This is a genomic window from Vibrio sp. Y51_MX_L26, assembly GCF_024181935.1.
GTDB lineage: Bacteria > Pseudomonadota > Gammaproteobacteria > Enterobacterales > Vibrionaceae > Vibrio > Vibrio diabolicus.
The window spans coordinates 1-57671 of the sequence record NZ_JAMZAS010000015.1 but is presented as its reverse complement, the minus strand read 5'-3'; the positions used below and the strand labels follow the sequence as shown (position 1 = coordinate 57671).

The 57671-nt window shown below is 45.5% G+C and carries 54 protein-coding genes, 1 tRNA gene, 1 rRNA gene and 1 pseudogene (1 of these 57 running past the window's edge); 17 read left to right on the top strand and 40 right to left on the bottom strand.

The features are described 5' to 3' along the window. Positions 1–2436 carry the 5' portion of a DmsA/YnfE/YnfF family dimethyl sulfoxide reductase gene (locus NL645_RS21245; RefSeq protein WP_253652348.1) on the bottom strand. It extends 9 nt beyond the left edge of the window, so the window shows 2436 of its 2445 coding nt (coding positions 1–2436); its start codon is at positions 2434–2436; the stop codon falls past the left edge of the window. Between the two features lie 197 nt (positions 2437–2633). Here NL645_RS21245 and NL645_RS21240 point away from each other — a divergent pair, with 197 nt between their 5' ends. Then, positions 2634–3203, top strand: a complete 570-nt coding sequence (locus NL645_RS21240; RefSeq protein WP_253652347.1) for a molecular chaperone TorD family protein — start codon at positions 2634–2636, stop codon at positions 3201–3203. After that, the gene (gene napF, locus NL645_RS21235) at positions 3196–3717 is read left to right on the top strand and encodes a ferredoxin-type protein NapF (protein WP_253652346.1); all 522 of its coding nucleotides are present in this window, start codon (positions 3196–3198) and stop codon (positions 3715–3717) included. The genes NL645_RS21240 and napF overlap by 8 nt, the downstream gene beginning before the upstream one ends. Before the next feature lie 92 nt (positions 3718–3809). Here the strand turns inward: napF and NL645_RS21230 are convergent, their stop codons facing one another. The 6 genes from NL645_RS21230 to fabR form a co-directional block, all read right to left on the bottom strand. Then, entirely contained in the window at positions 3810–5600 is a 1791-nt protein-coding gene (locus NL645_RS21230) for an ATP-binding protein (protein ID WP_253652345.1), read from the bottom strand. 465 nt (positions 5601–6065) lie between these two features. Beyond that, positions 6066–6224, bottom strand: coding sequence for a hypothetical protein (locus NL645_RS21225; protein WP_253652344.1), 159 nt, complete (start codon positions 6222–6224; stop codon positions 6066–6068). 101 nt (positions 6225–6325) lie between these two features. Continuing rightward, positions 6326–7237 (bottom strand): GGDEF domain-containing protein, encoded by a 912-nt coding sequence (locus NL645_RS21220; protein WP_253652343.1) that lies wholly within the window; start codon positions 7235–7237, stop codon positions 6326–6328. A gap of 477 nt (positions 7238–7714) precedes the next feature. Beyond that, positions 7715–8983 carry a site-specific integrase gene (locus NL645_RS21215; protein ID WP_253652342.1) on the bottom strand — a complete coding sequence of 423 codons (1269 nt, stop codon included), beginning with the start codon at positions 8981–8983 and terminating at the stop codon, positions 7715–7717. 296 nt (positions 8984–9279) lie between these two features. Continuing rightward, complete coding sequence (locus tag NL645_RS21210) at positions 9280–9645, bottom strand: YijD family membrane protein (RefSeq protein ID WP_005378634.1); 366 nt, start codon at positions 9643–9645, stop codon at positions 9280–9282. Next, positions 9645–10286, bottom strand: a complete 642-nt coding sequence (gene fabR, locus NL645_RS21205) for an HTH-type transcriptional repressor FabR (RefSeq protein ID WP_005378632.1) — start codon at positions 10284–10286, stop codon at positions 9645–9647. The genes NL645_RS21210 and fabR overlap by 1 nt, the downstream gene beginning before the upstream one ends. Before the next feature lie 263 nt (positions 10287–10549). Between fabR and sthA the strand changes: the two genes are divergently transcribed. Further along, positions 10550–11980: a Si-specific NAD(P)(+) transhydrogenase gene (sthA, locus tag NL645_RS21200; protein ID WP_005389689.1), complete on the top strand. Its 1431-nt coding sequence runs from the start codon at positions 10550–10552 to the stop codon at positions 11978–11980. A gap of 57 nt (positions 11981–12037) precedes the next feature. On the opposite strand, the gene dinF is transcribed toward sthA, so the two are convergent. The 3 genes from dinF to lexA all read right to left on the bottom strand — a co-directional run bounded on the left by dinF (position 12038) and on the right by lexA (position 15055). Next, complete coding sequence (gene dinF / locus NL645_RS21195; protein ID WP_253652341.1) at positions 12038–13387, bottom strand: MATE family efflux transporter DinF; 1350 nt, start codon at positions 13385–13387, stop codon at positions 12038–12040. A 55-nt stretch (positions 13388–13442) separates the two neighbouring features. Next, on the bottom strand, positions 13443–14237 hold the full coding sequence (locus NL645_RS21190) for a class I SAM-dependent methyltransferase (RefSeq protein ID WP_005393777.1): 795 nt from the start codon (positions 14235–14237) through the stop codon (positions 13443–13445). A 194-nt stretch (positions 14238–14431) separates the two neighbouring features. Then, positions 14432–15055: a transcriptional repressor LexA gene (gene lexA / locus NL645_RS21185; RefSeq protein WP_005393778.1), complete on the bottom strand. Its 624-nt coding sequence runs from the start codon at positions 15053–15055 to the stop codon at positions 14432–14434. Between the two features lie 368 nt (positions 15056–15423). On the opposite strand from lexA, the gene plsB reads away from it, so the two are divergent. Further along, on the top strand, positions 15424–17850 hold the full coding sequence (plsB, locus tag NL645_RS21180) for a glycerol-3-phosphate 1-O-acyltransferase PlsB (protein ID WP_047010238.1): 2427 nt from the start codon (positions 15424–15426) through the stop codon (positions 17848–17850). Positions 17851–17918: 68 nt separating this feature from the next. Here the strand turns inward: plsB and ubiA are convergent, their stop codons facing one another. Together ubiA and NL645_RS21170 are read right to left on the bottom strand one after the other, a co-directional pair. Then, positions 17919–18773 carry a 4-hydroxybenzoate octaprenyltransferase gene (gene ubiA / locus NL645_RS21175; RefSeq protein ID WP_005393780.1) on the bottom strand — a complete coding sequence of 285 codons (855 nt, stop codon included), beginning with the start codon at positions 18771–18773 and terminating at the stop codon, positions 17919–17921. Further along, a complete protein-coding gene (locus NL645_RS21170; protein ID WP_005393781.1) occupies positions 18774–19313 on the bottom strand; it encodes a chorismate lyase in 540 nt (179 codons plus the stop codon). Positions 19314–19474: 161 nt separating this feature from the next. Between NL645_RS21170 and NL645_RS21165 the strand changes: the two genes are divergently transcribed. Next, positions 19475–19885 carry a flagellar basal body-associated protein FliL gene (locus NL645_RS21165; protein ID WP_046874381.1) on the top strand — a complete coding sequence of 137 codons (411 nt, stop codon included), beginning with the start codon at positions 19475–19477 and terminating at the stop codon, positions 19883–19885. A gap of 58 nt (positions 19886–19943) precedes the next feature. Here the strand turns inward: NL645_RS21165 and glpG are convergent, their stop codons facing one another. The 6 genes from glpG to ftsY form a co-directional block, all read right to left on the bottom strand. Continuing rightward, the gene (gene glpG / locus NL645_RS21160; RefSeq protein WP_005393785.1) at positions 19944–20786 is read right to left on the bottom strand and encodes a rhomboid family intramembrane serine protease GlpG; all 843 of its coding nucleotides are present in this window, start codon (positions 20784–20786) and stop codon (positions 19944–19946) included. Continuing rightward, positions 20786–21106, bottom strand: coding sequence for a thiosulfate sulfurtransferase GlpE (glpE, locus tag NL645_RS21155; protein ID WP_005378691.1), 321 nt, complete (start codon positions 21104–21106; stop codon positions 20786–20788). Before glpE ends, glpG begins: the two co-directional genes overlap by 1 nt. A 493-nt stretch (positions 21107–21599) precedes the next feature. Continuing rightward, complete coding sequence (rpoH, locus tag NL645_RS21150; protein WP_005378693.1) at positions 21600–22457, bottom strand: RNA polymerase sigma factor RpoH; 858 nt, start codon at positions 22455–22457, stop codon at positions 21600–21602. Between the two features lie 177 nt (positions 22458–22634). Continuing rightward, on the bottom strand, positions 22635–23603 hold the full coding sequence (gene ftsX, locus NL645_RS21145) for a permease-like cell division protein FtsX (RefSeq protein ID WP_005393793.1): 969 nt from the start codon (positions 23601–23603) through the stop codon (positions 22635–22637). Beyond that, complete coding sequence (gene ftsE / locus NL645_RS21140) at positions 23593–24267, bottom strand: cell division ATP-binding protein FtsE (RefSeq protein ID WP_005393800.1); 675 nt, start codon at positions 24265–24267, stop codon at positions 23593–23595. Before ftsE ends, ftsX begins: the two co-directional genes overlap by 11 nt. 22 nt (positions 24268–24289) lie before the next feature. Beyond that, entirely contained in the window at positions 24290–25516 is a 1227-nt protein-coding gene (gene ftsY / locus NL645_RS21135) for a signal recognition particle-docking protein FtsY (RefSeq protein ID WP_253652340.1), read from the bottom strand. 230 nt (positions 25517–25746) lie between these two features. Between ftsY and rsmD the strand changes: the two genes are divergently transcribed. Next, positions 25747–26346, top strand: a complete 600-nt coding sequence (rsmD, locus tag NL645_RS21130) for a 16S rRNA (guanine(966)-N(2))-methyltransferase RsmD (RefSeq protein ID WP_012841297.1) — start codon at positions 25747–25749, stop codon at positions 26344–26346. 25 nt (positions 26347–26371) lie between these two features. Further along, positions 26372–26638, top strand: a complete 267-nt coding sequence (locus tag NL645_RS21125) for a DUF1145 domain-containing protein (protein ID WP_005393805.1) — start codon at positions 26372–26374, stop codon at positions 26636–26638. 57 nt (positions 26639–26695) lie between these two features. Here NL645_RS21125 and NL645_RS21120 read toward each other — a convergent pair whose 3' ends face one another. The 4 genes from NL645_RS21120 to NL645_RS21105 form a co-directional block, all read right to left on the bottom strand. Next, entirely contained in the window at positions 26696–27280 is a 585-nt protein-coding gene (locus tag NL645_RS21120; RefSeq protein ID WP_005393807.1) for a YhgN family NAAT transporter, read from the bottom strand. Positions 27281–27387: 107 nt separating this feature from the next. Continuing rightward, positions 27388–27609 carry a YecH family metal-binding protein gene (locus tag NL645_RS21115; RefSeq protein ID WP_172606017.1) on the bottom strand — a complete coding sequence of 74 codons (222 nt, stop codon included), beginning with the start codon at positions 27607–27609 and terminating at the stop codon, positions 27388–27390. 69 nt (positions 27610–27678) lie between these two features. Then, entirely contained in the window at positions 27679–28299 is a 621-nt protein-coding gene (locus NL645_RS21110) for a lysoplasmalogenase (protein WP_005393811.1), read from the bottom strand. Positions 28300–29381: 1082 nt separating this feature from the next. After that, on the bottom strand, positions 29382–29750 hold the full coding sequence (locus tag NL645_RS21105) for a hypothetical protein (RefSeq protein WP_005393815.1): 369 nt from the start codon (positions 29748–29750) through the stop codon (positions 29382–29384). A gap of 328 nt (positions 29751–30078) precedes the next feature. Here NL645_RS21105 and NL645_RS21100 point away from each other — a divergent pair, with 328 nt between their 5' ends. Continuing rightward, positions 30079–30408, top strand: a complete 330-nt coding sequence (locus tag NL645_RS21100) for a DUF2500 domain-containing protein (protein WP_012841295.1) — start codon at positions 30079–30081, stop codon at positions 30406–30408. On the opposite strand, the gene NL645_RS21095 is transcribed toward NL645_RS21100, so the two are convergent. The 7 genes from NL645_RS21095 to rhtB all read right to left on the bottom strand — a co-directional run bounded on the left by NL645_RS21095 (position 30405) and on the right by rhtB (position 37075). Further along, positions 30405–31418 carry an acyltransferase gene (locus tag NL645_RS21095; protein WP_005393819.1) on the bottom strand — a complete coding sequence of 338 codons (1014 nt, stop codon included), beginning with the start codon at positions 31416–31418 and terminating at the stop codon, positions 30405–30407. The genes NL645_RS21100 and NL645_RS21095 overlap by 4 nt on opposite strands. 275 nt (positions 31419–31693) lie before the next feature. Further along, positions 31694–32911 (bottom strand): organoarsenical effux MFS transporter ArsJ, encoded by a 1218-nt coding sequence (gene arsJ, locus NL645_RS21090; protein WP_145533187.1) that lies wholly within the window; start codon positions 32909–32911, stop codon positions 31694–31696. A 256-nt stretch (positions 32912–33167) separates the two neighbouring features. After that, positions 33168–33662, bottom strand: coding sequence for a cyclin-dependent kinase inhibitor 3 family protein (locus NL645_RS21085; protein ID WP_253652339.1), 495 nt, complete (start codon positions 33660–33662; stop codon positions 33168–33170). Positions 33663–33674: 12 nt separating this feature from the next. After that, positions 33675–34676, bottom strand: a complete 1002-nt coding sequence (locus tag NL645_RS21080) for an ArsJ-associated glyceraldehyde-3-phosphate dehydrogenase (RefSeq protein WP_005393824.1) — start codon at positions 34674–34676, stop codon at positions 33675–33677. Between the two features lie 42 nt (positions 34677–34718). After that, the gene (locus tag NL645_RS21075; protein WP_005393826.1) at positions 34719–35054 is read right to left on the bottom strand and encodes a metalloregulator ArsR/SmtB family transcription factor; all 336 of its coding nucleotides are present in this window, start codon (positions 35052–35054) and stop codon (positions 34719–34721) included. 155 nt (positions 35055–35209) lie between these two features. After that, entirely contained in the window at positions 35210–36433 is a 1224-nt protein-coding gene (locus NL645_RS21070) for an EAL and HDOD domain-containing protein (RefSeq protein WP_005393827.1), read from the bottom strand. Between the two features lie 24 nt (positions 36434–36457). Continuing rightward, entirely contained in the window at positions 36458–37075 is a 618-nt protein-coding gene (gene rhtB, locus NL645_RS21065) for a homoserine/homoserine lactone efflux protein (RefSeq protein WP_253652338.1), read from the bottom strand. 65 nt (positions 37076–37140) lie between these two features. Between rhtB and NL645_RS21060 the strand changes: the two genes are divergently transcribed. Further along, on the top strand, positions 37141–38148 hold the full coding sequence (locus NL645_RS21060) for an alpha/beta fold hydrolase (protein ID WP_253652337.1): 1008 nt from the start codon (positions 37141–37143) through the stop codon (positions 38146–38148). A 236-nt stretch (positions 38149–38384) separates the two neighbouring features. Next, entirely contained in the window at positions 38385–39209 is an 825-nt protein-coding gene (locus NL645_RS21055) for a Cof-type HAD-IIB family hydrolase (RefSeq protein ID WP_182035005.1), read from the top strand. Positions 39210–39262: 53 nt separating this feature from the next. Here NL645_RS21055 and NL645_RS21050 read toward each other — a convergent pair whose 3' ends face one another. Beyond that, positions 39263–39733, bottom strand: coding sequence for an EVE domain-containing protein (locus tag NL645_RS21050; protein WP_114324079.1), 471 nt, complete (start codon positions 39731–39733; stop codon positions 39263–39265). Positions 39734–39780: 47 nt separating this feature from the next. Here NL645_RS21050 and NL645_RS21045 point away from each other — a divergent pair, with 47 nt between their 5' ends. Both NL645_RS21045 and NL645_RS21040 read left to right on the top strand, forming a co-directional pair. Continuing rightward, entirely contained in the window at positions 39781–41331 is a 1551-nt protein-coding gene (locus NL645_RS21045) for a COG3650 family protein (protein ID WP_253652336.1), read from the top strand. Next, the gene (locus NL645_RS21040; protein ID WP_253652335.1) at positions 41331–41936 is read left to right on the top strand and encodes a tRNA-uridine aminocarboxypropyltransferase; all 606 of its coding nucleotides are present in this window, start codon (positions 41331–41333) and stop codon (positions 41934–41936) included. Before NL645_RS21045 ends, NL645_RS21040 begins: the two co-directional genes overlap by 1 nt. 82 nt (positions 41937–42018) lie before the next feature. Here NL645_RS21040 and NL645_RS21035 read toward each other — a convergent pair whose 3' ends face one another. From NL645_RS21035 to NL645_RS21005, 7 genes and pseudogenes are all read right to left on the bottom strand, one after another. Further along, a complete protein-coding gene (locus tag NL645_RS21035) occupies positions 42019–44505 on the bottom strand; it encodes an EAL domain-containing protein (protein ID WP_253652334.1) in 2487 nt (828 codons plus the stop codon). Between the two features lie 138 nt (positions 44506–44643). Continuing rightward, complete coding sequence (gene yigB, locus NL645_RS21030; RefSeq protein WP_104971062.1) at positions 44644–45360, bottom strand: 5-amino-6-(5-phospho-D-ribitylamino)uracil phosphatase YigB; 717 nt, start codon at positions 45358–45360, stop codon at positions 44644–44646. An 8-nt stretch (positions 45361–45368) separates the two neighbouring features. Further along, entirely contained in the window at positions 45369–46301 is a 933-nt protein-coding gene (xerC, locus tag NL645_RS21025; protein WP_012841287.1) for a tyrosine recombinase XerC, read from the bottom strand. Further along, on the bottom strand, positions 46267–46998 hold the full coding sequence (locus NL645_RS21020) for a DUF484 family protein (RefSeq protein ID WP_253652333.1): 732 nt from the start codon (positions 46996–46998) through the stop codon (positions 46267–46269). Before NL645_RS21020 ends, xerC begins: the two co-directional genes overlap by 35 nt. Next, positions 46992–47822, bottom strand: a complete 831-nt coding sequence (gene dapF / locus NL645_RS21015) for a diaminopimelate epimerase (RefSeq protein ID WP_253652332.1) — start codon at positions 47820–47822, stop codon at positions 46992–46994. Before dapF ends, NL645_RS21020 begins: the two co-directional genes overlap by 7 nt. A 10-nt stretch (positions 47823–47832) precedes the next feature. Further along, a complete protein-coding gene (gene lysA / locus NL645_RS21010) occupies positions 47833–49086 on the bottom strand; it encodes a diaminopimelate decarboxylase (protein ID WP_006743007.1) in 1254 nt (417 codons plus the stop codon). A gap of 61 nt (positions 49087–49147) precedes the next feature. Next, positions 49148–49359 (bottom strand): annotated as a pseudogene (locus tag NL645_RS21005) (lipoprotein). On the opposite strand from NL645_RS21005, the gene cyaY reads away from it, so the two are divergent. Beyond that, entirely contained in the window at positions 49339–49653 is a 315-nt protein-coding gene (cyaY, locus tag NL645_RS21000) for an iron donor protein CyaY (RefSeq protein ID WP_012841286.1), read from the top strand. The pseudogene NL645_RS21005 and the gene cyaY overlap by 21 nt on opposite strands. 69 nt (positions 49654–49722) lie before the next feature. On the opposite strand, the gene NL645_RS20995 is transcribed toward cyaY, so the two are convergent. After that, positions 49723–52251 (bottom strand): class I adenylate cyclase, encoded by a 2529-nt coding sequence (locus NL645_RS20995; RefSeq protein WP_005393844.1) that lies wholly within the window; start codon positions 52249–52251, stop codon positions 49723–49725. A 346-nt stretch (positions 52252–52597) separates the two neighbouring features. Between NL645_RS20995 and hemC the strand changes: the two genes are divergently transcribed. Genes hemC through NL645_RS20975 form a run of 4 tightly spaced genes read left to right on the top strand, consistent with a single transcriptional unit; the run spans position 52598 to position 56677 of the window. After that, positions 52598–53536: a hydroxymethylbilane synthase gene (hemC, locus tag NL645_RS20990; RefSeq protein ID WP_005393847.1), complete on the top strand. Its 939-nt coding sequence runs from the start codon at positions 52598–52600 to the stop codon at positions 53534–53536. 2 nt (positions 53537–53538) lie between these two features. Continuing rightward, positions 53539–54267: a uroporphyrinogen-III synthase gene (locus tag NL645_RS20985; RefSeq protein WP_182034976.1), complete on the top strand. Its 729-nt coding sequence runs from the start codon at positions 53539–53541 to the stop codon at positions 54265–54267. A gap of 17 nt (positions 54268–54284) precedes the next feature. Continuing rightward, entirely contained in the window at positions 54285–55496 is a 1212-nt protein-coding gene (locus NL645_RS20980; RefSeq protein ID WP_161444122.1) for a uroporphyrinogen-III C-methyltransferase, read from the top strand. Further along, entirely contained in the window at positions 55496–56677 is a 1182-nt protein-coding gene (locus NL645_RS20975) for a heme biosynthesis protein HemY (RefSeq protein ID WP_005393852.1), read from the top strand. The genes NL645_RS20980 and NL645_RS20975 overlap by 1 nt, the downstream gene beginning before the upstream one ends. A 719-nt stretch (positions 56678–57396) precedes the next feature. Here NL645_RS20975 and NL645_RS20970 read toward each other — a convergent pair. Together NL645_RS20970 and rrf are read right to left on the bottom strand one after the other, a co-directional pair. After that, positions 57397–57487, bottom strand: a tRNA-Ser gene (locus tag NL645_RS20970). Between the two features lie 70 nt (positions 57488–57557). Beyond that, a 5S ribosomal RNA gene (gene rrf / locus NL645_RS20965) occupies positions 57558–57671 on the bottom strand; the annotation flags it as partial.

Genomic DNA, 57671 nt, shown 5'->3' with positions numbered 1-57671 from the left:
GTTCGCCAATTTGATATCAACCAGATTGGAGTGTTGCGGATTACCCTTAGCGAGTGGACTTGGTCGCTGAGTCGTTAACACGTTAATCGAGCCAGCATGATCGACTTTTTGTCCATCGGGTGCATACCAAGCGCCTTCACCTAGCGCGACTACGTGAGGCAAGATACGTGGTGTCACTTTGGCGGGAATCCATACTTCGCCGCGATCATTAAAAATACTCACCATGTCGCCATTTTTGATGCCACGGGCCTCGGCATCGATCGGATTAATCCATACTTCCTGACGTGCCGCCGCTTTAAGCAATGCCACATTGCCATAAGTAGAGTGGCAGCGAGCTTTAAAGTGGAATCCCGTCAGCTGCAGTGGGTACTTGGCTGTTAATGGGTCATTGTGTCCCTCAAACGAATCCACATAGATAGGTAGTGGATGAATCACTTCATCTTCTTTTAGCGTCCACTCTTTGGCAATGTTCGCTAGTGTTTCAGAGTAAATTTCAATCTTGCCACTTGGGGTTGAAAGCGGATTGGCTTCAGGATCATTACGAAAATCTTGATAAGCGATGTAATCACGCTGATATTGACGCTTATAAATGCCCAACTCTTTCATCTCTTCAAAGGTTGGTAGAGATGGGTCTTGCTTGCGGGTTTCCGCATACAAATGCTCAACCCACTCTTGCTGTGTCCGCCCTTCAGTAAACTCTTTCTCTACTCCCATCCGTTTGGCGATTTCAGAGCACATTTCGTAGATACTTTTTGCTTCGAACTGAGGCTCAATCGCTTTCTGGGCGTAGATGAAATAAGGCGCATTCGATGCTTTGCCGTCCATTGCCCAGTCATCTTGTTCAGAAGTGGTTAAATCCGGCAGGATAATATCGGCGTACTTAGCAGAAGAAGTCATGTGATTGTCGATCACTACAATCATTTCACACGCTTTGTCGTCTTGTAAGATTTCATGAGTTTTGTTGATCTCGGCATGCTGGTTAACCAAGCAGTTACCCGCGTAGTTCCAAATCATCTTGATCGGATTCGCTAAGCGCTCTGCACCTCTCACACCATCGGTTTTGTCTGTCATTTCATGGTGGCGATAAATTGCATCCGTCCACAAGAACATCGAGATAGAGGTTTTTACTGGATTAGGAACCGTTGGGAAACGCACAAACGGAATATTGATATCACTCTCACGAGCACCAGTTGAACCACCAGATACACCTACCGAGCCAGTCAGTAGAGACAGCATAGCAATAGCGCGCGATGCCAATTCACCGTTCGCCGTGCGTTGCAAACCCCAGCCTTGGTGAATGGCACATGGTTTGTTTGCGCCCATTTCTCGGCCCAGCTTAATAATGGTGTCGACAGGAATCCCTGTGATCTTTGAAGCCCATTGCGGCGTTTTTTCTACCCCATCGTCACCCAAGCCTAAGATGTATGACTTGTAGTCGCTGTTTTTTGTTGCGGACGCTGGCAGGGTTTTCTCATCGTAGCCGATGCAATATTTATCGAGGAAAGCCTGATCGACATAGTTCTCCGTGATAAGCACATGCGCTAAGCCTGCTACTAATGCCGCATCAGTAGAAGGACGGATTGGGATCCATTGGTCTTCACGCCCGCCTGCGGTATCGGTGTAACGAGGGTCAATAATAATGGTTCTAACGTTGGACTTATTTTTACTCTCGACATAGTGATGGATCAAACCACCACCAGACATCCGAGTCTCAGCAGGGTTATTACCAAACTGGATATTAAGCTTTGCGTTGGCCAAATCAGAAAACGAGTTGTTCATTGCCCAGCCGCCGTAGGTATGACTGAGGCCTTCCGCAATTTGCGCTGTGGAGTAATCGCCGTAGTGATTTAAATAGCCACCGCATAAATTCATTAAACGAGCAATCAATGTGGATGCTGGTGGCCATGACTTAGTCACTGTCCCGCCAAGCGTGCCCGTACCGTAGTTCAAATAAATTGCGTCGTTGCCGTAGTCTTTGATTAGCCGTTGCATCGTCTTGGCAACTTCATCGTAAGCTTCTTCCCAACTGATGCGCTTAAATTTACCTTCACCACGCTTACCTACCCGTTTCATTGGGTACTTCAATCGGTCTGGGTTATATACCCGGCGGCGCATAGAACGGCCACGTAAGCATGCTCTTACTTGAGGACTGTCACCAAATACGTCTCCACCGGTATTATCGGTTTCAACATATTTGATCTCACCATTTTGTACATGCATGCGAAGCGGGCAGCGTGAACCACAGTTTACTGTGCATGCACTCCAAACAACTTTCTCGTCACTTGTTACTGATTCTACCGCGCGTGCAGGGCTAGACTTAAATGGTAAGCTAATACCACTGGCTAACGCCGCTGCACTACCTATCGCAGAACTCGCTTTAATGAATCCGCGACGAGTCAGATTCATCAAGTCAGATTGCTGTTTATTCTTCGTCATAATTGGATGCCTTAACATTGCTTGCACATACCACCTTAGGGTTAAATTCGTGCTATTAAAATGATGAGAGCACCCACTATTGATATAAATCAAAGTGAATATTAATTTAATTTTAAATTGTCAATTTTGTGATTAAACTTGGCGTGAACATGAAAGAATAGAAACACACATTGTTAATCTAATTTATTGAAATGAAAATGATTATCCATACGCTAAAGATATTAGGCACACTGTTCTATTACAAGCGAAGCAAGTCAGAATCGGTTGAGTTGGTACGTTCTTTAGTGACAGAAAATGTTCTTCAAACAGAAACATTGAATTCGCTCACTTCTTTAACGGAAGAACAACTCGAACATGATTTCAGCGTGGTATTCGAAGGAATGGGTACTATGCCAGTCCCACCTTGGGGATCGGTATATTTAGACAAAGAACAGGTATTGTTCGGCGACTCAAACACGCAATATCGATTATTTTTACAGCAGAACGGTATCGAATTAGATTCAGGCCAACGCGAGCCAGAAGATCAATTTGGTTTAATGCTGTTAGCCTGCGCATACTTTCTTGAACAAGACCAAACACAAACAGCATATGAGCTACTCGGAGAGCATTTAATGCCTTGGGGCTCAAGCTATCTTGAGCAGCTCAGATACAAAGCGCCAAATCTGTTTTATCAGCGGTTGGCAGAAGACGTCTCGAAATGGCTAAACGCATTGATTCAACAACAACAGATTGAAGTAGTGAAAAGGAAGATCTATTTGAATGAGTGAATCTATCGATACTAATCGACGAGGCTTTCTGAGCCGTTTCAGCCAACCAGTAAAACGGACTCAGCAAGCCGAAATAACACCGCGCCTCGTAGCACGCCCGCCTCATGCGGTGGATGAGGCATTGTTTGTGCGTCTTTGCGACGGCTGTGGTGAATGCCTCAAAGTTTGCCCAAACAGTGTCATAGAGCTTGATGCTCAACTGGCGCAGCTCAATCTCGATTACAACCAATGCAGTTTATGTAGCGAGTGTGTCAAAGCCTGCCCTAGCGACGCGCTGCATGCTTCCGTAACACTAGACATCAACTTGCGTCCAGACTTTACGCAAAGCTGCGACAATTACCTTCAGACGGAATGCCAGCAATGTGCCTCCGCTTGTCCACAGCATGCCATCTCCGTTCAAGATGATGAACTACCACACATAAACAACGAACTCTGCAATGGTTGCGGGCAATGTCGTATTAGTTGTTATTCAAACGCGATTTTAATGAAGCTGTATAACAAACCCTATAGATAACGTGCGTTAAGTGACTTCCCTTAACTTCACGTCCCCTAACGAAAAGGCTTTGATGTGATGGACGTACTTCACTTCTAGTATAGTTGAACAAGCTAATGACCTATAGCTTCGTAACACCTGAAAGAGTTCTTGTTTTCTCGGCTTTGCGTAAGCGCTTCAGCCAAAGACTCTAACTTAAGAGGTTTTGTTATCACAAGATTTGCCCCGGCCCTGATATAACCCGCAGCTGTCTCATCGGTTACATCAGCAGTGCAACCAAGAATTATCCCCTTAAAGAGGTGCTCATTTCGTATGATGTGCGTGGCTTCTATACCTCCCATTTTAGGCATCTGATGATCCATTAAAATCACGTTGAAAGATGTTTGCTGCACCTTTTTTATCGCCTCAACACCATTAGAGGCGATAAAAACGGTAAAACCTAGTTTTTGGCACATACGCTTAGCAACGAGTTGATTCACTCGGTTATCCTCAACAATCAGCACACGCTCCCCCTCAAAATCGGCTAGTAACAGGGATTTTTTTTGTAAGTTGCTTTGCGTTCCTACGGGAGTTGTAACTGTCGCAGTAAAGCAACTCCCGATACCTAACTTACTAGTAACTGTTACGTCACCCCCCATTGCCAAGCATAATTTTTTTACTATCGATAGACCTAACCCTGTGCCTCCGAAGTCATGCATTGTTCTTATCTCAGCTTGCTCAAAAGCATTAAAGATACTCTCTAAACGTTTGCTTGGAATGCCTATCCCTGTGTCAGAAACTTGGAAGATGAGCTCTTCTTTTTTAACGTCATACTTTACTACAGCTTTAACCATACCATCCGAAGTGAACTTGATTGCATTCCCCACTAAGTTAAAAATAATTTGACGAATACGAACAATATCTCCTTTCAGAACTAAGTTCTTGGGAAGCTGTTGAGTGTCAAAAGTGAGCTGAACACCTTTATCATGAGCTTGTGGATTGAACGCATTTATTACAGGTATTACTAATTGACGAGCATCAAAGTCTTCTTTAACAAGGTCTAGTTTTCCTTGTTCTAACTTCGAGAAGTCTAGAATTTCATTAATAATCACCATAAGGTGCTCACCAGACTCTAGTAGCGTGCTTAAGTGCTCCTGAATCTTGGGGTCTTTGTTATCTGATATGAGCAGCTGAGTCATTCCTATAACACCATTCATTGGAGTACGAATTTCATGACTCATGGCTGCCAAAAACATGGATTTAGCATGGTTAGCCTCTTCGGCTTTTTTTACAGCAGCTTGCAGAGCTAGTTTGGTATTTTTGAGTTCAGTTATGTAGTGACTAAGATATAAAACAATGACTGAAAACATTAAAACAGTGGAAAGTATTAATGAATAAACCGCCGCTTCACTCGTTAGAAAAATATTATTCATTAAACGTTCATGAGCTTGTTCGGCGGCTTCGTCCATGGACTCTGAAAAAACAAGTCGCTCTAATTTATTTAGAGGTGGCGTTGTTTTTGTCTTTTGCTTAACTTCAATTATATTCTCAAGTAAAGCTAACTGCTCATTTGCTGTTTTGGCGTAAGCTTCAACTATGTGAGAAAGTGAATCTCCTAGCCAAAAAAACTGGGGGAATCTAGTAGTAATATCATTGGATGCTTCGGATAGCCCCTTTAACTCACTAGTTAATTCTTCTATCTTATTCAATAACTTACGTGATTTATCGTTATCTTTTCGGTCTAATAAATAAACATAATTTCTGATATGAATAATACTTGATGAGTGCGCAACATGAGAACTCTCTACCGCTTCTAGAAGGTTGTTTTGAGTCTTAAAAGAGAAAAAAGCAATTAAGGTGATACCTAATCCAATGCCAATAAAAAACTCAAGTATATTCATACTTTGTGAATTTCTATCATTCACTAGACTCCTCCAGATGGAACTCATGGATCACAGGTATGACACTTTCTTTTTCAACGTAATAGAAAAAAGAAGCTGCTATCACCAACAAAGTGGCTAGTATTCCCCACGCGAGCATTTTTAACTTAGACAACGATCAGTCTCCTCAGCCATCCTCACACTTATACAACCAGTCTAGTAAATAACGGCCCCTTGCGCTAATTTTGTTACTTCACGCAACCATCTGAAAAGTTGTCATAAAGCCCCCATATTCTCGTTCTGGCATGGTTCAGAGGAACTGTGGTGCGACGCGTAAAATGAGTAACTGATATATTGGCTACTACGGCAGCAACTTGAAAAAAACGACTTGGCTTTGGATGTGTGAATAGAACCATTGACGAGCACTTTGTTCCGCTCTAGGAGTAACTTCATAATGCACAACAGTGTCCGGCTTTTGCAGGATGTATAAACCCTTTAATAAATTACTCCTTACGAAGAAATACCGTATATTTCAATTTTGATAAAATCATTCGCATTTAGGTTACTATCAACGACTAGGTCTAGAAAAGTAAGCAGTACCACCACACCGCTTTCAAGCTCAAATTGAATGTTATGCCGATACATTCCCCCCTGAAGACAATTTCTCATATGCCCTCCTGTTAGGTGAATACACCAGCAAAGGTGCATCGCGGCCTAGTCGTACTCACCTATAGGTCTGTAAGGTCAAACATAAGCTGCGAAACTTTAGTTCAGTGCATATCTTCTTTACTCGTGCTTTTCTCGTAGTACATATTCTCGTCGGCTTTGGTTATCGCTGATTCTAGGGAAAAGTTTACTCCTTCAATAATATACTTACCTATTGACGTCCCTATCTGCACCTTACCTTTACTGGTATCTATTGGAGCTGCGAGTGCATTTTCAATTCTCGACATTACCTCTTCTGTGTAGTGTTCCGCCTCTGTATTGCTATTCCCAACGCCTCTCAGAAATACGACAAACTCATCTCCGCCATATCTTGCGACTAGGTCGGAACTCCTCAGGCTGCTTTTCATACGCTCACTGACCTCACGTAATATGTGATCGCCTACAGCATGACCATGATCATCATTAATTTTTTTGAAATCATTCAGGTCAATAAATAACAAAGTGGAAAACCGGCTCTCACTGACTCTCGTTTTTAGATCTTGTTGCATACATTCTATCAACCCACGTCTGTTAAGAAGCTTGGTTAATTCATCTATTCGGGCCTGCTGGTACGCCTTATTTTCAAGTTCTTTTTGTTTTGTTATATCAGTAGAAATACCTAAAATGGCAATGACTTCGTTAGGAAACTCGGGATGACAAATAGGTGACTTCACCTCAAGATAAACCCGTTGATTGCCACTAGTATCATTAATAACAATCTCTTCCTTTGTTGTTTCACCTTTGAGGACCTTAGCATCGATATGCTTTATGAGTTCAACCGTATCTTCTGGCAAAAAGTTCGAGTCTGTTATTTCGCCCAACCTTTCCTTATCAATGTTCATTAACCTTAGGCTTAGGTTGTTAGCATAGATATATCTGGATCGTGTATCTTTAATGAATACGTATGTCTCAAGATGATCAAGAGACTTAGTAAGATCATCAAGGCGAATCCCCAATCTTCCTAATTGAAGGTGCATTATGGCCTCCGACATGCAGCAAAAAAGTCAGCGTATATAATTATGAATTTTACATTTATAGATGTGCTATATCACCTATTTATAATGTTGACTTTATTAATACTAAAGAGTCATTAAATATACAACTTATGATGACACGAAAGAGCCACATGTTACGCGTTTCGGTGATTGCGATCGCTCATTACCCTGAACAAGCCTAGGATACTTTCAGGACTAGTTATGCGATACACCTGAATTTAGTACGTTGGTAAACCTAAATCTTAAGCTCGTGAGTTTAAGAATTAAAAGAGATGATAGCTGATGTTATCAATGAGCAGGATAAAGGGGGCACATGCCATAAATATCAGTTATTTACGCATTCTCTGTATCGTCTTCCATCCATTAATCCCACATAGTCAAAGAGCCTCGATTGAATTTCGCTCAGATAAAGAGTCTCCCCAAACTAGTAAGAATAATCTCTAAGAATTGTACAAATGCTTAGGCAAACTTCATCGACTCTAGAGGAATGACATTGCTTGTATCTAACGCTTGCAATTTTTCTCCCCATGCTTGTAGTACCACTAATTGCTCTTCAAGGTAGTCGTGATGGTTATATACCCGCAACATACCTGGTAGCTGGTGACCAACCGTCTTTTCAATCGCCACGATATCCAGCCCCATTTCGCTACAACGGCTGATAAAGGTGCGGCGTAGATCGTGTGGCGAAAAGCGCTCAAAATCTTCCGGTAAATTACGCTTGATTAGCGCACGTACTGCTGCGGGTTCTTGAAGTTTGTCATCCATAAGCTGAGGCCAAACAAGTTTCCATTTGCTTGGTACATTCTCACGCTGCTCTTTAAGAAGTTCCAGTAGGTAATCACTTAATGGTACTTTTCGGCTCTCTTGGCTCTTGGTGTGACGTTCTTTTGAACTGGCTGGCAACAACCATACCTTCTCTTGGAAATCTACCTCACTCCAACGCATTTCAAGCACAGCACTAATACGTTGCCCACACCCGAGCAAAAACTGCATTAGGCGGACGTTTGAGGGCTCTGTACGCCAAGAAGGCAAGCTTGTTAGCAATGTTTTCAATTCTGAAAAGCTCAAATTGCGTTTTGTGACCTTAGAACCACCACCGACATCCTTGGATTTCAAATGTGGTGCAGGGTGTGCACCAATCATATTCAAAGCTAGTGCATGGTTGATCACCTGATTGATAATTTTATGGCATGCACTAATCGCACCCGCTTTTCGCTGTCCATTCCCATCAACCTTTGCATCAAATACTTTATTAAGATCATTAATTCTCAACTCTTCTAGTTTGATTTGACCAAGAAATGGTTTGATATCCCGGTTATAGGTTGCCCTCGCTTGTTCTCCTCGTAGCTGCTTGGACAAACGCTTCTCGTCAAAACTGGCAAAAGCATCATCAAAAGTTTTTGCTTCCTCTTGCTCGCGCTGTTCACGTGCCAGTTCCTGCTTCGGATTTTTATTGTTCTCCAACCAGCTACGGTAACGCCCTGCTTCTGTTCGAGCCTGTTCAAGCGTCATCCCTGTTTCCGGTTTTAACTTAACATACCGCCCCATGGTAATTTTTTCGTGTTTGTTACCAGCCTGGAAGCGAAAGATCCAAGTCATCGTGCCCGTTGGTCGAACGCGAATATTCAATCCTTCTATTTTCTTATCTGGAATTAAATATTCCTTGTTTTGTGGCTTCAATGCTTTCAGTGTGGCGTTCGTACTAATTTTATCGACTGGCTTGATCATGACTGAAAAACCTCTGTATTTCTGGGTACGGCTCTGGGTACGGCGTGGGGTACGGGAAAAGACGAGTTTTCATTGTACGGCTAAAGACCCCCTTGGACAATGATCAATTAAAAACCAAATAAAAACAATAAATTAAAATTCAAACCTGGACTTTGGAAGACATTACAAGATTCAGAGTTCGATTTACCCACCATATGGAAGCGGGCGTGCTATTGGAACGCAAAGCGTAACCCACGGCGTCAAATACAAAAAAAGCGAGCTCAATGGCTCGCTTTTTTGTATTTGATTCGTTTTGCTTATTCCGCAGAAGTCTTCTTGCTGACAAACCCTAGCTTCTTACCAATCCATGCGAGTAAGATCATTGAAACCATGATCGCAAAGAAGTTTGAGCCTGCTTCTGGGTATTGCGCTTTAATAAACGCAGAGTGACCAAACGCACCTACGAAGAAACACGCCAAGCCAACTAATGGGATATCTTCTGATACCGGATTATTTAGGTACTCTTGGTAAAGAGCTTGTACAGCCAGTACGAGTGCAATCAATGGGAAGATTGAAAAAGACACTTCACTCATGGTCAACCATGACAACAAAGCATCACCACACATACCTGCAACCAGTGCCAAAATCAGCGTTTTCTTTTCAGATTTATTTCCATTCGACATTATTCTATCCCGCCTTTTAATCGGTTACGTTCACGTTCTTTGCGATACCAATAGGCCCCTTTGGCTATCATTCGCAATTGCATGATCAATCGCTCGGCGAGTTCATCGCGCTCACGTCGATCTAAATCTAAAGCTTCAGCCCCCGAACTGAAAACCAAAGTCACAGACGCTTCTGCTTGAGTATACGCCTCTTCTCTGGTCACGCCGGTGCTCATTAAATACTCGGTTAATTCTGCCGCAAAATGCTGGATTTCTCGAGCAACAGCGGTACGAAATTCAGCAGAAGTGCCGGAGCGCTCACGCAACAACAAACGAAAGACGTTCGGACTACTTTCAATGAATTCCATAAAGGTTTCGACCGAGGTACGAATTACGCTACCTTCTTTCACAATACGTTGACGCGCTTGACGCATCAGTTGACGTAGTAGCAAACCGCCTTCATCAACCATGGTTAAGCCTAGCTCATCCATATCTTTGAAGTGACGGTAAAAAGAAGTCGGTGCAATCCCTGCCTCTCGGGCGACTTCTCGCAAGCTAAGGCTGGAAAAGCTGCGATCCGCACTTAATTGACTAAATGCCGCATCGATCAATGATCGACGTGTCTTCTCTTTTTGCTGTGCGCGGATTCCCATCGATTTCATTCTTAACTTGCTCTTTTTCTGTAGGGTACAAGAGCCTCAATATAACGCAATTTGCTCCTACGGAGAAAGATATGTTGCTTCGCTCGCTCTGAGCGCCGAGAACGTTACTATTGGCATGCATCTAATTGCAATGTTCTCGATGCAATTTATAGACATACAACATACCAAATCATCCTTTTGGTCGATTCTGCGTGATCACTTCCACTCTCTAACAGGCATGACGTGTACCAATAGAGTAAATGAGTTAAAATCGCGCTAAAGCAATGTTAAGCAAATATAACAAGGAAGGCATCATGGCGCATGTTAATCACTATGACGTGATCGTAATCGGTAGTGGCCCTGGCGGAGAAGGGGCTGCAATGGGATTAACCAAAGCGGGACTGAATGTTGCCATTGTCGAGAAAGAAAGCAGTGTCGGCGGCGGTTGTACTCACTGGGGTACTATTCCATCAAAAGCGCTGCGTCATGCCGTTAGCCGCATCATCGAATTTAATAGCAACCCGTTATTTTGTCGAAACAACACCAGCGTTCATGCAACATTTTCTGACATTTTAGGTCATGCTAAATCGGTCATTGATAAGCAAACTCGACTTCGTCAGGGCTTTTATGACCGTAACTCATGCACACTTTTGTTCGGAACCGCGCGATTTATCGATAACTACTCAATTGCAGTAATGCAAAGCGACGGCACAGAAGAAATCTATTCAGCGGATAAGTTTGTCATCGCGACGGGTTCTCGTCCGTATCAGCCTAACGACGTTGATTTCTTGCATGAGCGCATCTACGACAGTGATTCCATTTTGAGCCTGAAACACGACCCTCGCCATATCATCATTTACGGTGCAGGCGTTATCGGTTGTGAATACGCTTCTATCTTCCGCGGACTTGGAGTGAAAACCGACCTTATCAATACCCGAGACCGCTTGTTGGAGTTTTTGGATAACGAAGTGTCAGATGCGCTGTCTTACCACTTCTGGAACAGCGGTGTGGTAATTCGTAATGATGAGACCTATGAAAAAATCGAAGGCACAGAAGATGGCGTGATTATTCACCTACAATCTGGCAAGAAGATGAAGGCGGACTGTTTGTTGTATGCGAATGGTCGAACAGGTAACACCGATAAGTTGAATTTGGGTGCAGTGGGTCTGGAAGCGGATTCTCGCGGACAACTAAAAGTAAACCGTAACTACCAAACCGATATTGAGCACATTTACGCTGTAGGCGATGTCATCGGTTACCCTAGCCTTGCAAGCGCCGCTTATGACCAAGGGCGATTTGTCGCACAAGCCATTACGAAAGGTCAGGCAGAAAACTATCTGATTGATGATATTCCAACAGGTATCTACACCATCCCAGAGATTAGCTCTGTGGGTAAAACCGAGCAAGAGCTAACAGCTGCGAAAGTACCGTATGAAGTAGGACGCTCTTCGTTCAAGCATCTAGCTCGTGCACAGATCGCAGGGAAAGACATCGGCAGCTTGAAGATATTGTTCCATCGTGAAACCAAAGAAATTTTAGGGATTCACTGCTTTGGCGAACGTGCCGCGGAAATTATCCACATCGGTCAAGCCATTATGGAGCAAAAAGGCTCAGCGAATACCATCGAGTATTTCGTCAATACCACCTTCAACTATCCGACGATGGCCGAAGCGTATCGTGTCGCTGCATTGAATGGTTTGAACCGCTTGTTCTAATCTATGCTTCTTGATAGCAAACAGAAAAACAGCAGGCTTGGACCTGCTGTTTTTATATCAACATTGTGCGAGGAAGGTATCCTTACGCCATTGGTAGAGAAAGATAACCCCTAAACCAATACCCCGCATCAACATAAAGCTCGTCATTGCAAACCACAGCGCGTGATTTTCCCACTCGGCGAACAAGTAAAAGACAACGAAGAAACTGCTGGTCGCGACAAACATACTATTGCGCATGTCTTTGCCTTTGGTTGCACCGACAAAAATGCCATCCAATAGAAAGCACCACATCGACGCAAGTGGCATCACCACCAGCCAAGGTAGATACACCGCTGCTTGCTGTTGTACAGCCTCAATTGAAGTGATCATGGCGATCAACTGCGATCCCGCCAAACCAAAGAGCGCGGTCAGTCCTAAGCAAATAGCCAAACTCCAAAAAAAAGTACCGACAAGCGATGCACTCAATTGTTGCCTATCTTTGGCGCCAATCGCCTTCCCGACCATGGCCTCCATTGCATAAGCAAAGCCATCCATGCCATACGAGATAATCATCAGGAAGCTCATCAGAACCGCATTTGCAGCGACAACCTCATCACCAAAGCTCGCGCCTTGGAACGTCATAAAGCTAAAAGCCGCTTGCAGACACAAAGAGCGTAAGAAAATATCACGATTCAATTTCACGAATCGCCCTAAACCGTGTTGAGTGCTGGTTAGCAACTTTTGAGGTGATGGTAATTGCCTCTCTCGCCAAGTTTTCCAGACACACATGAGACCAAAACCCATGCCTGAGTAGTCAGCAATCACCGATGCCAGCGCAGCGCCTTCTACTTTCCACCCCAAACCAATCACAAACAACAAATCGAGGGTAATATTAGTCACGTTGGTGATGATCACCATCCACATTGGGGCTTTGGAATTTTGCGTTCCGAGCAACCACCCCAACAACACAAAGTTCATTAGCGCAGCGGGGGCACTCCACACTCGAATAGAGAAATATTGCATGCCGTAGTGCTTCACTTCAGCACTGGCGTCACTCCAACCAAAGATCAAATCAGCAATCGGGTTATGGGCAATAAGAAAGACTAACGCAAAGAGCAGCGCCATGAGTGAGCCTTGCATAAACACCAAGGCAAGTTGCTTTCGGTCGTCACCGCCATAGGACTGCGCCGCCAACCCAGTAGTCGACATACGCAAAAAACCAAGCAGCCAAAATGTCACACTGATCATGGTACTGCCCAGCGCAACACCGCCCAAATACCAAGCGTGGTCTAGATGACCAATCACCGCAGCATCGACCAAACCGAGCAATGGAACAGTAATATTCGACAGCACCATAGGTATCGCTAAAGCTAAGACTTGGCGATGAACTTTTGGATTAGATAAAGGAGAGAAGATTGAATTTGTCACAGGCACCTCATCAGTAAGATCGACGAGTGTACCTGAGCGCTTAACGACTAGCCAATTACCACTTGATATGAACGAGGACTGGCGTGAGGCGATGCTTCAGCATTGGAATCTTATTAAGCCAACGCTGCCAAGCTTTCCAACGAGAACAGAATCTATCGAATGGCGAGAAAGCTTTCACCCACTGTGCCCATGGTAACCATTGCAATATCTGTTCTGCAGGCGCTTCAAAGCCATGAGCATAACGATCAGAGCCAAGCTTTTGTCCCCACTTGGTTTCCGTTAAATCTCCTGCCAACACCATACACAGTTCAGCAGAAACAAAATGTCGACCCAAGGTTTGAATAAATTTCGCGACTTGGCGCTCTGTGCAATCGAGCAGTGCCATTTCACATAAAATGAGTACTGGTGCTTGCTCTGGAATGGCTAACGTCTCTAGCCACGACATTTCATCCACACTGCCACAGCGGTGTTCATAACGTTCATTTTTGTGGAACAAGCGCTGACGCCATACCAAATTTTCCGTCACGTCCAGCTCTATCCAATGGCAGCGTCCATTATCCAAACGATAAAAGCGGGTATCCAACCCCGCTCCGACATTGATTATCCAAGCATCGGGATACTGCTGTAAGAAGTGACTAACCTGCTGGTCACAAAGCTGAGTCAGCGTCACGTGCAGCAATTGCTTCTGCGCAATATCACCACTCAAACAATCCGGCGCCATCTTACAACTCAAACACGCCTTAGCAGCTATCGGATCGTACACCAAGCCATTGTCGACCATGCTTTCACGGCTACGCAATAACAGTGGCTTTAATAAATGGTTAGGAACTTGATGTTTAGACTGAGACATGGGCATTTCCTGCGCCAGAGAGAAAACATAGACATTGAAATAGATGATAATGAATATCAATTACATTATCAAGCTTATAAATTGCTCAAAACAAACAAGGTCAAGATGATAAGCAAGCTTTTGGAGGAAGTAGAAAAAGAGAAAAGAAGAGAAAAGACAAAACAGCCCAGAAGAACTGGGCTGCTTAAACACACTTACATCCAATCGGTATTACGAATAATACCAACGGCTAAGCCTTCAATCGTAAGATGCTGAGACGTTAAGTCCACTTGGATTGGGGCAAACTCTTCATTCTCAGCATGCAGTAATATGGTTGAGCCTTTGCGCTCTAAACGCTTTACTGTCACATCATCATCAACGCGCGCAACGACAACTTGACCGTCTCTCACGTCTTGGGTTTTATGCACAGCGAGCAAATCGCCATCCATAATCCCGATGTCTTTCATACTTTCGCCATTTACACGAAGTAAGAAATCCGCTTGCGGCTTGAACATCGCAGGGTCGACTTGGTAGTGCGCTTCTACGTGTTCCTGAGCCAATATGGGCTCACCCGCAGCAACTTGACCAATCAAAGGCAAGCCCTGTTCGTCATTAGCGGCAGAGTCATCAAGTAGGATACGAATCCCACGCGATGCACCTGGGATAATTTCAATTGCTTGCTTACGAGCAAGCGCTTTTAGGTGTTCCTCTGCGGCATTCGCAGAGCGGAAGCCAAGCTCACGCGCAATCTCTGCACGAGTTGGTGGCATTCCGGTGTCATCGATTTTACTTTTGATCAAATCGAAGACTTGTTGTTGGCGTGGCGTTAACGGCTTCATGTCTCACCTGTCTTTTTATACAGTTAACTGTGAGTATATCCAGTAAATGCTCAAATGAAAACCCAATTGGTTGTTTTTTAATTTATTTGTGGAGTGCACTTCGTTTGCTGCCCAAGTTCATTATTCATGCGTTTAAAACACCGCCTTTTCAGTTAATCAAAGTAAAGCAACAACTTAGGAGTTCGACTAATTTACAGCCAATAAAATTAAAAGGTTTGACCAGTTTCTGGTATCCTTGCTGCGCTTAAATTTTATCGCCTAGGCTTATTTCTTTTGCCGTACTCATTTCTTTTTCTATAGAAGACATGCAAAGCAGACACTGAAATAAGGTTAGGCCTGTTTGAATACCTATTGAGGCTGTGAACTTTATGTCTTCTGGACAATCATTTTCACGTTCATTACTAAAACTACCTTTATCGGTACTGGTAAAGGGCACCACAATCCCGTCGAACCCGATTGAAGATCTGAATATCGACCTCGCTAAGCCGATTGTATATGCCCTACCGTTCCGCTCGAACGTGGATTTGCTGACACTGCAAAAACAAGCCATGAGCCTTGGTCTGCCTGACCCGCTCAGTCCGCTGGAAATCAATGGCAAAACGCTGAACCGTTTCGTCTTTATCGCTGCGCGTCCAACTGTGATGAACAACGATAATGATGTCCCAACCGACTCTGTCTCTCTGTTCACAGACTTGCTGGAACTGCATAAACTGGACAGTGAATTAGACGTTCAAATGATCCCTGCAACCGTGCTTTGGGGTCGTAAACCAGGTAAAGAAGAAAACCAAAAGCCTTACCTTCAGCCAATGAATGGCCCGCAAAAGGCGAAAGCGGTAATGGCAGCAGGACGCGACTGCTTGGTTCGCTTTAGTCCCGTGGTATCTCTGCGTTATATGGCAGACTCTCACGGTACCGACAGCGCAATTGCGCACAAATTGGCTCGCGTGGCGCGTATCCACTTCTCTCGCCAAAAACTTGCGGCTTCAGGCCCAAACCTGCCACAACGCCAAGTGTTGTTTGCTCGTTTATTGAAATCTCCAGCTATTGAACTGGCGATCGCTGACGAAGCCAAGAGCAAAAATATCTCGATTGATAAGGCACGTAAAGAAGCCCACGACATCATGGATGAAATCGCCGCCGACTTCTCCTACGGTCTAGTGAAAAACGGCGACCGCATCCTGAGTTGGCTATGGACAAAGCTGTACCAAGGGTTGCACATCAATAACGCCTCGACTGTGCGTCGTTTAGCGCAAGACGGCCACGAAATTGTGTACGTTCCGTGTCACCGTAGTCACATGGACTACCTACTGTTGTCTTACGTTTTATACCATGAAGGCATGGTGCCTCCGCACATTGCGGCAGGCATTAACCTGAACTTCTTCCCGGCCGGTCCTCTTTTCCGTCGCGGTGGGGCATTCTTTATTCGTCGTAGCTTTAAAGGTAACAAACTGTACTCAACCATTTTCCGCGAGTATCTAGCTGAGCTGTTTGCCAAAGGCTATTCAGTCGAGTACTTCAGTGAGGGTGGTCGTTCACGTACAGGTCGCTTACTGCAAGCGAAAACGGGTATGCTGGCTATGACCATCCAAGCAATGCTACGTGGTCTAAACCGCCCAGTAACACTAGTACCGGTCTACATCGGTTACGAGCACGTAATGGAAGTAGGCACTTACGCGAAAGAGCTGCGTGGCAAACGCAAAGAGAAAGAAAACGCAGGGCTTGTACTGCGTACTCTGCGTAAACTGCGTAACTTTGGTTTGGGCTATGTGAACTTCGGTGAGCCAATTCAGCTCAACCAATACTTGAACGAGCATGCTCCTGAGTGGACGAAAGACATCGACAGCATGGGTGGTAACAAACCACAATGGATGAATCCTGTGGTCAATGACCTTGCTAATAAGATGATGACGCACATCAACGATGCGGCGGCAGCAAACGCGTTGACCTTGTGTGCAACCGCACTGCTTGCTTCTCGTCAACGTGCACTTTCTCGTGACTCGCTGATCAACCAGATTGAGTGTTACTTAAAGCTACTCAAAAACAACCCGTACTCAAGCACCTCCACTATCCCTACCGAAAGTGCTGAGGAGTTGGTCGATCATGCAATTTCGCTTGATAAGTTCGTGATTGAAACCGATAGCATGGGTGACATCATTTCGCTGGATCGTAGCCAATCGATCCTGATGACCTACTACCGCAACAACATCATCCACTTGTTTGCTCTGCCATCATTAATTGCTCAGATGATCATTCGTCAGCGCAACCTCTCGGTAGAAAAGATTCAAGCGAATGTCGCGCAAATCTACCCATTCTTGAAGAAAGAGTTGTTCTTAAGCTATCAAGAAGACGAGTTGGATGAATTGGTCGTTAAAACACTGCATGAGTTTGCCGATCAGAAAATGATTAGCCTCGATGGTGATAAGCTGGAGATCAATCAGTCGAACAACCAGCCTTTGGTTCTGCTAGGTCGTACAATCACGGAAACACTGCAGCGCTACTCTATCGCGATGAACTTGCTTGTTGCTTACCCAGAGCTCGGTAAATCGGACCTAGAACAGAAGAGCCAAGATATTGCTCAACGTTTAGGACGCTTACACGGTATTAATGCGCCAGAATTCTTCGATAAAGGTGTGTTTACCGCGATGTTCAATACACTCAAACAGCAAAAATACCTCGATAACGATGGTAACTGTGACACGAAGAAAACGCAGCAATTTGCACGATTACTATTCACTCTGCTTTATCCAGAAGTGAAACTGACGATCGAAGAGAGTATTCATCAACTTCAGTCGTAACCGTTTTACCTTCTTCCAAAATAAGAAAAAAGGCATCCAATCGGATGCCTTTTTTCTTATTTCTTCGCTTACCAAAATGCGACCAATAACCCTATCGCTATCACCATGCCAACATAGTTGTTGTTGAGGAAAGCCTTAAAGCACAACTCCCGCTCACGGTGACGAATTAAGTGCTGCTGATAAACAAACAACGACGCTGCAATCAAAAGGGTCCAGTAGTAACTTTGTCCCAATTGGTAGAACTGCCCTAACCAAACCAACATCGCGAGTGTAATCAGTTGCAATACCCCAATGATGAGTTTGTCATGACGACCAAACAAAATTGCCGTCGATTTAATGCCAATCTTTAAATCATCATCGCGATCGACCATCGCATACTGAGTATCATAAGCTATGGTCCATAAAGCGTTAATCAGAAACACAAACCAAACTATCAGTGGTAGCTCCCCGGTTTGTGCAGCCCACGCCATTGGAATTGCCCAGCTAAACGCCAAGCCTAAAAAGAGCTGTGGAATATGAGTGTAACGCTTCATAAATGGATAAATGAACGCCAACACGATGCCAGCGAAGGATAGCTGAATCGTCAACGGGTTCATGGTCAGCACTAACAAGAATGAGCTGATACCCAAAACCAAAAATAATCCAATCGCTTCTTTCGCTGTCACTTTTCCTGATGGCAGCGGGCGTTGCTTAGTACGTTTTACATGGCCGTCGACTTTGCGGTCAGCAAAATCATTAATCACGCACCCCGCGCTACGCATTAGGAATACACCCAATACAAACACGATAAACACATCCCAACTCGGCATCCCTTGGGCTGAGATAATTAGCGCCCAAATCGTTGGCCACATCAGTAACAGTGAACCAATCGGGCGATCCATGCGCATCAGTTGCCAATATGCTTTGGCTTTTTCTGCGGACATTTACACTGTCTCCTTAGCGTAAACTGGTGAATTAGATAAGAATAACTCGGCGACCAGCATCGGTTTGTGATTCATCCACAACCTTGAGCGTCGCGCTAACAAACGTCCTTCTGGTACGGCTACCCATCCCATTTGCAAAGAGTCTCGCTCAACGTTGTCTGCGCTGAACACTGTTAGTCCTAATGGGATATCCCCTTGTTGAGCCAAATCATACTGCTGATCAACTAAGGTTGAGCGAGGAATTAATGTCCGTCCGATAACCCAGTTATCATTGTCACCACACAAAATTACCTCTCGCAGTAAGCAATCTTGTTCGGACAATAACTGGCTTTCGTCCTGTTTTAACGTCGCCGCAGTGACGATCTGATTTTGTAGCAATTCTACCGTTAATGCTTGGCAGTGTTGCTTTAAACGACGTGACAAAGACCCTTGCTCTTCAAGCCAGTGCTTGGCAAATTCATTTGGAAATTCGAATTCTTCGGGGTTTTGCCACTCTACTTCCAATAAAGAAGCAAGATAGAGTGATGTTGGCTGATTCATACTAGTATTCAATTGGAGGCTTTATGCGTACAATAAAGCAACAACTTACCGTCCATAGTAATGTATGTAACCGTAAGTTCCGTTATTTGTTATAGACGGCCCATTGTATCAAGACTGAAGCGATTCGAATATCGCGATCCAGAGAAAGAAAAGTTAGAAATATGTACAAACGTTATATAGCCCAAATTATTTTTGCGTTAACCATACTGTTCGCCGCACCAAGTTGGGCTGAAACGGAAGAAGCTGGACCTAAGTTGGCATACTTTACCCTTGAGCCTGATCTCACTACTAACTTTTACACCAAAGGCAAAAAGTTAGGTTATGTGCAAGTGCGCATCGACATCATGGTAATGAGCCAACAAGATTTATCGATTGTTGAGCATCACCAACCTTTGATTCGCGATGCAGTGATTGAATTACTGGGTAAGCAAACAGAAGATACTATTAAGTCCCTTTCTGGCCGAGAAGATCTGCGCAAAACCTTAGTGACGACCCTCAACGAAACACTTTTGCCCGAAACAGGTAAAACCATCATTGCCGATTTGTTGTTTACAAAATACCTTTACCAATAAACCCAAATCGTTTTGAACATAAAAAAGACCGCTCTTGAGCGGTCTTTTCATTTCAGCTTTAGGCTTGCTGTTGGTATTTCATCTTGCCTGAATCAAACAGCGCAATCGCCATCCCCGACAGTAAACCCACTAAGTGAGCGGTGTTTGCAATCGCCATGAACGGCTGCACAAAACCAAGAACTAACCATACCAACATAAAAACGATGATTGGCTTGGGTAGCGTAAGGCCTAAATGTGGCAAGCGGTAACCCAATATCCACAAATAGCCAAGCAGTGCATAGACCACGCCAGACAAGCCACCGAAGTTTGCCCCTTCAACATAGAATTGGCCAGCCCCAGAAAGCGCTGCTGATACTACAAAGAGTTGCAATAGCTTACCGGAACCGAGACGACGTTCGATGTCGCCCCCCAACTGCCACCACCATAGTAAGTTGAACACGATGTGAGTCACTGAAAAGTGCAGTAACGCATGGCTTAGCCATCGCCACACTTGCCATTGTTGCCCCTCAAAAGCCGGGAAGTGCAACAACTTAAACACGCCATTGCCAAAGCCAAACATTTGTAACAAGTAGATGATGGTACACACCGTCATGATCAGCAAAGTCATTGGGCCTGCTTTTGCTTTGACCATGCTCATGATACTCGGGCTAGAATAATGAAAGGTGCTCTTGCGAGTATCGGCAACGTCCCACGAGGCGGCGCTGTATTTTGAATCAGATGGGTTAGCGAGGAACTGCTTAAGTTCCGCTTCCGCTTCTATTTCATGCTGGCTATCAGTCAGCCACAGCGCAAATTGCCCGTCTCCTTCTGGCATCATTTCGATGTCAATTTGGCGAGAGGCCATATAATCAATAAAGGCTTGCGCCATACGTGGATTATTTAACGTTACCAATCTCTTCATTAACTTCTCACTATCGGTAGTTCTGCTCGGTGCCAGGCTTCAAAGCCACCATCCACACTGTACACCTGTTCAAAGCCTTGGTTAACTAAATATTGTGCGGCACCTTGGCTACTAATGCCGTGGTAACACATCACCAGAATGGGTTGTTCGAACTCCACTTCATCCATAAACGCAACGATCGTATCGTTGGTTAAGTGATACGCGGACTCCGCATGCGCAACGGCAAACGATTGAGGGTCACGGATATCTACAAGCTTCGCATCACCCTGCTCGAGCAGCGCTTGCGCACCTTGTACATCGATATGCTTAAACTGATCCATTTACTTTCTCATTGTCTTATTAATATACCCAAGCAACCTCGAACCTAACATACTAATCAGCACCCGAGGTACAGCATAAAATCTATATTTGAAGCCGCTTGGGTATACTGCCGCTATTGTAACCTATCCAACGGCAAACTTAGACACATGGATAATCAGGGTTTTAAAAAGTGTACACATTCCAACCATTTGTGGATAAAGCTGTGAATTGCGTTGATAAAGTATATTTGGATCTTTTGAACCACAATATGTAGTGATGATCCTGATCTAACTGTGTGTATATCTATAACTATCCCCAGATGGAAAAGTGCTTGAATCCCTTATTTTGTCCGGGTTTCGAACAGTTGATAAATAATTACTTCACAGAGTTATACACAGGTAGCACATAAAATCCGGATCGCAAACGCTATCGATTTTCGATCGACAATAAAAAAGCCGAGATCACATGATCTCGGCTTTCTATGAAAATCTTACTTTCAATTAGCAGTGGAAATTAAAATTCACCCACGGCCAATTTTAGTTTCTTCATTGCGTTTTTTTCTAGCTGGCGAATACGCTCGGCAGAAACACCGAACTCATCAGCTAAGTCTTGCAATGTTGCTTTCTCATCATCTAACCAACGAGAACGCACGATGCGCTGACTACGCTCATCCAAACTCGCTAATGCATGACCCAAGCGATTGTTGGTGTGCATTTCCCAGTTAGCTGCTTCGATGTTGTCAGCCACATCAGACGATTTGTCTTCTAGGTACAGCATTGGCGCTGTGTAAGCGTTTGAGCTGTCGTCTTCGTCAGTTGGCATATCAAAGGTTGAATCCACCGCCGCTAAGCGTGATTCCATCTCGCGAACTTCAGAAGGCTCAACACCTAACTCACGCGCAACGGTTTCGACTTCACCGTTGTTAAACCAACCCAAGCGCTTTTTCGACTTACGCAAGTTGAAGAACAACTTACGTTGCGCTTTAGTGGTCGCAATTTTCACGATACGCCAGTTACGTAGCACGTATTCGTGGATCTCTGCTTTGATCCAGTGGACAGCAAAAGACACCAAGCGAACCCCTACCTCTGGGTTAAAACGCTTAACGGCTTTCATTAGACCGATGTTACCCTCTTGCACAAGGTCCGCCATTGGCAAACCGTAGCCAGAGTAACCACGAGCAACGTGAACAACGAATCGTAGGTGCGAAAGAATTAGACCTTTTGCAGCCTCAATCTCACCTTTGTAGTGTAATCGTTCTGCCAGCTCACGCTCTTCGTCTGCAGTCAGCATTGGGTAGCTGTTTACTGAGCGAATATAGCTATCAAGGCTATCTTGCGTGACTAGAGCCATCGGATACGCTTCTTTTGTCATTCAATTCCTCATCAATCTCTGATCTGGAGCATTACATTGCAAATTTAGCTTCGATATCTTGAACTCAAAATGAACAAGTTTCAAGAAGGGGAAGCAATTATCCATAAACATTCGGTCTAAACAAGGGATCCAGATTAGCTAGTGCTAATAAAATCCAAGTAGTAAGACCTTCATCACTTAAACTGGTTCAATTTCTTTCAAATGTCGTTGCGCAGAAAAGCGCGCCGCAATGCATCCCAAAAGACTACCAATGATGATTAATAGCAAAGATTCATCCCAGCTTAAACCAATCAGGCGAAACTGGCTGTCGTACAACGCAGCAAGATCTTCCACCGCACTATTCATAACAATGGTCACTAAAGCCGTTACCAACCACGCGATGGTGGCACCTAATACGCCAAACCACATCCCCGTGTACAAATAAGGACGCAGAATAAAACTGTCCGTCGCACCGATCAGTTTCATGGTTTGAATCTCTTCTTTATTCGCCAGCACATTAAATCGCAACGTGTTGCCAACGATTAAAAATACCGCACCGAGCATCAACACTGTCAGAGTAATGACAATAATACTCGCGAGAGTTTTGATCGCATCAAGACGCGCCAGCCAATCTTCATCAAGTCTCACGTCGGTCACATCTTGTTGCTCTCGAACGTCTTTGGCTAATGACTGAATATCACTCTTTAGCTCCGAGGCTGGCGTAATCACCAACACACCGGGTAGCGCATAGCCACTTAAAAGGCTGATAGCCTGATCGAATCCTGCATATTGGCTTAAATCAGATAGACCTTGTTGCGGTGAAATATATTCCACCTCTTTTACCAAAGGCCAAGTTTCAATTTGATCTTTGAGAACCATCACACGTGCATCCGGCATGCCTTCTACTAAGTAAGCACTAACTTGCGAGGGAGATGCCACATCTTCCGCGGCACCCGCGACGTTTTTGCCCAGTAAATACAAACAAGCTGGCATAGCAAGTGCCATTGAGATAACGGCTAGGGTCAGGATATTACCTAAAGGTCGTTGCCATAAGGCGCTAAAAGAGGATTTTGCTTGTTTTGCGTGGACAGAGAAAAAACCATCGGTATTTGCACGCTTGGCACTGCGGCCTTTCCCCTTCTTTTGGGAGTGCTTGTTACCTGCCATAGTCTTCTACCTCACTTAGGAAGCCTTGGTTTAATTCAAAATGACGATACTGTGGGCGAGTGTTTACTAACCCCACATCGTGCGTGGCGAGTAAGATGGTCACTCCAGCACGATTAAATTCTTCGAACAAACGCAATACGCGATTGGATAGTTCGGGATCGAGGTTACCTGTCGGCTCATCAGCTACCAGCAACGTTGGTCGATTGACCACGGCACGGGCAATACCGACGCGTTGTTGCTCACCACCAGAGAGTTGGCTCGGCAGGCAACGAGCCTTATCAAGCAAGCCAGTTTTATCTAACGCCGCAGAAACGCGGCGTTTGATTTCGTTTTCAGAAATCGATTCGATGCGCATCGGCAGAGCGACATTGTCGTATACGCTGCGATCCATCAGTAGACGATGATCTTGAAAAACAATCCCAATATTGCGGCGCAAAAAAGGGATGTCTTTGCTTGGAATGCGCGTGATATCGTGACCATTAAAATGGATTTTTCCATCGGTTGGGCGCTCTATCGCGCAGATCAATTTCAGCAAGGTACTTTTACCAGCCCCGGAATGCCCGCCTAAAAACGCCATTTCACCGCGCCTCAGGTGAAAATCGACTTTTTGCAGTGCTTGTCGACCACCTCGGTAAGCTTTGCTCACTTGCTGAAATTTGATCACCGTTGATTTCCTCTAACTCTTTTTATTCTTCACGACTAAACAGTGCGTCAATAAACTCTTGAGTTTCAAATGGACGCAAGTCTTCGATACCTTCACCCACACCAATGTAACGAATTGGAATACCAAACTGATCGGCAATAGCGAAAATTACGCCGCCTTTCGCTGTACCATCCAGCTTAGTCAAGGTAATCCCGGTTAGAGGGGCAACATCACTGAAAAGTTTCGCTTGGCTGATGGCATTTTGCCCTGTACCTGCGTCTAGCGTCAGCATGATCTCGTGTGGTGCAGAGTCATCAATTTTCTTCATCACACGTACAATCTTACGCAGCTCTTCCATTAGGTTCGCTTTGTTCTGTAAACGACCCGCGGTATCGGCAATCACAACATCCACACCACGTGCTTTTGCCGCTTCAATCGCATCATAGATAACAGAAGCACTGTCTGCGCCAGTATGCTGGGCAATCACAGGAACGTTGTTACGCTCACCCCATACTTGTAGCTGCTCAACCGCTGCGGCACGGAAAGTATCGCCCGCTGCAAGCATCACTTTTTTGCCTTGAGTTTGGAACTGCTTGGCAAGCTTACCGATGGTCGTGGTTTTACCCACGCCATTTACACCCACCATTAAGATGACGTAAGGCGTTTTGTTGCTGTCGATTTCTAGTGGCTGTTCAACTTTAGAAAGAATCTCAGCCATTTCTTCTTTCAACAAACCATAAAGGGCTTCGCCGTCTTTCAGATCGCCACGTGTGGCTTTTTCTGTCAGGTTGTTGATAATTTTTGTTGTGGTATTCATGCCCACATCAGCAATAAGCAGTTGCTCTTCTAGCTCTTCAAATAAGTCTTCATCGATTTTCTTACCGCTGAACAGACCGAAGAAGCCAGCGCCGATGTTTGCTTTTGTGCGGCTTAGGCTGCGTTTGAGGCGAGCAAAAAAGCTCTCTGTTGGCTTTTCTTGTTCTTGAACGCGAGGTGCAGCAGGCACTTGAGGCTCTTCTGCTTCTGCTTCTGCTTCTGCTTCTGCTTCTGCTTCTGCTTCTGCTGGGGCAGCCTCTGATTGTTTCGCTTCTTCTTCTTCAAGTTCTGGCGTTGCTTCCGCTTGCTCAGCAACCGCTTCGGTTTGCTGCTCTTCAGAAGGCGCTTCCACTGCTTCTTCTTTTACTGTTTCTTCAGTTTTTGGTTTTGGGCTTTGTTCTTCGTCACCAAAACCTAGCCACGAAAGTAATCCGCGCTTCTTTTTTTCCGTCATCTGGGGCTATCCTAGATTGTTCTTTTATCTATTAATGACTCTTTTTTGACAAGATTATTATCTGTCTAAAAAAGGCTAATGACAAAGTTGTGAAAACTTTCCGATTAGGTAATTCTAATCTTATTAGTGTTACACTCTGTCATCTTGAATATTCTGGGCTGTATCCAAGCTCCAAGCTCACGGCTTGGGCGATTAGATATAGTATCACTTTATTAGCGGTCAAAAAATCTATGGTAAGACGTCGCCAGCAAAACTCATCACAAAAAAAGCCAACAACGGGCTTTGTTCGCATTATTAGTGGCTTATGGAGAGGCAGAAAACTTCCTGTACACGATGCTGAAGGCTTACGCCCAACGACCGATCGCGTCAAAGAAACGCTATTTAACTGGCTGGCTCAAGATGTGCCGCAAGCAAAATGTCTCGACTTGTTTGCCGGCTCCGGCGGCTTAGGCTTTGAGTCGGCTTCGCGCCAAGCAGAGCAAGTGACCATGGTCGAGCTGAACCCACAAGCTTTCCAGCAATTACAGAAGAACGTGGCATCTCTTAACGCGAACAACATCCAAGTAGTGAATACCGACGCACTGAGCTTTTTAAAACAGCCGGGTACTGCGCACCATGTGGTGTTTATTGACCCACCGTTTCGTAAGGGACTATTGGATGAAACCGTGGCTCTGCTAGAACAAAATGGCTGGCTCGCGGAAGACGCGATGATTTATATTGAAACAGAAAAAGAACTCAATATTGCCGACTTACCAGAAAACTGGCAGTTACATCGAGAAAAAACAGCAGGCCAAGTGAGTTACCGTCTGTATGAACGTACCTCCGCATAACGCCTCGATTTAAAAGGACACTTAAATGAAAGCATTAATTCTGCTGGCCAAAGCGGCTATCGCCTTTGTTTGGTTAGTATTGATCCTCAATATCTTTATGCCGTTTCCCGGTAATGCCGCGATTGCGCTGTACATCATGACCGCTTTTTTGTTCATCATGCACGGTTTACAAATGGCCATCTTCATTGGCGCATTTGGCGACAAAATTAAAATGAGCAGTTGGGAAAAATATTCCATCCTGATCTTTGGTATTTTTGCCCTGCTCGATATTCGTCGTAAACACATGATGTAATCGCCCAAATACTAAAAAGCCGCTCTCAAGAGCGGCTTTTTTATTGCGTTTATTCCGTCACCCAAGATAACTCTTAACACCATCCAAAAACATTTGAGTGGAGATCATCACCAGCAACAAGCCCATTAAACGCTCTACCGCTTTTAGACCACGCTCTCCCAACAAACGATTAAAGAAGCCATAAAACATTAGAATAAAAAATGTTGCGCCCCAGGCAATCACAACTGACGCGGACATTTCCAACATTTTTTCTGGATGCTGTGAAGATAGCAAAAGCAATGCTGCAATCACGGAAGGGCCCGCGATCATAGGAATGGCCATCGGAACAATAAAGGGCTCCTCGCCTGCCGCCAGTCCAGTGATGCTGCCAGCACTCGGAAAGATCATCTTAATCGCGATAATGAAGAGAATAATGCCACCTGAAATGCTGAGCGTTTCTGGCTGGACATGCAAAAAACTTAAGATGCTTTGTCCTGCAAACAGAAACAACATCAAGATCAGTAAGGCAAACAGTAGTTCACGAATCAATACCTTACGGCGACGCTTAGGATCGATGTGCTTGAGAATAGACAACACAATCGGCAAATTACCGAGAGGGTCCATGATTAGAAACAGCATGGTCGCTGCAGAAAGAATGTCCATATTCTGGCCTCACCTAAAAAATGTCGGCCAGTGTATAGCAAACTGACAACGTGAGTACATGGCTGAGGGCGAAAACAGCATATTCACCCTCGCATCATAGCCGCCGCTTAGTGATTGCAGACACGCGCCATATTGACCACAAACTTACCTTCAAGCTCACGGATTTTGTCGCGCTTGAGCAAAAATGCTAGCAATGCATCTAAGTCTAGATCATTCAGTTTACAGGTGTGAAAGCGAACGGTGTTGCCAAAGTGCTGTGCCAGCGCTTCGCGATCCATTGGCGTTTCTCGAAGTAGCTTTAGCAGCTCGTGGGCATGGATTTCACTCATTATTGACTCCAGTCATCAAGAACAATACGTCCAGTTTACTGAAATCTTCGTGAGCTGCTTTGACTTAAATTAGTAAATGATAGAGGCAACAATGAGGGCGTGGGCAAAGAAGTAGCTGCCACTTACCCACAGATAGGCGTGTTTCATCGGTTTTCGGTAACCGTGTATCGCATACGCCAACGCCGAATAGATCAAAACTAGGGTTCCGCTGAAACCGATAGCATTGGCATAGCTCGGGGCCTGCAACCAAACTTCACCCGCCGCCCAAGCAAGCTGAACCAGCATCATCCCCATGATCACAACGGGAAACACCAGAGAGTCGAGTTGAGGTAGCAACAAAAAGAACGCCACGATACTCGCTGCGAGCAGTAGGGCCAACAGCCACCAGACAATCTCACCATTAAGCTGTACCCAAAATGACTTGCTGTAGCACACCTGAGCAAGCAAATACGCAGCAAAGTAAATTAGCTTGCGAGTTTTAAACGAGTGCAGCGTATCTGCCACCATAGACACAATAAGCCCACCCGCAATCCAGTAGGTATATGTTGCGGATGCGCCTTGAGTTAACACCAACACAAGAAGAAGTAGCAGAGTAAAGATTTTAAACACGAGGGATTGTGTCGGGTTAGCTTGTTTTGCTCCCAACACGGAATACACACCTGATAGCCCTATCGCCAGCCAACTCCACATGCCGTATACACCTTTTACTTAAACTCGCCGCTAGTCTAGGTAGACCAGTTTTGATGTAAAGACACAATCTGCGAAAGTTGGATCTCGCTAGCGATTCGAAACATTTTGTAACCCTCAGTCTGCACAACAATTAAGTCGATGAGCCTTAATGACGGCCATAAATATGGGGCAGAGCCCTATCCCATGAGCCAAGTTCATCAAATCACACGGCACAATAACCCGCGCTTAGTCAGGCCATTTAACTAAAAAGCAGCCCAATGGCCTTGGTAACCCATCACGTCAAAAACTGATGACTAAACCATCAGACTGTATACATCACAGGCAACAAGAATAAATAACAGACACAAAACAGAAAATCGTCTTGGTAGCGAGCTAAGATAGTAGAAACCACCGATGAACAGATTAGAACAACATGAAAAATCAAACTTAACTCAATAACAAAAACATCAAATAACGAACGTAAGCTAATGATAAATAAAGCCACATTATCAATAACCATCGAAAACACCGACTTCATAAACCATCAAATCACTAAACACTTTTTAAGCCCATATTTTCTCATTAGATAAGAAAATTCCCCTTCCACACCTCAACTCAATGATGCACCTCCATAGCACATCTTTTTATTTTCTCAATTTTTGAGAAACACAGACAAAATCGGCAATCAACATACCAACCGAAACAAAAAACAATTTCCAAGCCAACAACAAACCAAGATTGACACTTTAAAATCATATACTTAAACAAAATACGAACAACAATCACACAATACGAGCATTTTAAATACAACACAAAAAACACAGTTTCATTAGTCAAAAACACGTAAAAAAAGACAAGTTAAGTGTATTTTTTGAAAAGATTATCGAGCATATGTTGATCAAACCCCAAAAACAGTGCTATATTAAATTAATCGAGTTCATCAAAGATTAAGGGGTAGTGTTATGATTTCATCTTCTCAAAAACAAGGGCTGGTAATGATTGCAGTGGTTGTGGGTTTAATGACACTGCCAATGATGTACTAACCTACTGATTAAAAATAAAAAAGGACGCAAATGCGTCCTTTTTTATTTATCTGTGTTTTTCTACTGTATGTGTTTGGACAAGATATCCCAATGCATATAGTAGAAACCAAGAGCGGCGAGCGTAATCAACGTCATTAGCAAAATTGCTGCACGCCAAATAAAACGAGAGCTTCTTGGCGTTAGCTCTTTTTCACAAGCGTCACATGCCGCCATAAAGCCTTTCCGATCATCCAGCTTATAATCGTCTTCGTGAACCACTTTATTACGCACAGTAGCGATAAAACGAAGCTTCGCTATCACGTCATGTGGTAAACGTTCTTCACAACTATTAATAAGTTGGTGTAACCCTTTCCCTTCTGCATGGTACTGAGTACGCAAAAGTTTTTCGATCGTTCGGGTACGCATGACTACTTTTTCAATATCTGACATCGTAACCCTCCTTACCAGACCCTTCCCGTGTTCGTTATTTTTATTCTTCTATAAATTTAGAGCTTTTTCGAGCCGTTAAGTGCAATTTTACTTTCAATTTGTGCCCTTGAGCGCATATAGCCAGACAAGTGAAAGCTGCTTAGTTCAGCTTTAGTGACGTAGCTTGCAGATGAAGCAACGATTTCATCGCGTCCCCATTGAGGTAAACCGTGAAGTGCGCCGAATAAAATTCATGTCCCTTTCATTAGATTATGAATAAGTTATCTCAACTCATCGTTTCATCAATGAGTTCTGTAGAATAGAGCTCAATGAAACATCGGAGGTTAACATGCCAATCTCACTTATTGTCGCCCTGTTCGCCCTTATTGCTTTGGGCGCATGGGTATTTTTTCGTTTCTATAGCAAGCACTATGTGGGCGAAGACGCTCCAGAACAAAGTGCACAGGTAACTATTTTAGATAAGCAAGCTATCGACGTCCCAGATGCACCACCAGGCCAAGACGACCAAGAATATTGGATTTATGTCCAACGCGGTTCTATTGGCCCTAAACGAGAGTTCCAAATTGGAGTGCACTACTACCATGCACTCAACCCTGGAGATAAAGGAACGCTAACCTATCGTGGTAACAAATTCCTTCACTTCGCCATCAAACGTTAAGGCAGTAACCAACGAGTCTTGGCAGAGCGAGAAAAGAGATAGCTCATCGCCAAGGCTCCAGCTCCACTGATAATGATCCAGACTGGAATCACCCATGCGGGATGTCCGGTGTACCAACCAAACGCTTTCATCGGCCATAAGAAAATTGGGTGAAGTAAGTAAATCCCCAAGCTGTGCTGACTGATCACACTCACCACTTTTTGTACTTTTGGTGACAAGCCTTCCCCAAAGTAACGACCGATCATGAAAATCATCGAAGCCGCTAGAATGACATTCAGTGTTTTGTAAGAAAGCCAGCGTCCAACCGTGTACTTCTCCGCCTCTAAACTGTTCGTCACGACCATAGTAAATGTCACAGCCAACGCGACGAGGCCAAACCCTGTAAATAAGGTCACCATAGAGCGGTTCAAAGGCACTTTTTGAAATAGAACATAACCCAGAGGAAGGTAACCCATGTAGAGCCACATTTGGTTACTCCACGGACCATCAATCTTGAACAAAAACAGCGTGCTGGTGAAAAGCCAAAATGCGAGATAGGTATACAACACATTGTCATCAACGTTGCGTACCATCCATTGGAACAACGGAATCACAAAATACAGCGGTATAAAGTAATAGAAGAACCCTAGGTGGTAATACGTCGCGTGGAATGGGCTATTGCTCAATACCTCTTTTACGGTTTCAAAGTCAAACCCTTGAGCCGTCCAGCCAGAGAGGTATGCATAAAACATCGACCAAATAAGAAATGGGACTAAGACTTTGCCTAAACGCCTTTTGATATAATACTTACCGTCAAATGGTCGAGTGTCACTGAGCATCAACGCTCCGGTGATCAGAATGAAAACTGGCACCGCCCAGCGGGTAACGCTATTAACGCCTACCGCCGTCAACCATTGGTCAAACGGGATCACTCCTAACTCATTTCGATAAGGGGCCAAAACGTGAATGGCGATCACTGCCACCGCAGCAAAGCAGCGCAATAAATCAAAAAACAGAACCCTTTCTCTCATACCTTTCCCTACTTTGAGTCGCTTATCGTTTATAGCATAGGGTAAATCTCAGCCAGTGAAATGGTTAACAATCTGTTTTTGCTTATTTTTAACGCAACAATGACCTACAACGGGGATTTCATCACCACTCTAATCAATTAACGAGAACCAAACATCAGCATTCACTCTCGATGCCAAACCCACACAGTTTGATTACATCAACGGCGCATAAGAAACAAAAATGGCTCCGATTTGGAGCCATTTATACCATCTACAGATAGCAATACTGGGAATAGTTACGCAGTAGCAACGTTAGCTTTTGGCAACTTAATCGAAATCAGCGTCGTCAGCGCCAAGAAAGCAAAGGAGACCCATAAGCACGCCGCAAGACCAGCCTCTTGGTAGATCCAACCCGATAATACCGTGCCAATCAAACGTCCCATCGCATTGGCCATGTAATAGAAGCCAACATCCAGAGATACGCCATCGCCTTTGGCATAGCTCACAATCAGATACGAGTGCAGCGAAGAGTTAATGGCAAACACAGCGCCAAAAATCATTAACCCCACAACAATCACCAACTCAGGCTGCCAGCCGATTTGCACACCATAAGCAATACCGCCCGTAATTAACGCAAGAATTCCTGCCCATACTAATGCTGCACTACCATCAGGCACGCGACCTTGCGCTTTGCCAGTAATACGCGGCGCAAAGCCTTGCACAAACCCATAAGCAATGACCCATGCGGCTAAAAAGCCACCGACCCACAAGTGATCCCAGCCAAACACACTGCCAAGATAAATAGGTAGAGCGACCACAAACCACACATCACGCGCCCCAAACAAGAACATACGTGCCGCAGATAAAATATTTATAGATTCGGACTTGGAGAAAATTTGGCGAAACTTAGGTTTGCTCTTTGCTTTACCCATGTCTGCTTCTAGCCAGATCATGCTGCAAACAAACACCAATGCCAGCACACTCGACATAATAAACATCGAGTTTTGGAAGCCCACCCAAGACAACAGCAAGCCACCAACAAAAAAGCCCGCCCCTTTGAGTGCATTCTTCGAGCCTGTCAAAATCGCCACCCATTTGTAGAGTGCGCCTTGCTGCTCGTCTGGTACTAATGTTTTAATCGCACTCTTGGCACTCATCTTGTTGAGATCTTTGGCAATCCCCGACAAAGCTTGCGCCGCCATCACCCAAGGAATCGTCAGCCATGCGTTTGGTACTGCCAGCATCAACAACGCAAACACTTGCATCGCTAAACCAATGTTCATGGTTTTGTTCAGGCCTAACCTTGCGCCCAACCACCCACCAATCAAATTGGTCACCACACCAAAAAATTCATAGAAAAGGAACAGTGAGGCAATAGCTAACGTGGAATAACCCAAGTCGTGAAAATAGAGCACCACCAACATACGCAGCGCTCCGTCGGTCACGGTAAAGTTCCAATAGTTAAACGTCACTAACATGTACTGACGAATACTTTTGCTCAATTGAGAAATCATATTGACCTCTTATGTACAGCGATAGAAGCATTTAGATCATCATGTGCCAAATGCTTATTAACCTGTACACCAACCATAAGGCGATACAACCTTAGTTCGAATTCACAAACACACAGAAATTTAAAAATGGACAAAGATAACCAATAAAAACAAAAGCTTAAATTAAAATCTTTAGTTTTACTGCTGACCTATTTTCCATTATATAAACTGGAAAATAGCTTTTGGATCATGATGTTCCAAAAGCTATTTAAGCTGATCAAGCGTCTTTCGCCACGCGTTCGATGTACTCAAGCTGCACCGGTTTTGTAAACGCACCAGGGCGAAGAGCTTGCACTTCTCGCACGATATCTTCTAACTGCCACTTCTTCTCTAGCAACAAGTGAGCCGCAAACAAACCTGTGCGACCCGAACCGCCCATGCAGTGCATCGCGACTTTGCCACCTTGAGCAAGAATCGCATGCAGTTCCGGACTGGCTTGGTGCCACTTCGCCGCAAATTCTTCACTTGGTGCGCAGTCATCTTCAATCTCGATCTGGAACCATTTCATGCCCAGTTGCTGAGTGGTGTAACCCAAAGCCGCAACGTCTTTCGCTGCTAACTCGCTATCGTCCAATGCGGTAACGACCGCTTGAACCCCCTGCTCCTTCAACTGTTCCAACGACGCTTTCAACTCGACGCCTTTGGTACCCGGGCACGGTGTCAGAACTAATGCACCAGAGTCCAAATCTAATTGCCATGTAGGATGAAACATTATGAACTCCTGTTATGCCAGACCAACGTTTCGAACCAATTCTGCGGTGCGCGTTGCGTATCCCATTTCATTGTCGTACCAGGCGTAAATCTTCACCATTCGTGAGCCAACCACCATGGTGGATTGTGCATCAACGATAGTTGAGCGTTGGTCGCCTTTGTAATCGATCGACACTAACGGACGTTCCTCAAAGCCAAGAATGCCTTTTAGCTCCCCTTCCGACGCCTCTTTCAGCAAAGCATTCACTTCTTCTGCTGTGGTATCGCGTTTTACATCGAAGATGATGTCGGTCAATGACGCATTCGCCAACGGTACACGTACCGCGTGGCCGTTAATCTTGCCTTTTAAATCTGGGAAAATTTCCACAATCGCAGTCGCACTACCGGTAGTGGTCGGGATAAGACTCATGCCGCACGCACGAGCACGGCGCAGATCTTTATGTGGCGCATCCAAAATGGTTTGCGTATTGGTCAAATCGTGAATTGTCGTGAAAGAGGATTGCTCAATGCCCAACTTCTCATGAATGACTTTCACCACAGGCGCAATACAGTTTGTTGTGCATGAAGCGGCTGTCACAATGCGATGTTTTTCAGGGTCGAAAATATGATCGTTCACGCCAACAACAATGTTCGCAATGCCTTCTTCTTTCACTGGCGCACTCACCACCACGCGCTTCACACCTTGATCGAGGTATTGGTCTAGGTACGAGGTTTTGCGGTGTACACCTGTCGCTTCAATCACAACATCGCAGCCAGACCAGTTCACGGCGTCAATGTCACGTTGCTGAGTCGTGGCGATGCGCTTGCCATTGATGACGAGCTCATTGCCCTCAACCTGCACTTCATGGTGCCAACGACCTTGCACTGAATCGAACTCTAATAAGTGGCCAAGCGTCGCTGCATCACCTGCGACATCGTTGATTTGCACAAACTCTAACTCTGGCCAGTCGAATGCCGCTCGCAGTGCTAAACGACCAATTCGGCCAAAGCCATTAATGCCTACTTTAATTGTCATAGTTTTACCCTTTAATCTTCTACCTTGAATCTCTGTTTGCTATTAACAGCAAGCCTCACGACTTTTATCGTGTAAGCGTGTGATGTCGTCTTGGTACTCTTGCTTCAAACAGTTTGATGCCACTAAGTCTTCAATCAGCTTACGCATCCAACCTGGTAGTTGCTGCGATAACTCGTAGTACACCCATTGCCCTCGGCGTTTATCCACCAAGATGCCACTGGAGCGTAACTGAGCAAGATGACGAGAAACTTTCGGCTGACTCTCTTGCAACGCAAACGCCAAGTCACCCACGCAAGTTTCGCCTTCACGGGCCACCAGCATTAAACAACGTACGCGCGTTTCATCGGATAACAGCTTGAAAAACTGATGTGGAAGCATAATAAACATACCTATATATGGATATGCGTATATATTTATTTAACTCTGAAATGTCGTCAAGAGTGATCCCATCATCGTCATAAAAGTTTCACATCGAAACAGCCAATAAAGATTGAGAGAAGAACGGTTAGAGAGAATAAAGATACGGCAGAAATTTACGCGGTTGCGACGTTTTGACTCCAGCGAACCGCTTCGCCTAACGAGAGCTTGACCTCTTCCAAAGACAATCCCAACTGCGTCGTGATTTTTTCAACGCCTGACCAGTCGGCACGCTCGTAACACTCTTCGAGAGAAATCAGCGCACCATAAACCCCCTTGCGATGTAATAAGGCTTGTTGTACGGATTCGCTAAGTGGCAATTGCTTGACTAAAGATTCCACCGACAAATCAAGCATCGCATCTAAAATCGATAATAAGCCGACCATAAACCCTTGTTCGTTGAGGTGGGAAAATGGCTGATAACGCGACATTAATTGGCAGAACTGCGCTCGTTGTAATGAAAGGTGATACAGTTCTCGAGGCTTGTTACTAGAGATATACGACGCCACGACCAAGGAGACAAACTGCTTAAGATTATCCTGACCAAGGTAGATCAAGGCCTGACGAAACGAGCTGATTTCGACAGCGAGGTTTGGCGCTTGCGTATTTACAAAGCGCAATAATTTGTACGACAACGCGACATCTTGCGTAATGATGGTTTCAATACGAGTAAAGTCTGGCTCTGGTGAGCAGACTTCACGAAAAAGCTGTAGCGCTAACACTTGCTCAGGGCTCACGTATTTTGTTTGCGAAACTAATGGCTTACTAAAAAAGTAGCCTTGGAAAAACTTAAAGCCAGCCGCTTTGGCTTGCTCAAACTCTTCTGCGGTTTCAACACGTTCCGCCAAAAAGTGGTATTTGACGCGTTTAGCAAGGTGAGCTTTGACCAACGCACACGCTTTTTCCAGCCCCATTGCCATGATATCGAGTTTAACGATGTGCACGTAAGGTAAGAAGCGACGCCACTCCGGCGTTAAGGTGAAATCATCCAGCGCGATCAAATAACCTTCTCGATACAACTCGCGAATCGCATCGAGAAGATCATCGGTCGGCTGGCAAGTTTCCAGGACTTCGACGACGATTTTGTTTTTTGGCAAGCTGCGCGGTAAGCGGCGCACCAAGCTTTGATGAGGAAAATTGATAAAGCATCGCGAAGAAGCAATCACTGGGTTAGTGCCCAGTGATAGGAAATTCTCGACAATTAATCGGTATGTTGCTCGGTTTGACTCAATATGCGAAGGGTATGCGTTACTCTCCCCATCTCGAAACAACAATTCATAACCCAGCGTCTGTCTTTTGCGGTTAAAGATCGGCTGGCGAGCAACATACGTTGTATTCATGCTAAAGAAGGACCTATAAATGGCTTATGACTTTGCAGCTGCTAATAATGCACCACAACCCATAAACATTGAACCGAAGACTTTGTTTATTTTCCCCATGATTTTATCGGAGCGAATAAAACGTCCCATTTGCGCCGCCAAGGTGGTGTAACCCAACATCACACACGCGTCGATCACAACAGTCGTAACACCAAGCACCAACAGTTGCGTCAGTTGGTCTTGTGCCGGGTCAATAAACTGTGGAAACAACGCCACCAGAAAAACAATCGATTTAGGGTTCGTCAGGTTAATCAAAATAGCTTTGTACAAGAGTGCCTTGCCAGACATGTCTTTGTGGCTCTCTGCCGCTACCAAGCTGGAGGTGTCTCGCCATTTCTGGATACCCAACCAAACCAAATAAGCCGCGCCAACCCATTTAATGACAGAAAATGCCGTTGCCGATTGTGCGACCAGCGCACCAATTCCCGCCCCAACTAACGCAATGTGAATGGCCAAACCAATTTGGAGACCGATCACAGCCCCCAAAGATTTGCTAGTACCGTAACTCAAACCATTGCTGATTGAGTTCACCGTGCCAGACCCCGGAGCCAAACTAAAAACGATTGCAGTTACTACATAAGCTAACCAGACGTGGGTATCCATTGCATTTCCTCACTAATTCTTCGATGATACATCGCGTAAACAACGTATCTTCAGGTAATCGACTAATGGCTACTAACCATTCACCTTTGACTTATACTCAAGAGTCATTATTTGAGCAAGCAATTGGTGGTCCGATCGCGGCACTTTGGCAAACTCGCCAAGAAGGCTTTGTTAAAGGAACTGAGAAAAAGAACATTTACTGGTGCAAACTGACCAACCCAGAACATAAAAAAGCCGTGCTCATCGTTAATGGGCGCATTGAATCTTCCTGGAAATACCAAGAACTGTTTTACGATCTCTATCGCCAAGGCTTCGACGTCTATTCCTTTGACCACCGCGGACAAGGTTTATCAGATCGTCTATTGTCTGACTCAGATATGGGTCACGTCTATGACTTTACTGATTATATTGACGATATGGACGTGGTCGTAAACAAACACGACCTTAGCGACTATCAGCAATGTTTCATCATTGCCCACTCCATGGGCGGCGCAATCGCTACACGTTATCTGCAAACTCACCCAGAACATCCCTTTACTGGTTTGATTCTCAGTGCGCCTATGTTTGGTATTAATCTGCCATGGTACTTATCGCCAATAGCGATTCCAGTGACACAGATTATGTCAGCGGTATCGACTTTGCCACGTTATGCGCCAGGACATCAGGCCTACTTTCCTAAGCCCTTTGAAGATAACCCGCTCAGCCAAAGCTATGGTCGCTACCAATGGTTCCGAAATCTCTATACGGAAAAACCGGAACTGCAAGTCGGTGGCCCGAGCACACGATGGGTATGGCAAGGGCTAATGGCAGCAAAACAATGCTTTTTATTGACTCGCCAAGTAAAAGTACCGGTGCTTCTGATTCAAGCTGGGAACGATCGTATTGTCAGCAATCTGGCACAAAAACGTTTTATCGATAAATTGCGTAAAACCAACCCACATACGGAGCTGCTTTCTATCGAAGGCGCACAGCATGAGATCTTATTCGAGACCGACCTGTATCGTAATCAAGCACTCGATGCAATCTTCCGCTTTATGAATGACCCGAAATCATCGCCAAACGAAAAAACATAATAAGAACTCTAGGCGACCATTTCACGGCCATGATTAAAGAGGAAATGTCTGCACATTGATTTACCCTCTTTTTCATCCTCATTTTGACGTACACTGCTTGGGTCTGGCTGCGTTGAACCATGCAGATGCAACCGACCAAAGTTCCCCCGCATTCGGAGCAGCATGATCTAGTCAGTCTGCTGTACTCCGTTTGCAATCACCTGTTCCACACTATCCAAACCGTTTACGAGGACTTCATGAGCACATCGCTACCTTGCAAAGAGATCACTAAAATCGTTGCCTCTGATCTGGATGGCACGTTACTCGCACCAAACCATCAGCTCAGTGCTTACTCAAAAGAGACGCTAAAAGCGCTGCATGAAAAGGGTTACACCTTTGTCTTTGCAACAGGCCGTCACCACGTAGACGTTGCGAGCATCCGTCGTCAGGTCGGAATTCCGGCTTACATGATCACCTCGAACGGTGCCCGTGTGCATGACCAGGAAGATCAACTGATGTACAGCGAGAATGTCCCTGCAGAACTGGTTCAAGGCGTGATCGACACGATCAAGCACGATCAAGAAATACTTATCCACATGTATCAAAATGACAGTTGGTTGATGAACAAAGACGACGAAACATTGCGTGATTTCCATGACGAATTCACATACGTCTTATTCGATGAAGACCAAGCGCCAACTGACGGTATTGCGAAAATCTTCTTCACCCATCCGGCACAAGATCACGAACGCTTGGTGGTGTTTGAAAACAAACTACGTGAACAATTTGGCGATAAGCTGAATATTGCGTTTTCAACACCATGGTGCTTGGAAGTAATGAGTGCAGGTGTGTCTAAAGGCCATGCTCTTGAAGCGGTAGCGAAAAAACTCGGCCTCACGTTAGAAAATTGCGTGGCATTTGGTGATGGCATGAATGACGTAGAAATGCTGTCGATGGCAGGTAAAGGATTGGTCATGGGTACATCACACGAGAAAGTGATGAAAGCATTGCCAAATAACGAAGTGATTGGCAGCAATGCAGAAGATGCGGTTGCACACTACCTACAAGAACACTTGCTGTAAGCTGCAATACTCCAAACAATAACAAAGGGCTGCACATTCGCAGCCCTTTTCTTTTATCGCTGACTTGGCAACTTCTCTTTGCCAAGGATCGCTTCCCACTCTTCTTCTGTCACAGGCATGATCGACAAACGATTTCCACGTTTCACCAATGGCATGTTCTCAAGTTCTGGCATCGCTTTCATCACCGATAACGGAATCACTCGCGTCGTTTTACGCACGAATTCGACATCCACCATAATCCAACGCGGGTTGTCTGGGTCTGACTTTGGATCGTAATAATCGCTTTCAGGATCGAACTGGAAATGATCGGGATAGGCTTCTCTCACGACTTTAGCAATACCGGCAACGCCAACATTCTTGCAAGAAGAGTGATAAATCAGGACTAAATCGCCCACCTTTACTTGGTCACGCATCATATTGCGCGCCTGATAATTACGAACTCCCTCCCAACATGAAACCTTTTGGGTTCGAAGCGTGTCAATAGAAAAGGTATCTGGTTCAGTTTTAAATAACCAATATGCCATAATGCCATCCGATGCCGATTGAGTAACAATAATGAGGAAGATATAACATGAAGGCTTTGAAAAACCCAGTGGCGCTTGCCACTCTGCTGGTTCTGCAAGCATGTAGTTCGCAGCCGCCACAATCTGGCGCTGCCGACCCAAATTCTCCACCAGCCACCTTAGATAAGCCTGACACCATTCAACCTCAAACCTTTATGCTACGTGGAAAAGTGATCGTCGGTCACGAGAGTCAATACATCATGCCTTGTGGCAGCGACAAGCAATATTGGTTACAACTGTCACCACAGCAAATGCAACGAGCAATTCAGTTAAATAACGAGCCTTACCAGACCATGTATGGCGAGGTTATCGGCCATCTCAACCCACCGGGCATCGATGGGTTCTCTGCCGATTTCGATGCTAACTTTGTCGTGGAACAAGTGAACTTCCTCACAACGGAAAATCCAAACCGTTGTCAGCAACCAAACAAACCAACTCGCGTGTTTGGTAATGAGCCTTCTTGGTCGGCAAGCTTTGAGGCTAATGGACTGACATTCCAGCAAATCGGCAAACAAACCAAAAAATTAGCGATTAAGAGCAGTCAACTTCAACCTCGCCAGCGCACATATCAACTACAAGATGGTGAACTTCGCCTAACAGAAAACCTCTGCTCAGATACGATGAGTGATTCTTTGTATGGCTGGAAAGCGACGCTAAAACATGATGGCGACACTTATCAAGGTTGTGGTACGGCTGCAAACGTGGACGCTACGCTTAGCTGGGCCAATACCTATGTCGCGACTTCAACCCAATCACAAGGTTTTGAGGTGCAAATGACCTTAAACCCAGACCACAGCGCCACAACAAAATACAGTTACGCCAATGGGCAGGCACCGTTAATCGAGCGTGGGTACTGGCAACAATTAAGTCCGTCTCAGGTTCTAGTCGTCATGACGCATCATCAACAACAAAGACTGATGTCAGAGCGACTGTTTACGCGAGAAGGCAATCAGCTCAAAGCGACCAAAGAAAAAGTCGGTAACTTGGTATACCCAATCGCCGATGGTGGTTTAGTGCTTTACCCTGCCACCACTCGTGATGAGGGCATGATGCAACCAGCCGAGAAACGCGCCAACAAGCCCATCAGCAGTGCAGACGTACCTTCTAGTGCGGAGTTTGACTCAAAAGTAGATGCCGCCGTGCGCAACTACTTCTTCATTCACCAAACCAACCCCAACAACAACCAGTACCGTTGGCTAACTTATGACCTCAACGGCGATGGTAACGAAGAGCTATTAGTACAGCTGGATTGGTGTGGTTCCGGTGGCTGTACATTGCTGATATTTGAACATCACGAAAAAGAGTGGCGCTTCAATAGCCGCATCACACTGGTACAAAGCCCGATTATGCTCGGCCAACAAACCTCTCATGGCTGGCGAGATCTTATTTTTAATGTCAGCGGTGGCGGATCTAAGGCAGCCCAACACGTGATGCAATACAGTGGGGTTAGCTACCCACTCAACCCAAGCATGGCACCAACGGCAACGCCAAACCAAATCAGTGGCGTGCGTCTGTTCTCGGATGGGATTAGCCCGGTTCGCGAAGGAGTTCGTCTGTAATGTCGCAACCGTGTCCAAATTGTGGTTTTCAATTCAACTGTATGTGCTCACTGGTGCCGAAACTTACCAGCGAGCACAACATCTTACTGTTGATGCATCCGAATGAACTGACGCGTGATACTAATACTGGCCAGCTACTAGAGCAGTGCCAACTCAATATTGAGCGAGTAATCTGGGACCGAAAACAACCACCAGAAGAATTGCTCGCTCGATTAGCTGATCCGTCACTGTATCCAGTGCTTCTATTCCCAAGTGAAGAAAGCGTCACACTCGAACATGTGGCGCTCCAAAGCCAGCAACAAACCAAAAAGCCGCTGTTTATTATTTTGGACGCTACCTGGCAAGAGGCGCGCAAGATGATCAACAAGAGCCGTTGGTTAGAAAGTATCCCTACTATGGCGCTGTCTGCATCGGCGGACTCGCAATATCAGCTGCGACGCAACCAACAACAAGGTAACTTGTGCACGTTTGAAGTCGCTGCACATTTACTCGGACAACTAGGCGAGCAAAATAACCAGCAAAAAATGCTCAAATTCTTTGCTCACTACCTTGCACTATTTCAAGCCGAAAAAAGTGGACACGCTCTCAAGCAATCACCGAGCTAACGCAACTAAAACCGAATTGCTCAAAATAAAAAACGCAGCCAAGGCTGCGTTTTTATTTGGAATGGTTTCACGTGAAACAGCATTAAAATAATCGGGTCGGCTCACCCAGATAGTAGCCCTGCAGATAGTCGACGCCCATATCCTGCGCGATTTTGCACACCTCTCGATTGTGGACAAACTCCGCCACCGTCTCCGCATTAAACACCTGACATAAACGCACCAACTGGGAAGCTATTTTGCGCTGCTTTAAGTCTTTATCGATATCACGGATCAAGCTGCCATCGAGCTTTATGACTTCCGGCTCCAGCTTTAGGATTTCATCAATATTGGAATAACCTGAGCCAAAATCATCAACAATGATACGCGCTCCTAAGCTTCTAAAATGACTGCATACTTCGATCATTCGACCGTAGTCTTTGATTTGCTCAGATTCCAACACTTCCAAACCAATTCGCCTAGGGTCATTGAGCTGACAAATTTCATGCTCTAAAAGCATTAAAGTTTTATCACTAAGCAAATCTTGCGGCGATAAGTTAATAGAAAAGTCACCTTGCTTATCTCGCATGTAATGTAACGTAGAATGGATCATGTGCCGACTCAATCGAGTATAAAGATGCGTATCGGAAATAATAGGCAGGAAGCGCCCTGGCGCTATCACCGTTCCATCCTCCTCCAAAATGCGAACCAAACATTCTTGGCTTGCCAATTTATGGCTATCCGCATGCACTATCGGCTGGCTATAGGTAATGATGTTCTGTTTGAGAATGGCTTTACTGACGCAACTCAACCATCCAAGCTCCTCTTTACGCACATCCTCACTGACTTCGATGTCTTTCGCATTGCAGATATGGGTATTACTGCGCACACCGGAGCGCCTCGCTTCAATGCCTTTGAGCAATAGCTCATCCGCAGAAGCTGATGGAAAATCTCGACGACTCACTAAGCCACCGCACAGCGAGATAGAAAGATAATCTATTTCGCGCAGACCAATTGGCTCAAAATTAGTTTGCTCTACCGCGTCGGCAAAACGAGTAAAGTGCTGTTTGATGGTTTCACTGCTTTGGTCAGCTTTAAATATGAACGCCCACTCACCAACCCCAATACTATAAAGCTGCAAAGCCGTTGGCATGCCAAAACGCTTTCGCAGTCGATTCGTAAAATGCATTGAGAGGTCTTTAAGTAGCTGATCCCCTACTCTATAACCGTATTTTTCATTGATATGGCTGAAGTTAAGTAGTTTTAGAGTCAGCAAGTGCTCATCCAAATCAATGCTACTCAGCCGCTCTTGCAGCGCGACTCGGTTTTGTAATCCAGTGCGACTATCTCGCCGATAGCTTTCTTGTAACTTGCGCGTTTGGCGATCGAGTTGATACCCCATATGCGCGTTCATATGGTTGAGGTCGCCAATCGCATTTCGAATCAAGCTAAACAATGGTGAAATAGAGGAGCTAACGGGCGACTTAGGCAAGTTCAATGCTTGTACTTCATCTCCCTCTCGCATCGCTAAATACGTCAGACTGTGATGAAGAATTTCTGGCTGTCCAATACCGCCATGCAGTTCCCCCATACAATAACTACCAAACGTCGTCGCGATATCTTTGAAGGCTTGGACTTCGTCGCTGCTGTCAATAAAGTCTAACCGTGACGCGCAGTTAAAAATCATCACGACTTCAGGTTGGTGCATGGCTAACTCAACCACACCATGTCGCACCTGTTCGAGCGTTAATGAGGGGTGGTTATAGCAAAATTGTACTTCGTCACCAAGACACCAAGGCCTGTCGAAACTCATACTACCATCAGCGTGCAGCTCCGTTACCGTACAAACTTCCTTGCGCCCCAAACTTTCTCGATACAAAGGAAAGCTGAGCAACTGACTCAGCGTCACATCATGGCCATCCGCCAAGTAACGCTTGTATACGTCCAACGCTTTCTTCTCACCTAAGCAATACAAGCGCGTTCCTTTTGCATGGGTGACTTTATGTGGCATGCCAATCGGGTTCCATTCCGAATACGCATCCGTCCATAGCTTCAAGGTATCGCTGTGCAAAGCTACGGCGACCACGGCATTATCGTAAACTCGGTTTTGATATAGCACCCAACAGCCATCATCAATACTCTGTGCCAACCCTCCAGAGATCACGACTTCTTCACTAGCGAAGGTTTGAAACAAGGGATAGTCACGTCGTTCAATTTGCACAGCAAAGCTGAGGATCACTTGCGAATTGTGCTGCAACAGAAGCGAGCGTTTGAGCTCTCCACCATCAATATCGGGGGAGTAAGAGTAGGTTTGGACGGCAGAAGTAAGCGTGGTTTGTTCGAACTCAGTCACACTGATCAGGCAGCCAGAGGTAAATATCTCCCCCTCCAGAATGACATTACGCGTACTATGCCCCATGACATGAGCATTCGGCAGCAACAATAAAACAGCGTCCGCAAGTGTGGTCGTAAAGTCGCGTGATTGAGTCGACAATATTTGCACTAAATATTGTTTACTTGAAGAGAACTGAGAAGTGACTAAAAAGTCATTTAACTGACTGACATCATAAACCAGTTTTGAAAAAGCTCGCATGCACCTACCACTGCCGTAACACTATCTTCACCACGACGTGTGGCGTTACTCTTTTTACTTAATAGTGAATAATTTACGTGGCTTTACGCTGCTTTTCTAGACACAAAATGAGATTAGAATGGATTAATGCGAAAGCAATTAAAAAAGTGTGAGTAACGGCTGCAAACTATTGATTTCAATATCAGGTAAAGTACGTGTTTTTGAATGGTTAATGACATTTTTATTCATATCATTGAACCAACAAGCCGCAAAACCAGCCGACTTTGCACCATGCACATCCGTGGTTAGGTGATCACCGACATGCAGAATATTCTCTGCTGGAATATCCAAGAACCGTTTCGCCTTAGCAAACATATCGGTGGCGGGTTTCGCCAACCCATCAGGCCCTGCTTTGAGTACACATTGAAAATACGGCGTTAAGCCAATTTTATCTAAATCGACGTTTCCGTTTGTGATCGCCACGAGCGGAACTCGCTCTCCCAATTGTGTCAAAACATCTAAGCTTGATTGGGGCACTTCAAACTGACTGCGCCAATCCAAAGCGAGCTGCACACCCTCTTCAGCTGCGGCTTGAGCTTGCGCTTCATCATAGCCAACTGAAAGAAAACCATGCTTTAGCTGCACTAAACGCCAAAGCGTCACATCGCTTCTGAGATCCGGTCTCTGCTGGAGCACATGTTTTTTTACCTGCATCCAATCAGCCTTATCCATGTGCGCCACGGCAGGATGTGTTTGCTGCAACCAAGCCAGCAACTCACGCTCCATACGGATAATCACCGGGTAATTGTCATACAGCGTGTCATCAAGATCGAAGGTCATGGCCTTAATAGGCTCGATACGGCGATAAAATTTCATACTTCGGCTCACTCCCCGTTCTTTTTACGTGCGCGTGGGTGGGCTTGGTCGTAGGCTTGCGCTAAATGTTGGAAATCCAAGTGCGTGTAGATTTGGGTCGTCGAAATGTTCTCGTGCCCTAAAAGCTCTTGCACCGCACGTAAGTTATTGCTGGATTCGAGCATATGTGTCGCAAACGAGTGACGCAACTTATGCGGACTAATATGGCTCGCCACAGACTGTTTCTGTCCCCATTCTGCCATACGTTTTTGCACGCTACGGTGCGAAATACGCGTTCCGAGTTTAGACACAAACAAGGCAGGTTCACCTGGCGCAGCAAGATCGCCCCTGACTTTCAACCACTTGGCAACCCATTCAGTTGCCATGCCAGAGAATGGTACTTTACGTTCTTTGTCGCCTTTACCGATAACACGAAGCTCGCCACTGCGAAGTTGTACATCACGTACATCCACACTCACCAACTCAGCCAAACGCAAGCCAGCACCGTACATCAGCTCCATCATGGCGCGATCACGCACAGCCAACGGGTCGTCTTCGTTGACCTCAAGCAGTTGGCTCACTTCATCAACATCGAGGTTTTTCGGCAACGGGCGCTTTTTACGTGGCGCTGAAACCCCTTTGGCAGGGTTAGCTGACATCTCGCCACGCAGAATAAGGAAATCGAAAAAGCTACGCAGCGATGAGAGGCGCGTCGCCAAACTGCTGGCTTTCATCCCTTCCCGCATGCCCTTACCTGCTAATTGGCGCACCCAGCCTGCATCCACTTGAGACCAATCTTTAAGTCCCATTTCAGCCAAGTGCTGCGCCATGGTTTCTAGCTGCTGTTTGTAATTGCGTTGAGTATGTAGGCTGAGCCCCTTTTCGCTTCGTAAGAATTCATAGAAGCGCTCAAGAGGCTTTTGCAGACTATTTGGCAGAGGAGTGTTGGGAGTTGTCGTCATCGTAACTTTGCCATACCAATGTTTGAGCGAGATGTGCCACTACTAATGATAGGTGACGCAAAAACAAGGTATCCATATCTGGTTGAAAATGACCGCCATCCTCACTAGAGAACGCTAGCACGCCCATTGTTTGCTGTTTCACGAGCGGCAGTACCACATAGGACCCCATTTCCGGCACATCCATATTGCCAAACAAAGCGTCACGATCCACTTTGCGAAGACGTCCTAAGTACGCGTCTTTGCCATTTAAGTGAGTGGTCGCAAAACGTTGATAACTTTCCTTACTCAATTGAATAGATGCGTCGCATTGACTAAACAGTCGAACAAACGCGCGTAAGCCAAGTGCTTTAGCTTTCTCTTCAATAGAATGAATGACTTGTTTAAAGTCACCACACTTTAGAATCTGCCCCTGCAAATCCATAAATTCATAAAAGGTGCGATCGTTGTTCGCCGCAAGCGACATCAGTGTGGTGATCTCTTCCTCTAACTCTTCAATGCGCTGACGTTGGCGATTCATTTGTATGTGCACCAAAGACACCGCACCCAAGTCTGAGTGTGGGAAAGATAGACGATCCACAAGCTCCGGACGCTGCACAAAAAAATCGGGATGATCTTTGAGGTACTCGGCCACCACTTCAGCCGTTAAGGCATCTGCTTCTACTTGAGACAAACCGTTTCCTTTTTCTTCTACTAGCAAGACAATTGACCATCAAATACATGCGTTGTAGGTCCGGTCATAAACAACGGCTTACCCGGACCTTGCCACGCAATTCGCAGTTCACCACCTGGTAGAGAAACCTTAACGTTTTCATCCAGCAGACCCTGAAGAATCCCTATCGCTACCGCCGCGCAAGCGCCGCTACCACAAGCTTGTGTTTCACCTGCGCCTCGCTCGTAAACTCGAAGACGAATATGGTCACGACTCACCACCTGCATAAAGCCAGCGTTGACGCGCTCTGGAAAACGCTCGTGCGACTCAAGCAGCGGGCCTAATGTATCGACATCAGCAGTATCCACGTCATCGACCACCGTCACCACATGCGGGTTACCCATGCTTACCGCGCCACAGAACAACGTTTTTTCACCAGCGCGCATGATGTAGGTTTTCTCTTTTTGCTTGGCTTTGAAAGGAATTTTGTTCGGCTCAAACTCTGGCACACCCATGTTGACCGTCACTTCTCCATCATCTTCGATGTTGAGAATCATCTTTCCTTTTTTGGTGCTCACGCTGATGCTGTATTTATTGGTCAACCCTTTCAAGCGAACAAAGCGCGCGAAGCAGCGCGCGCCATTCCCGCACTGCTCGACTTCACTACCATCGGCATTGAAAATCCGATAATGGAAATCAGTTTCAGGGTCGTAAGGGGCTTCTACCACGAGCAATTGGTCAAAACCAACTCCGGTATGACGATCCGCCAAACGGCGGATCAGGTCTTGCGAGAAAAACACGTTCTGGGTAATACAGTCGACGACCATGAAGTCGTTGCCCAAACCGTGCATTTTGGAAAAGTGGAAATGCATTTGTTGTGTGTTACTCCGGTAGAATCTGTTCCAGCTGCCACAAACTGGTCAGCTCCTCACGCTGGCGAACTAAGTGGCTTTGTTTACCATCCACCATTACTTCTGCCGCTCGGGTACGAGTATTGTAGTTCGAAGACATAACAAAACCATAGGCACCTGCTGAACGAACCGCGAGTAGATCACCTTCTTGCAAAACGAGTGCGCGATCTTTACCCAAGAAGTCGCCGGTTTCACAAATAGGGCCAACCAAATCGTAAGTCTGAGCTTCACCCGTGCGCGGCGAAACTGGCACGATATCTTGCCATGCTTGGTATAGTGCAGGACGCATCAAGTCGTTCATTGCCGCATCGATGATGGCAAAGTTCTTGTGCTCAGTATGTTTTAAAAACTCAACACGCGTTAGCAAGATACCTGCATTCGCAGCAATTGCTCGGCCCGGCTCAAAAATCAGCTCCAAGTCTTGGTGATTTTCAAGACGACCAAGTAACGCTTTGGCGTAATCTGAAGGCTGTGGTGGTAACTCATCACGATAGACCACACCCAAACCACCGCCGACATCAAGGTGACGAATGTTAATGCCTTGCGCTTTTAAATCATCAATCAGGGCTAATAAACGGTCTGTCGCGTCGATAAATGGGTCGATATTGGTGAGCTGAGAACCAATGTGGCAGTCGATGCCTTGCACATTCAAGTTCGGCAGGCTTTGCGCGAATTTATAAACATCTGGCGCACGATCAAACGCAATGCCGAATTTATTGTCGCGAAGACCAGTCGAAATGTAAGGGTGTGTTTTCGCGTCGACATCTGGATTGATACGCAGAGAAATTGGCGCAATCACACCAAGCTCACCCGCAACCTTATTCAAACGTTCTAGCTCGGGCTCAGATTCAACGTTGAAACATTTGATACCCAGCTCAAGAGCACGCTTCATTTCTGCAGGTGTTTTCCCAACACCAGAGAAAACGACTTTCTTCGGATCACCGCCTGCGGCAATCACACGCTCAAGTTCACCACCTGATACGATATCAAAGCCCGAACCCAAACGCGCCAGTGCGTTCAATACGCCTAGGTTTGAGTTCGCTTTCACCGCATAGCAAACTAGATGAGGATGTTGACCCACAGCACTATCAAACGCCTTCCAGTGGCGCTCTAGCGTGGCTCGAGAATATACGTAAAGAGGAGTGCCATATTGCTCTGCAAGAGCTTGAAGTGGGACGTCTTCGGCCCAAAGCTGGCCATCATCCTGATAGTTGAAGTAATCCAAAATTCGCTTCCCTTATTTTATTCGACTGCTGAACCCTAATTTCACCCTAAGGCGCGGTTATTTATTGTGATTGCTCATTCTGTTGAGTGTCATCTGGAATGTATAGTGAGCCAGACTGGCCACATCCCGCTAACGTCGCGGCAACCATCACAAACAACACAGTAACTAATTTTTTCATTTCGCATATCGTGATTATTGAATCAATGCCCCCTATAATCGCACCACACTCAGGAAAAGCAATAGGATAGACGGATGAACGATACTGAATTTCATCAACTGGTGGATGCACAGATGCAAATCATCGAAGAATCCATCGATGATTCAGGCGCAGACATTGATTACGAAGTCACTGGCAACGTAATGACATTGGAATTTGAAGACCGCAGCCAAATCATCATTAACCGCCAAGAGCCGATGCATGAGATCTGGCTAGCGTCCAAATCTGGTGGTTTCCACTTCAAGCTTATTGAAGATAAATGGACCTGCTCAAAAACGGGCATGGAGCTATTTGAAATGGTGAAGCAAGAGTGTGAAAAGCACGCGGGCGAAGCCATTGATTGGGCATAATGCTGGTCAATCGTCACCAAAACAAAAAGAGCACTTCGGTGCTCTTTTTGTTTTTTGATACGGGTTTAATTACGCGTTTACCGCTTTCGTCGGACGATGCGGTGAGCACCCATCATTGCGATAAGGGATGATATAAGCATTGCCCTCTTCAGGATGGATAATCTGGTAGTACTGCGGCAGGTTAAAGTTGATAAATTTCGACGCAACACGACTGTCGTCTTTTACTGATGTGTAAAAGCTGTTCACGGACGAAATCATCTCGTCTTTGGAGCCACTAAACTGGTGATACACTTCAACTTGGTTTGACTCATCCAACACATAAATATTGAAGCCATCTTCATTATCTTCAAAGAAGAACTGCACCAGACCTTCACTGGCAAAACCATCCACCGCTTCTGGCATTTGATACTCTTGCTCACGATCGAGCATTAATAGCGGCGAGCCTTTAAGTTTGTTAGTAGAAATGCTGCGATAGAAATCAATGGAGTTTTCTAACTTCTGCACCGACACACCACGACGTTCAAAGAACAGCCCGTAAGTTTGGTTACCAAGGCGCATCGCTTTAAAGCGGCGACGTTTTTCTTGCTCTACTGGCTTCAAGCGTAAGTCGATACATTCCGCTAAAAGCTGGTAGACCATATTACGCATCACACCACGCATGTTCTTCGCATAACAGAACACATCCACCGATTCTGGTGGCAACGCGTCTTGGTGCATTTTGCCCAGAATAGTTTTCAGTGCGTCCAGCATCGCCGTTTCCCCTTTGAAATGCAGCGTACGCACTTCATGCCAGGAGTTACGGTAAACCAAGTCGACACTACCGACTAAGTTTTTATGTTCCGGACCAAAACTGAAGATATCGGTATTTTTCACATCCACTTTCAGTGAACGGCCCGAAAGCTCTGACGTAGGATCATTTTCAAAGTTGATGAACATCGCTAGCTGGCTGATCTCACATGGGCTCGCTAATGCCTGCATCGTCGGACGGCGCTTACGCAGCGCAAAGGTATTTCGTAAGTCGCTCACCATTTGGTAGAACTTATCGATATCCAGTTGCGCTTCACGCACCACCGCGTGCAAACGAGTCGACTCGGTGATTAAACCATTAAAGAATGCCCAAGAGACTAACTTGCTCAAGTATTCATGATGTTCTAAGTATGGCTGCCCCAAAATGCGGTGCGCGATCAGAGGTTGTTTATAGAGATACCAACCAGACTTGTTCACACCACCATCTTTCACTTCGATGAAGCTTAAATCCGGTTCATGCAAATCAGGGGAAATCTGTGGGTTGAGCAACGTCACTTTGCCCGGCAATACTTCAAAAGCGGCGTAAAGCTTACGCGCCAAAATACTGATGTCTTGCGGGCTGATAGCGGAGGTAATGTCGTTGCGACGCGCAAATTGAATCAAATTACGGTAGCTCTGCATCAACGCATCCAGCAACGCATGATGCACCACTTTTACCTGTTCAACTTTCCAGTTGCGGCGATCATCGAGCTCAGCAACAACGCTGGCATCCCAATCCCATTTTGCAATCATGTCGCTCAGCGCTTCACGGCGCCAAGCCACTGAACCGACATCCGGTTCACGCGACAACTTTTCATGGGTTTTGAGATAGAAGCAACGGCGCACCAAATCCAAACGAGTGTCGTCTTGGATTCGCTCTAAATAGCGAGTCACTTTTTCCAGCATTAAGTAGTATGCATCCATGCCATAGAGGTCTGGCTCATGGGCAAAGAAACGACGCTTGGTGTCAATGCTTAACAGTTGCGTATGTGGGTATTCCCACGAATAAGCTTCAAGCAGAATGGCTTTTAATACCGATTTGTAGGGAGAATCGATACTTTTGTATAGCTGCCACAAGTTCGAGCCGAAGTACTCTTCAGCAGGAATGCGGTTCAATTTGCCAAAGTCGATCCATTCACTACAGTCAATGTAACCTTCACTGCACAATTGAGAAACGTACTCGTCGTAACACTCTTCCATTTCTGGCGGCACTATTTGCCATAATAAACGCTGTCCAGCAATACGCACCGCGCTGCGATAGAATTCATCAAGCAAAAGTAAATGCTGAGATGAGCCACAGTTATCACCTGTCATCTCTTCAGAATGGTTGCTTCTAAAGCGTTCTTCATCCATTAAGAAGAAGTTCGCCTCCACCCCTTGGCTTTGTGCCCAGTCGGTGATCAGCAAGCATTTATTGGTCAGTAATTCTCGCTCGTCACAATCCATATCTGGCGAAATACACACCCAAATATCTAAATCACTAGAAGTACTTTGACCAATTGATGAGGTACTACCCATGGTGTATAAGCCCAAGATAGCCGGCTTCTCTGCCGTCTTAAGTGGCTGACCAATCGCGAGTTGAATGTCATCAATGAATTGCTGTTGAATGCTATTTAGCGCCAGCCCATGTACACCAAACGGGACATCTGCATCGTAATAGCCAGGAATCACAGGGTGGTTGTAGTTCAATAAGGCAGGAATCAAGTGGAAGACTTGTTGGCTTTGCGAATCCATAAGCGCCAGCGCGCGATCAACTCGCTGCTGATTCAAATTATCTAGTCGCTGAATGATTTTTTGGGTGTAAGCCTGCAAGGGGAATTCCTTGGTTGAACAATCACGAAAATCTGCTGACGTTTTAAACCAAAACGGCCTAAAAACGTGATCAATTTAACACTTTTATTGGTGCGGGTAAAGTTTCACGCCCACGCACCACTCAGGATGCAAAACCATACTTTAGTCACAAAATTAATCGCGCGGTAGTGTCGCTCTTATTACCTATTACTAATAATAGTCCTTAGTCTAATTGAGAATCCAGTCACACTATTTTCATAACGTCATGTAATTCCATTCATAGCTCTCAGAGATAACGAACTAACAGTAAGCATTTCTTGATGAGAATGGTAGGATAAACCCAAATCCAAACAGCATTGAGAAGATCATGACACAATCCACACCTATTCGCATTGCAACTCGAAAAAGCCCTCTTGCTTTATGGCAAGCTTACTTTGTCAAAGACGCCCTTCAAGCCGCTCACCCTGGTTTGGAAGTCGAGTTAGTAACTATGGTGACCAAAGGTGACGTGATTTTAGATACACCGCTAGCAAAAGTTGGCGGCAAAGGCTTATTCGTAAAAGAGCTTGAAGTCGCAATGCTAGAAGGCCGTGCAGACCTTGCCGTTCACTCAATGAAGGACGTGCCCGTCGATTTCCCGGAAGGTCTTGGCCTCGTGACCATTTGTGAACGTGAAGACCCTCGTGATGCTTTCGTCTCCAATACCTATAGCAACATTGATGAACTCCCTCAAGGTGCAGTGGTTGGTACTTGCAGTTTGCGCCGTCAATGCCAACTGAAAGAATATCGTCCAGATATCATCATTAAAGAGCTTCGCGGTAATGTGGGCACTCGCCTTGGTAAACTAGATGCTGGTGAATACGATGCGATCATTCTTGCTGCGGCAGGCCTTAAACGATTGAAGCTGGAAGAACGCATTCGTAGCTTTATCGAGCCAGAGCAATCATTACCTGCGGTTGGCCAAGGTGCTGTCGGTATTGAGTGCCGCCTTGACGATGAAAGGCTGCTTAAGCTACTTGAGCCACTTAACCACCAAGACACCGTAGACCGCGTTTTGTGTGAGCGCGCAATGAACCTGACGCTAGAAGGCGGCTGTCAGGTACCTATCGGCAGCTATGCCCTGCTAGATGGCGATAACATTTGGCTACGCGCATTAGTTGGCGAACCAGATGGCAGCGAAATTGTTCGTGGTGAAATCCGTGGCCACCGTAAAGACGGCGAAACGTTAGGAGTGCAGTTAGCCAATGAACTACTGGATAACGGCGCTCGTGAAATCCTAACTAAGCTGTACGCAGATCACGAATAATCATGGCAGTGTTGGTCACTCGGCCGGGAGAGCAAGGCAACGCGCTTTGCTCTCTGCTCGAAAGGCACGGCATTTCCGCATATCACCATCCTCTGATCGACATTGTCGCCGATCTCACGGACACGCACCTCTCTAAACACCTGCATCAAGCTCAACTTGTTATCGCTGTTAGTCGACATGCCGTGCAATGTGCACAGCAAATCTTAGCCAGCAACGAGACATCATGGCCGAAACAAGCCATTTACCTTGCCGTTGGTCAAAAAACAGCACACTATTTAAGCAAATGTACCCAACAGAAAGTACACTATCCCCAAGTCAGTGATAGTGAACATTTATTGCGACTGCCAGAGCTCAATAATGTGGCCCAACAACAGGTTCTTATCCTTCGTGGGAACGGTGGAAGAGAGCTGATCAAAGATGCATTGGTGAGACGTGGCGCAAAAGTTCACTATAGTGAGACTTACAAGAGAGAATTCATCCCATTCGATCCAGTAAGCTGTGTCTCACTATGGAAAACCCTACAAATTGACCAGATCATCGTCACCAGTGGTGAGCAACTGGATTATTTGTGCAGCCAATTGACGTCAGAGCAATTGACTTGGCTTAATCAACAAGAGTTGTATATCCCCAGTCAGCGTATCGCTGACATCGCACTTCAAAGGGGGTTCACTCGGGTGAGATGCACGGGAAGCGCATCCAACCAAGAATTACTGGCGGCTCTCCAGCCCTAGCTACACAGGATATAGGCATGACAAGTAAAAATAACGACCAAAAAAATAACGATAAAAACCTTTCCGAAGAAACCTCATCGGCACCGCTAGCCGAAAAAAGCACATCGCAGCAGGATGCGGCCCCTAAAAAAGAGCAGCCAAAAGTGGCCGAGTCCCCAAAAACAGCCGAGCCAGCCAAAGTCGAATTTGAAGAAAAACAAGGTAAGCGCGGAGTTAAACTAGGCACAGTCGCTATCATCTTATCGATTATTTTTGGCGGTGGCCTCGCATACAAGCTGCATCAGCAGCAAGCCGATTACCAAGCGCAGATCGCCCAACTAAAAAGTCAGCTAGAAAGCACTCAAGCTTCCATGAAGCAAGAGCTCAGCCGGGTACAAGAAGAAACCATCGAGAAAGCAACGACCGTGACACACAAAGCGGAAGTGGTACTTGGACAGCAACAGAAGAGCATTGAAAGCTTACAGCTTGCCGTTGCCGATGTGAAAGGTCGCCGACCAAACGACTGGCTACTTGCTGAAGCCGATTACCTCGTCAAATTAGCAGGTCGTAAACTGTTCTTAGAGCATGACGTAGAAAGCGCAACTCAACTAATGGAAAGTGCTGATCAACGCATTGCAGCACTGAATGACCCTAGCCTCGTCAAACTACGCAAAGCAATGGCGAACGATATCACCAAACTTCGTACTATCCCGCTGATTGACCGTGATGGATTGGTACTACGCTTAACTGCTCTGCAACAGCAAGTAGACAAGCTACCTCTCGCCAATGCACTACTCCCAGAAGCAGAAGCCGTAGAGAACACTGAAGTGTCGGAAGATATTGCAAACTGGCAAGATAACTTAATGACCTCTCTGAAGGACTTTTCAGAAAACTTCATTACCTTCCGCACGCGCGATGGTAACGTCATTCCACTGCTTTCTCCTGAGCAACACTTTTACCTAAAAGAAAACATCAAAGCCAAATTGGAGACCGCAATAAAAGCGGTGTACCAAGAGCAAGGAGAAATTTACACCACGTCTCTAAAAACGGCCGACAAATGGGCATTAGCTTTCTTCAACCAAGACGATAATTCCGTTAAAGAGTTCAACAAAACGGTTAACCAGTTAAGCCAGCAAAACATTCAAGTGGAATACCCAACGAAACTGCAAAGTCAGTCTCAACTATCAGATGTCATCCGTGAGCGCCTACGTCGCGAAGTCACAACGATGACAGGTATGGAGGATAAGTAATGTTTCGTCTTATTTTCCTATTTGTTGTACTAGGTGCAGGACTATTTGTTGGCACTCAATTTTCTGGTCAGCAAGGCTATGTACTCATTTCCATCGCTGAGAAAACGATCGAGATGAGCGTAACGACATTGGTCGTATTCGTTATCGCAGCACTCGCAGGTCTTTTTCTACTTGAGTACCTAATTAAAAAGCTAGTTTACGCAAGTTCTACAACATGGAACTATTTCAGCGTGCGCAAAATGCGCCATTCACGTCGATACACCAATGAAGGCATTATTAAACTCCTAGAAGGAGACTGGAAAGGTGCCGAGAAAAAAGTGACTCGTTGGGCGAATCATCACGACATGCCACTACTTTGTTACTTAGTTGCGTCTGAAGCTGCACAAGGTCAAGGTGATAAAGCAAAACGTGATCACTACCTGGAGCTAGCAAGCCAGCAAGAGAATGCTCATCTTGCAGTAGAGCTAACTCGTGCTAAACAGTTTATTCGCGATAACGAGTTCGAGGCTGCTTTCGATACTTTGCAATCGTTAAAAGGTCAGTATGCGAGTAATTCGATTGTATTGAACTTGCTGAAAACAACGTACATGCAGCTAAAATTGTGGCAACCTCTTATTGACCTCTTGCCACAATTAACCAAAGCAAAACTCATCACGGAAGAAGAACACGCAGAGCTGATTCAAAAGGCGCAATGCGGCTTACTCCATGAAGTAGCACAGCAGCAAGGTAGCGAAGGGCTTATCTCTCATTGGAATGGCCTTGCACGCAAAGTAAAACAAGACACACACCTAGTCGCCTGTTTTGCTCGTGAGTTGATAGCCCGGAAAGCAGATGCTGAAGCCTTTACTGTGCTAAAAGAAGCATTGAAAAAACAACCGGCTCCTGAGCTTTATCAACTACTGCCAGATCTAAACCTGCCAGATATCCACCCTGTCGTGGTTTTCTTAGAGGGAGTAGTAAAGAAAGAGCCAGATAACGCCGCTGCGCATAGCGCATTAGCGCACTTCTATTTCCGTCAAGAGAAGTGGCAAGAAGCCCAAGACCACTTCGAGATCGCCTTAAAGCTTCGCTCTGACGTCTCTGATTATGCATTCCTAGCAGATACACTAGAGAAGCAGAATCTAACTAAAGCCGCTCACGAAGTCTCTCGTAAAGCTCTCACGCTAGTTCAGAACGACTAATTAGCAGTCATCTAACCAAGCCGGCAGTTTACTGTCGGCTTTTTTATTGCCTGTCACTCATCAACACTACACAAACCTGCAATATCCACTAGAGCTAATGCCCTTCAATCGCCTAAACCTCATTGAGAGCCTCATCGCTTCTAGCAGCACTCCATTAAGCCCACTAAAATCCTCTAAAAAATAGCTTGCACACTTTCTTCAAGGCGAACAACCAAATATAAGTTTCTAGGAAGGAGCTCTACTAACAAAATACAGGTAACTTGAAATAGTGCAGGAAGCAAAAATAGGTACATAAGCTCCGATACTCTCCATTCTCTTCAATGAAGGACTGTCCTATACAATGCTTAGAGCGTATTTATTGTACCAACTAGGGCAAGATAGCGAATAGCCATTAGGTAACACTAAGAGCGCTAACGCACGTAAATAGAGTAAAGAGTAAAGGCACTTCTCTTGTTAACAGAAACACTTCACCCTTAGAGGTAGGAATGCCAATACTCAGACTTGATGGTTCTCGTTAGAAGATAAAGTTATAGACTTCTGTCGCTGCACAACCCGTGGATAGCGAGAACGCGCTTAAAGCAAGGCTTCTCAAGTGACATAGTGTAGGGATACCTAGTCCGGGGATACGATCAACTAAGGGATGGATCCCAGTCCCTAACGAATTTCCAAACGTCAGAAACGAAGAAAGCCTCGCTATTTCTAGCGAGGCTTCTGAATAGTGGCGGAGAGATAGGGATTTGAACCCTAGATACGCTATTAACGTATGCCGGTTTTCAAGACCGGTGCTTTCAACCACTCAGCCATCTCTCCACAAATTGTCATCAACAGATTAGTACACTGATGATGTTGTTACTTGTCTATGCAAATAACGATATTTAAAGCCTGGCGATGTCCTACTCTCACATGGGGAAGCCCCACACTACCATCGGCGCTATTTCGTTTCACTTCTGAGTTCGGCATGGAAATCAGGTGGGTCCAAAACGCTATGGTCGCC

Bases quoted from the DNA above. Each gene is read 5' to 3' on its own strand.
- ftsY (WP_253652340.1), bottom strand. From the start codon at position 25,516: ATGACGGAAAAAAAGAAGCGCGGATTACTTTCGTGGCTAGGTTTTGGT.
- NL645_RS21035 (WP_253652334.1), bottom strand. From the start codon at position 44,505: ATGCGAGCTTTTTCAAAACTGGTTTATGATGTCAGTCAGTTAAATGAC.
- hemC (WP_005393847.1), top strand. From the start codon at position 52,598: ATGACACAATCCACACCTATTCGCATTGCAACTCGAAAAAGCCCTCTT.
- NL645_RS21215 (WP_253652342.1), bottom strand. From the start codon at position 8,983: ATGATCAAGCCAGTCGATAAAATTAGTACGAACGCCACACTGAAAGCA.
- NL645_RS20975 (WP_005393852.1), top strand. From the start codon at position 55,496: ATGTTTCGTCTTATTTTCCTATTTGTTGTACTAGGTGCAGGACTATTT.
- yigB (WP_104971062.1), bottom strand. From the start codon at position 45,360: ATGAAATTTTATCGCCGTATCGAGCCTATTAAGGCCATGACCTTCGAT.
- NL645_RS21055 (WP_182035005.1), top strand. From the start codon at position 38,385: ATGAGCACATCGCTACCTTGCAAAGAGATCACTAAAATCGTTGCCTCT.
- NL645_RS21190 (WP_005393777.1), bottom strand. From the start codon at position 14,237: ATGTCTCAGTCTAAACATCAAGTTCCTAACCATTTATTAAAGCCACTG.
- NL645_RS21085 (WP_253652339.1), bottom strand. From the start codon at position 33,662: ATGTTTCATCCTACATGGCAATTAGATTTGGACTCTGGTGCATTAGTT.
- ubiA (WP_005393780.1), bottom strand. From the start codon at position 18,773: ATGTCCGCAGAAAAAGCCAAAGCATATTGGCAACTGATGCGCATGGAT.
- NL645_RS21165 (WP_046874381.1), top strand. From the start codon at position 19,475: ATGTACAAACGTTATATAGCCCAAATTATTTTTGCGTTAACCATACTG.
- ftsX (WP_005393793.1), bottom strand. From the start codon at position 23,603: ATGGCAGGTAACAAGCACTCCCAAAAGAAGGGGAAAGGCCGCAGTGCC.
- fabR (WP_005378632.1), bottom strand. From the start codon at position 10,286: ATGAAATCGATGGGAATCCGCGCACAGCAAAAAGAGAAGACACGTCGA.
- NL645_RS21040 (WP_253652335.1), top strand. From the start codon at position 41,331: ATGTCGCAACCGTGTCCAAATTGTGGTTTTCAATTCAACTGTATGTGC.
- NL645_RS21100 (WP_012841295.1), top strand. From the start codon at position 30,079: ATGCCAATCTCACTTATTGTCGCCCTGTTCGCCCTTATTGCTTTGGGC.
- rhtB (WP_253652338.1), bottom strand. From the start codon at position 37,075: ATGGATACCCACGTCTGGTTAGCTTATGTAGTAACTGCAATCGTTTTT.
- arsJ (WP_145533187.1), bottom strand. From the start codon at position 32,911: ATGATTTCTCAATTGAGCAAAAGTATTCGTCAGTACATGTTAGTGACG.
- NL645_RS21095 (WP_005393819.1), bottom strand. From the start codon at position 31,418: ATGAGAGAAAGGGTTCTGTTTTTTGATTTATTGCGCTGCTTTGCTGCG.
- NL645_RS21170 (WP_005393781.1), bottom strand. From the start codon at position 19,313: ATGAATCAGCCAACATCACTCTATCTTGCTTCTTTATTGGAAGTAGAG.
- NL645_RS21210 (WP_005378634.1), bottom strand. From the start codon at position 9,645: ATGTCGAATGGAAATAAATCTGAAAAGAAAACGCTGATTTTGGCACTG.
- NL645_RS21070 (WP_005393827.1), bottom strand. From the start codon at position 36,433: ATGAATACAACGTATGTTGCTCGCCAGCCGATCTTTAACCGCAAAAGA.
- NL645_RS21050 (WP_114324079.1), bottom strand. From the start codon at position 39,733: ATGGCATATTGGTTATTTAAAACTGAACCAGATACCTTTTCTATTGAC.
- NL645_RS21120 (WP_005393807.1), bottom strand. From the start codon at position 27,280: ATGGACATTCTTTCTGCAGCGACCATGCTGTTTCTAATCATGGACCCT.
- sthA (WP_005389689.1), top strand. From the start codon at position 10,550: ATGTTAAGCAAATATAACAAGGAAGGCATCATGGCGCATGTTAATCAC.
- NL645_RS21220 (WP_253652343.1), bottom strand. From the start codon at position 7,237: ATGCACCTTCAATTAGGAAGATTGGGGATTCGCCTTGATGATCTTACT.
- cyaY (WP_012841286.1), top strand. From the start codon at position 49,339: ATGAACGATACTGAATTTCATCAACTGGTGGATGCACAGATGCAAATC.
- napF (WP_253652346.1), top strand. From the start codon at position 3,196: ATGAGTGAATCTATCGATACTAATCGACGAGGCTTTCTGAGCCGTTTC.
- NL645_RS21045 (WP_253652336.1), top strand. From the start codon at position 39,781: ATGAAGGCTTTGAAAAACCCAGTGGCGCTTGCCACTCTGCTGGTTCTG.
- rsmD (WP_012841297.1), top strand. From the start codon at position 25,747: ATGGTAAGACGTCGCCAGCAAAACTCATCACAAAAAAAGCCAACAACG.
- NL645_RS21115 (WP_172606017.1), bottom strand. From the start codon at position 27,609: ATGAGTGAAATCCATGCCCACGAGCTGCTAAAGCTACTTCGAGAAACG.
- NL645_RS21225 (WP_253652344.1), bottom strand. From the start codon at position 6,224: ATGAGAAATTGTCTTCAGGGGGGAATGTATCGGCATAACATTCAATTT.
- dapF (WP_253652332.1), bottom strand. From the start codon at position 47,822: ATGCATTTCCACTTTTCCAAAATGCACGGTTTGGGCAACGACTTCATG.
- xerC (WP_012841287.1), bottom strand. From the start codon at position 46,301: ATGACGACAACTCCCAACACTCCTCTGCCAAATAGTCTGCAAAAGCCT.
- NL645_RS21075 (WP_005393826.1), bottom strand. From the start codon at position 35,054: ATGCTTCCACATCAGTTTTTCAAGCTGTTATCCGATGAAACGCGCGTA.
- NL645_RS21105 (WP_005393815.1), bottom strand. From the start codon at position 29,750: ATGTCAGATATTGAAAAAGTAGTCATGCGTACCCGAACGATCGAAAAA.
- lexA (WP_005393778.1), bottom strand. From the start codon at position 15,055: ATGAAGCCGTTAACGCCACGCCAACAACAAGTCTTCGATTTGATCAAA.
- NL645_RS21240 (WP_253652347.1), top strand. From the start codon at position 2,634: ATGATTATCCATACGCTAAAGATATTAGGCACACTGTTCTATTACAAG.
- NL645_RS21060 (WP_253652337.1), top strand. From the start codon at position 37,141: ATGGCTACTAACCATTCACCTTTGACTTATACTCAAGAGTCATTATTT.
- NL645_RS21125 (WP_005393805.1), top strand. From the start codon at position 26,372: ATGAAAGCATTAATTCTGCTGGCCAAAGCGGCTATCGCCTTTGTTTGG.
- NL645_RS21080 (WP_005393824.1), bottom strand. From the start codon at position 34,676: ATGACAATTAAAGTAGGCATTAATGGCTTTGGCCGAATTGGTCGTTTA.
- NL645_RS21110 (WP_005393811.1), bottom strand. From the start codon at position 28,299: ATGTGGAGTTGGCTGGCGATAGGGCTATCAGGTGTGTATTCCGTGTTG.
- rpoH (WP_005378693.1), bottom strand. From the start codon at position 22,457: ATGACAAAAGAAGCGTATCCGATGGCTCTAGTCACGCAAGATAGCCTT.
- NL645_RS20980 (WP_161444122.1), top strand. From the start codon at position 54,285: ATGACAAGTAAAAATAACGACCAAAAAAATAACGATAAAAACCTTTCC.
- glpG (WP_005393785.1), bottom strand. From the start codon at position 20,786: ATGAAGAGATTGGTAACGTTAAATAATCCACGTATGGCGCAAGCCTTT.
- glpE (WP_005378691.1), bottom strand. From the start codon at position 21,106: ATGGATCAGTTTAAGCATATCGATGTACAAGGTGCGCAAGCGCTGCTC.
- NL645_RS20985 (WP_182034976.1), top strand. From the start codon at position 53,539: ATGGCAGTGTTGGTCACTCGGCCGGGAGAGCAAGGCAACGCGCTTTGC.
- plsB (WP_047010238.1), top strand. From the start codon at position 15,424: ATGTCTTCTGGACAATCATTTTCACGTTCATTACTAAAACTACCTTTA.